The following is a 48,430-nucleotide window of genomic DNA, read 5'->3' on the forward strand; positions in this document are numbered from 1 at the left end:
GCCAGGCCAGGCGAAGGTCCGTTCGACCACCCATCGACGCGGCAGAACCTCGAAGCCTTTCGCCTTGTCYGAGCGCTTGATGATCTCGATCGTCCAGCGCCCGATCTTTTTCAGTCGCCGCTTCAACTTATCGCCCGCATAGCCACCATCGGCGAAGACATGCAGYAACCATGGCCACCTGTGGCGGATGGATTTCAGGAGATCGGGAGCACCGTCGCGATCCTGGATGTCGGCGCTGTGCACCATGAGACCGACCATCAGGCCGAGCGTATCGACGATGATATGGCGCTTGCGGCCTTTGGTCTGTAGAGTCGAGGAAAGGCGCGGTGGCTGGCCCTTGCGAGGCTCGCTCCGTTTCCTTTCCCCGCTCATCAAACCGGACGTGCGGATTTCCCGCATCCGGCTTTCCGACTGGCTTCATCGTAAGGCCCACGGCGACTGCTTGCCGCGCTCGCGTCGAAGACACAGCACGCCCAATTCCCCGTAAACATGTTCACGTGGGAATCGACGCGTGCTGCGTCCTTGCACTTTGTGCCGTCTGCACAGGAAGTTCGTGACGCGGTCATAGACGTGTCGATCGACGCCTTCATAGGCCGATGCGAGAGCGCCATAGGAGAAGTATGCGGCCCAACCGCCCAGGAGGCGGTTCAATCGCTTGCGAACTTCAGGCCATGTGCCCTTGTTGCCCGGCGTCAGCAGCGCGCTGACCTTGGTCTTGATCCGCTGCACGCTCTTCCTGGACGGGCTCGCTCCCAGGTACCACCGGCCGCCGTTGGGCAGATGACGTGGTCCAAGCGAGTAGCCAAGGAAGTCGAAGTGTTCGCGCCGGGCATCCTTCACCGAGGTTTTCGCCTCGTTGAGCGACAGCCCGAGTTTCGTCATCACCGTCCTTGTCCACGCCAGCGCCTCGGCCGCATGATCGCGGCTGAGAATGACGAAGTCATCGGCATAAGAGATGACGTGCGCGCGGAACTCTTCACCCAGACCGCTGAGACGCCAGTGCTTCAGGAACCGGTTCATGTAGATGACCGAGAGCAGCGGACTGACGACACCCCCTTGGGGCGTGCCGTGTGTGCTGCTCTTGCCGCCAGTCATGCGCCGTTTCCCGTCGCCATCCCGCTCCTCGACCGGTGCTCGCAGCCACAGCCTGATCAGCCGCAGCACGCTCCGATCGACGATGCGTCGGGCCACCGATTTGAGGAGGTCCGAATGCGGGATCGTGTCAAAATATTTCGACAAATCAGCGTCGACAACGTCGGTGTAGCCCCGGCACATCAGCCGGTGCGTTTCCTTGACTGCATCGACCGCGCTGCGACGCGGCCGATAACCATAAGCACCGTCCTCGAAGTCCGCCTCGAAGATTGGTTCCAGTACGAGCTTGGCAGCGGTCTGGATGACGCGACAGCGGATAGAGGGAATGCCGAGCGCACGCTCGCCTCCCCCAGGCTTCGGTATCATCACCCGCCGCACCGGATCGGGTCGGTACGTCTTCGAAACGAGTTCTTCGCGCAGGCCCGCCAACCACGCATCCACGCCCGACGCCTCGATCTGCGTAAAGGTCACTCCGTCGACGCCAGGCGCTCCCGCATTGGCGCGGGCCAGCGCATAGGCATGGCGCAGAATGTCTTCACGGCAAATCTTGTCGTAGAGCAAATAGAAGCGGAAAGCGGGCTCCGCCTTCGCCTTACAATAGAGCTTTCTCTGTAGGTTCCTGATCTTTTCAGGTGTTTCGAGGCTCATCGCCAATCAMCCTTTCCTCACCATCTTCGAAAGCATGCCAGAAGTCAGGGTCCTTTCCTCCGCCGGCATTGCCCGGCATCGACAGTCTTACGACCCTGTCCGACTCCCGTCCGGTCCATCGCCATCAGCGATGTCGAAGCCGCGACCTCCGACCGCACGGGTCTCCCTCGATTACCCGCATCACCCTTCCCGCGTGCCGTGCCCAATACCCCGGCAGACCGAACAGGTGCTTGTGACGATTGCTTCCCTGTTCGCACGGCCTTCCCCGGGTAAGAGACGGGTCGGCATCTGCATCGACTCTTTCGAGGCCTGCTCGGACTTCACTCGCGTTACGGCCCACTGGATTGCTCAACCGCCCAAGGCGGCCTTTGTCACGAGGCTTCGAACCGGCGGTTACCCGACCGATCCGCTCGTCAGCTACCAGATCAATCGACAACTCTCTGGATGGAACCTTCCTCCATTGGTGACACGCGCCTTCGAGGCGCACTCTTGCCCGCGTCATAAGCCCCGGATGCCGCCGCTTTCGGTGGTTTTGACGCTCTGGCTATCGATCACACCGGCCGTCGGGCTTGCCTCCTTGCCCTCCAACTCGCGCGTTTCCATCACGAGACGATGGTTGATGCGTGGCCAAAGTCCCAACGCTCTCCATATTGCCGACGGGTGATTTTGGTCCAGGCCATCGTGTTCTCCATCGAATCTCGCAAATCCGAAGGAATCATAACCTGTTGAAATCACCCACCTCTTTTTGAGGCAGCCTCTAAAGAGAAGCCCACCACGGCAACTGATCGGTTCATATCCAAGAATATCACCATGAACCGGAAGCGGTGGCTCATTAAGAGGCAACGCCTAATAGTCGCACCAGATTGCAGCAAGCGACGCGAATTCTTCCCAGTTCGGTTTGCCTTTATCCTTCCACCGCATGCAAACTTTAGGAAGGTCGGCTGTCATTTGGGCCCAATCATCTGCGGAGACTTCTTTGATCTTGCCGACGTCCCATCGATCTTGAGACAAACGCGAGAGCTTTTCATAGGCCTCCGGTTTACCCAGCAGAATCTTGCGCGTCCCGCCGGGAATCCAAGCGTCACGCCAAGAGTGTTGGGCGCAAACATTATGCGGACTGACTGTCGGAATGAAAAATTCTAATCCCGTGTAGTGGCAATAGTCCCAAGTCTCGTCTTCGGGAGAGCCAGTATTGCATTTTTCCCACACGTTTTCCGGCAACTTCACACTCGATCGCAACTGCTCAGCCGTAAGCAATAGGCCATCTCGCGCCTCCAATTCTTTCGAAGGCGGCGGATTTGACGTATCGTAGCCGCAGCCTCCTTTGAGAAAGGTTTCGCGCACCATCGAAGCACCTGGAGCCATTGTCCAGGTAAAGTCATTTGCTTGGTGGAACAGCGTATATTCGTGCCATTCGTTTGCCCCGGTTGCTTCAGTGGCCAATTCATTGAAAAAAATTCCTGCGGATACGGCATCGGGCTGCGAGCCTAGGCCGATCATCTTTGTAGGGAAGCGATTGAACCAGTCGAAGGCTACAGGTTGTCGACTCTGGCAAGGCCGATCCCCTGAAAAATGCAAAGTGTCGCCTTTGACTGTATAGAGTTCCCCGTTTCCAATTTGGATGAGTTCGCATCCATGGCTAGGCTTAACCAAGTCCGGTGCATACTCAGGGTTGAGTGTCATGAAAATAATTATTGCGACAATCGCGATGATCGCGAGCGACGGATATTTGTCCAAGATTCTATGAAATAATCGGCGCAAAAGCCTGTAGATCGCAACGAATGGGCGAAGTGCCTGGTTTTTCTTGGCAATGTCGAAGCAATATCGAAGAATGCCCGCCAACATGTTCTGCCCCAGCGGCTACTTAAGTTTCTGCATGCTACAGACAATATTTTTCTTAACAATAGCAGTTCCGATTCGATCTAATTGTACCACGCTTCACAACTATAGATGTGGATTCTGGAAGGGGCAATGAAAACATCCCGATGTTCATCGCTGCTCGCGGAATCCCCAATCCTTTTGACTTGGAGAAGGAGCCGAAGGCGAGGCAGGGTAGCTGGTCCCTGAATGTGTTGTTCGGCTCCAGGGTTATTGCATTTTTAATTTGACGTCATATAAAATCACTAATGTCTACGTTGCTCAATCCTCCTGCCTCCAATGAGGCTATCACTCCCGCACAATGTCGCGCTGCTCGCGCTCTTTTGGCTTGGTCTCAGCAGGAGCTCGCCAGCCGCGCTCGAGTAGCCACCTCCACCGTGGCAGACTTTGAGCGGGGCCATCGCAACCCGATTCAACAGAACGCTGAAGCAATTCGCGGAGTGCTCGAAGCGGAAGGCATTGCTTTCCGAGCGGGAGGAGCTGTTATCGGGCCAACATTGCCCGCCTTCGCCGACCGGAAGGACGCTGGTTTGCCAATAAGATGGGTCGATGCGACTGATCTTTCTCAGTGGGCCGAGCGACGCGACGGTCAGGGATCTCTTCCAACCTTGCTTGCGAAGCTAGCAAGGGCAAATCGCCCCATATTACTGAGGTTTCCCTCGGACGAAGGTGTCCAGCACGCTGGCTGGGACGGAGTTACCGAAGCAAGCGAAGCGTCTGAATATATTCCGCTCGGTGTCACGGGATGGGAAATCGGGACGCAGCGAGATCGCATCGCCTCGAAGGCCGATGATGACTATAAGAAGCGCAGCGAGAATCCGCTTGGTCTTATACCTGCCGAGTTGACGTTCATCTTCGTGACGCCGCGTCATTGGCCCCAAAAGGAAATGTGGGCGCAAAAGAAGCGTGCGGAGAACATCTGGAAGGACGTGCGTGCTTACGATGGAGATAATCTAGTCCATTGGATCGAACTCTATCCCGCTGTCGGGTTATGGCTGGCTATCGCCCTTGGCAAGCGACCAGCCGGGGCACTTGATCTTCGGGAATATTGGCTGGAATGGGCGCTCGCGACCCAATGGCAATTGCCAAGTGAATTGGTGCTCTGTGATCGCGACGAAAGTGCCACCCGGATTCTTCGATGGCTCAGGGGGCCGTCGTCTGTGCTTGCGGTAAAGGGGGAGAGCCCGGCTGAGGTTTCCGGATTTGTTTATGCGGCGATCAACCAGCTTCCCGCTAATCTTGCGGAATATTACCTGTGCCGAAGCTTGGTAGTCGCAAACTCCGAAACTGCAAGGCTGATTGGAGATAGTGCAACGCCGTTGGTCATCGTGGTGTTAGATCCGGAGCCAGGCCCGGCGCAGGCGTTGGCCAAGAAGGGACACCATGTACTTGCCGCATATGGCCAAGACGCCTCGTCCTCCGGCGATGCCATTGTGCTTGAACGCCCCGCACGAGAGAATATTAAGATCGTCCTTGAAGGGGTTGGCGTGCCTTCCGAGATGGCAGGGCGGATGGCGAGAGATTCGTCGCGAAGTCTAGGAATTCTGCGACGTCTCATGCCAAGCTCTCCTGGACGAGTACCCGCGTGGGCGAAAGGACTTCCCTCTCAATCGCTCATTGCGGCTCTCCTCGCAGGTGGCTGGGATGAAAGCAGCGAGGGAGACAAATCTGTCCTATCGCGGTTGGCTGACATGCCCTACGAACCGTTCGCAGCTAGTCTTGCGGGTTTGGCCGGAAATTTCGATAGTCCTCTGCGTAAAGTGGGCTCTGTGTGGAAAATTGCCTCGCCACGCGATGCTTGGGGCCTGCTGGCAGCGGATATATCGCCCTCTCACATGGAACGGTTTGCTGCAGTCGCATTAGACGTTTTGAGCGCGGCCGACCCCCGCTACGAAATGCCCGCGGAGGAACGGTGGTATGCATCGGTCCGGGGGGTGCATCCAGAATTTTCCAAAAATCTGCGTAACGGTGTCGGCGAAGTATTGATTATACTTGCTCTGTTCGGAAAACTGGCCTCATCCGTACCATCTGCGGAGCTGCAGCCAGATCTTATCATTCAACGCTTGCTTAGCGGCGCCGACCGTCAACGTTGGTGGTCACTGTCGAGGGATTTTCAACTATTAGCGGAAGCCTCACCGTCCAGTTTCCTCAGCGCACTCGACGACGCACTTGGTCAGGACGATAGCCCTGTCGCCGTTCTTTTCGGTCACGATACGTCCCCGCTTTTTGGCGCCGAGCACCTATCCACATTATTGTGGGCTCTCGAAACTTTGGCATGGTCTCCCGACTATCTCGGGCGTGCGGCCTCTATTCTCGGGGCGCTCGATGAGCTTGATCCTGGGGGCCGTTATACTAACCGTCCCGGCAGTAGTCTCCGAACTACATTTCTTCTATGGGCGCCGCAAACACACGCGACACTAGAACAGCGACTTCGGGTCTTGGACCGGCTAAGAGCGAGGTTCCCCAAGGCAGCTTGGAAACTCCTGCTGGGCATTCTTCCGACCGAACACGACTCGTTTTCACCAACGCCAGCCCCTCTCTGGCGCGATTTCTCGACGCCAACCTCAGAAATCGTCACTTTCGAGCTGATTGAAAGAGGCGCGCTCGCGATTACCGATCGTCTCCTTGCAGACGCGTCGGCTGATATCTCACGGTGGGTGGCGCTGCTCGATCGCTGGGGCAATCTCGGAGCCAGACGGGAAGAAGCGCTAAACAAACTCAAGGCGCTTGTTCCGTTCATTGCGGACGACGTGGGTCGGAACGCGTTAAGGTCGAAGTTGCGCGCAATTTTGCATAGCCATCGCAGTTTCCGTGATGCCGCGTGGGCGCTTCCTGAAGAAGAATTGGCTCCTTTTGAGGAAATTTACAACGCCATAACCCCTGTCGACCTAATCGCAGAGATTTCTTGGTTGTTTGACACGTCGGTCGCACTTCCGAACCCAATCGGCACCAGGTGGCACGAGGACACACAGCGGCAGCTCCAAGGGGAACGCCGAAGCGTTGTTGAAGCAATTCTCACCAATATGGGACTGGACGGCCTGTTTGCTCTTGCTAACGCTGTACAGGAGAAAGGTTACCTGGGACAAGCCATTGCCGAGGCCGAAGTTGGCAACCCGCGACGGGGACACGAAATTATCGTCCGGGCTCTCACAAGAGAGGGCGTAGTGGGCTTAGGAGTTGCCCGGGGGATGATAATAACGATGTATCCCATGCAAGCTGATCAATGGGTGACAGATTTGGTCGACGAGATGCAGCAGATAGGAGCCAAACAGGAAAGCTTGCTCGCAATTCTGCTCGCCCTCCCGCCCTCGTCGCGCGCTTGGTCGCTCTTGCGGGAATTGGGCGCAAATTTCGAAGAGCAGTACTGGAAACGGGTCCCAATCCTTTGGATTAATGGCGAACGGGAAGATACAGAGTTTGCGGTGAGCAAACTGATGGATGTCGGTCGCGCTCGCCATGTCGTGCATCTAGTTGGCTTGCGGTTGCATACAGGTCTGACATTTGGCTCGGATTTGCTCGTCCGCCTCCTTATTGAAGCGGCCTTACAACCAGCCGAATTCGACGCCGATCACAATGACACGACGATGTTCCAACACTACGTTGCCGAAATTCTGTCTGTTTTAGACAACCGTGACGACGTCCCCGCCACGGAGATGTTAAAGCTGGAATGGATTTATCTTCCAGTGCTTGAATACTCGCAGCGTCCGGCCAAGTTAATCATCCGCGAGCTTGCGTCCAATCCGCAGCTATTCATCGACGTAATCTGCGCAATTTACAAACCCAGCGAGGACAGCCGCGTAGTTGAAGAGACTGTGGCTAACCAAGAACAAGTCACCAATCGTGCCCGCCAAGCAAGCAACCTCTTGCGTCTCTGGAATGTTGTTCCTGGAACCAGACCAGACGGTACAATAGATCTAGCGATCTTAGAAGACTGGGTTCAACGTGCCCGCCAACTGGCGAAATCCGCCGGGCGGGAGGATATTTCGGACCAGAAGATCGGCGAAGTCCTTGCCTGCGCACCTTCGGGGCAAGACGGCATCTGGCCCACAGAAGCTGTCCGCGAATTAATTGAATCCGTTCGCAACAAAAATATCGAAATTGGGCTCATGATTGGTCGTCGCAATCTGCGTGGCGTTACGACGAGGCTACCGCGTGACGGCGGCGCCCAAGAGCACGATCTTGCGAGGACCTTTAGCGAGTGGTCGCGAGCGACGGCGCTGGAATGGCCGCGCACGTCTGCTGTTCTCGAAAAAATCGCTACGAGCTATGACTACGAAGCTCGTTCGCATGACAATGACGCGGAAAAGCTCGATTGGTAAGATTGTACCTGCTTCATGCGAGGAAATTGCCTGGGATGGTGCCATCCCAAGCAATTTCGACCGCGTTACTGGCTGTGAAGCCGTATGCCAGCTTAAGCATTCGGCTCATAGGCACTTGACAATAAGTGAGTTTGTTCTTTATTTGTTCCGTCCATGACAAACATTGGCCGCCTCATACGCTTTCGCGAACCGAGTGGTCATGCTTTCTCGTTTATCGTATCGGAGTGGCAAAAATGGGCGAATTATTGTCCCATCGCGTGGAAGCCTGCACTTTTCTTCCATCAGGTTTGAATACCGTCCAATCGGTGCTGAGGAAACGAGATCGTTCGTTCCAGAGATATTTCGACAGCGGTACAATTATGAAAGGCGGCCCAAGCCTGTTCGCGGTTTTGACCTATTCCGATAGCGGAAACTGCAGGGCTCGAAGCAGGTTAGAGAGCCGCTCCACGAAAAAGGCCCGACTATCCTAAAGTTCAGAACTCCCCTGTTCTGAAGATCGCGTCTCAACTCACAGGTATGACGGCATTTCGACGCTGTCGGATGTGGGGACACCCTGGGGGCGCGACTTTTTCAGCGGACAGGCTATGTTCCTGTTTGGACATGAAATCTCTTGCTGTGGAACATTTATAAGTCCGTTTTACAAGATTATATAATAATTCCATTAGGTTACAGATGTCAAAGCTGGCTAGACGCGCGACATTGTCAGCCAGTTAGAAATGCGACACTGGCTCTGACAATCAGCCCCCGATCCGGCCGGCTGGGCCGGGTTGAAAGGGCGGAGCGGGGGCGGGTGATAACATTCCCCTTCGGCTTTAGCTTTCTCACTGGCAATTGTTCTTTTACCGCTCGATACTCGCTAGCACTTGCATGGCGCAGTTGGGGATCAAAGCCGCACGATGCTTCCGGAAATCAACCTGCAAGGTGACGTCGACATCGCCGCGCTGTCACCACTTCTTCGCGGCATGCTTCTTTCGGTTGCCTATGCTGACGGTGAGGGTGGCATAGGATTGACCGCGACCGGCGCCATGAACCGCAAGTTCGTGCATTGGGCCGCTGTGCACTTCCTCTGGCCCGGATTCACAGCCGAGGACCTCTACAGCATGAACAAGGTGCTCAATGAAAGCGACATGCCGCCGCTTTGGGTCGTGCGCGACATGACCCGCCACCTGAAGCTTCTTCGCCGGAAAAAGGATGTGCTGCTGCCAACCAGACGCGGGCGGGAGTTTCTGGTGAATCCGCAAGCCTTCTTCGATGTGGTCGCCACGGATTATCTCTATTCGTATGTCCACGCCACCGAGCGGGAAGAAAAGGTCCGCGCGCGGTTACGCTGGTGGCGCATGTTCCTCAATCTTCTCAATATCAAGGCCAGGGAAGGTTGCACGCCAATGGACGTTGTGAAGATCCTCTATCCAGACTTGGCGCCTCTGTCACACACCGAAATGACCATAGAAGCCTGGGAGTTGAAATCCGATCTCCAATATGGCGTCTTACGGCGCTTGTGCTGGCTCGGCTTGCTCTATGAAGCAAGAGAGGGCCTCACACTCTTCCAGGACGGATCCTTCCACAAGACACCGCTTTGGTCCGCATGCCTGCAGCTGGAATCGGATACGCAAAGCGACATCGGCGTGCACTGACGATCTTTATTCCGCCGCTGGTTGCCTCAATAACGCTTTCTCTCGCCGTGCAATCACCGCCGGATCGTTCATGTAATCTGTCCTCGGCTTGCGTCCCCGCTTCTGATAGCCGTTGGCTGTGCTACCGTCCCGAATGCCAAACATATGATCCTTCTGCCCGGTGCGTCGGGGACCACTCTTGCTGCGTTGCTGTTCTCGGCCGGCTTGCAACTCGGCGACGATCGACAGCATGTCGTCCAGCCGCTTGTTGTCGACGACCTCCGCACGATGCACCGAGCGCAACGTATCGAAGGTCTTGTAGGGCAGGGAAAAGCTCTCGTGCATGATCTCGAGCCGACCGTCCGGATAGTCGCAGACGATCACTTTCTGGCCAGCCAGTGGCCTGGAAATCTCGGTCGGATCGAGAATGAACAACATCTTGTCGTAGCGTAGCGTCAGAGATTGCGACAGCGTGCGGACTTCCTTCCGGCACATGGCACCATCGAGGTTCTCGTGGTTGGCCAGCGGTCGGTGCATGTCCTTTGGATTGCGTGGTTGCTTGCCAAAGCGAGTGTTGAAATCCGCAATGAACTCAGGCGCATAGGAATTGGCAGCTTCGATCGTATCAATGCCGCGAAGCCGTAATTCCTTCACAAGCCGATCCTGCAATGTCTGGTTGGCACGTTCCACCCGACCCTTGGCCTGAGGGGTGTTGGCGCAGATGATATCGATGTTGAGCTCATAAAGCGCCCGGCCGAACTGCGTCAGACCGCTTGTCCTGTCCTTCTTCGACGGATGCGTCGATCGAAAGACACCATGTTTGTCGCTGTAGAAAGCCAACGGCTTGCCCCACTGCTGCAGATAATCCTTTGTCGCATGCAGATAGTCGAACGTATTCTCCGATCCGGCGAAACGCAGGTGCAATAGCCTGCCGGTGGCGTCATCGATATAGACGAGCAGGGCGCATTTGGGGCCGCGGTTCTCGAACCACCAGTGATGCGATCCGTCGATCTGCACCAGTTCGCCAAAGCAGCCGCGCCGGCCGCGTGGTTGGAAAACCCGTTTCTTGCGTTCACGACGCGAAATCCAGATACCAGCCTCGGTCATCCATTGCCGCAGCGTCTCCTTGGCGACCGAGATCCGGTGCAACTCGAGCAGCTTCTCGCGTGCCAGCGTCGGACCGAAATCCAGATAGCGTTCGCGGATCAGATCCAGCACCGCATTGCGAAACTCTTCGCTATGGCGCCGGTTGCTTGGTCGTGATCGCTTCTTTGAAACAAGGCCGGCCGGACCATCCTGATCATAGGCCTGCAGCAGCCTGTGGACCTGACTTCGACTGAGGTCGAGCAGTTCGGCGGCCTGTACGACGCTCAGGCGTTGGTTACGGATCTTCTGGATGACTTCGAGGCGATGTAATTCTTTCTGCGACATGGTGATCATAAAGGACATGACGACTCCGACCGCTCCTGGTCTCGACCAGGCTGAAGATTGTCATCCTTGCTCCCAACGGTGGCTTTGACCAGTGCGTCGAGAGGCGAGACTGTCGCATCTCTAACTGGCCCAACTGTCGCATTACTAAATAGCCGCTACAACAGAAACTCAGATAAGTTCTATTATGGAACGGCCGAGCCATTTTGGATTTGTTCGTAACGTTTGTCCGTTGGCATTAGCTAACAGGTGTAAGATCCTTCTCGAGTTCGCTCACCTCTCTCCGGACCAGACGCCAGAACATCTTGTTGATCTTTTCCTCCGTCCAGTCTTTGATGCTATCGAGCTCGACCCCTTGGAGATCCGCGATCAACTGCATTTTCTTTTCCAGGGAATAGTCGTCGAACCGTGGGATATATTTCGATTTCGCCATGTTGAATCGAATCTCATGGTAGGCCTTCACGAAGGTCTTTGGCTTCCCCTGCCCGGCCATGCCAAGTTTCCTCCACAGCCGGGCGGCGAAGCGGTCGAGCCGTTTGAGCTGCTTCACGTCCTGGGTCATCGAGAAAAAGAACATCCAGCCGTAGCGTTTGTCGTTAAGAATGCACCCCGTGATCTTGAGATTGAGCTTCGCCAGCAGGCGCTTGTGGTTTGCACGATACTTCGCGCTTGTCATAAGCGACATTATCGTCGTCATCATCCGTCGGTAGGAGCTTTTCCGCACAGACACAAGCTTCGGCGTGATGTGGTACCCGAGATAGTCGACGCCGGTCGAAAGCGGAACGATCTTCGACTTGCTGCCCTCTTCGAGCGGATGACATGTCAGTTGCGCCTTTGACAGCCTGCCTTTCAGCCATCGGAAGTGCCGCTTGGCGTCGGATGCCTTGCAGACCACCAGTATGTCATCGACGTACCGATAATATTGGAAGCGGTCGTGGGCGTTCTCGTCGATCTGCATCATGTATATCGAGGAGAGAATGTTGGACACGCTGAGTCCTTGTGGAACTCCGACACCGTTCGCTTTCTTACCGTCGCCGGTAGGCGTCTTGACTGCGGAGTCCACCAGAGAGGTTAGGAACCTGTATCGGGTTCGCGTTCGGATCCGCTTTAGCAAGAGCTGATGGTCGAGGCTCGGATAGAAGTCCTGGACATCCAGTTGAAGAAAGACGTGATCGTCTGCCAGCGGCCGCACGAACTCCAACAGGTCCTTCACGATGAAGTGGGCGGGAGGGAGCTTCGCGTCATCAAAGACGTGCATCAGCACGTTCGTGAGGGCTCTCAGGGTGACCCGGTCTCTAACGCCCGCTATCGCGATCTCGCGCGGCGCCTTCCCCGCTCCCTTCGATATCAAGCGCTGTTTGAAGGACGTGAACCGATAGGAGTCGGCATACACCCGTTTCCTGATGAGCGCCAACTCGGCATCGATGTTCTTCTGAAAGGCTCCGGGGTCGATACCGTCCTTTCCGATCGTTCCGGATGCGGCAATTCGCTCATCGAAGATCGATTGCAGGTTCCCGATTGCAAACTGCTCGTCGAACTTTTCTTTGGCCTGCATCAACCTCACCCGTGAAGAAATGGCCACATGAGGAACGCCGCCGGAACCAGAAATAATGCGGCGATGATCGACCGGTAAAGGATTCGCCGCCCGAAGAACGAAAAGAACTGGAACCACGTCCATGTTAGGGGCTTGCCGTGATTGGTAAGCTCCTTCCCTTCGAGGAGCATGTGATTGACGAGAAGGTCCGTGTAATCGTGGTTCGAATGATTTGGGAAGTCGAGTAGGATGTCCCGATATCGAAGCTTCTTGTCCTGATCCGGGAGATCTTCGTCGTAGAGCTTCTGCAGCTTGAGATAGCACTCGCGAAACGAAGCGGCCCGAGCCTCCATCCGGAAACCGCCCGCGACTAGAGACGCCACAAGCACGACCACCGACGACGCCAGGTTCAGCTTGCCGAGTTCCGGGTACGGAACGCTGTAGAAGGACTCGAAGATGGAAAGGATGACTGAGAATACAGAGTAATAAGTCACCGCGAGGTATGAAATGTTTTGGTTCCGCAGAGCTTTGCGCTCTGCGATCATTCGAACTCGGGACGTTATCCAGATCGTGTCGTTGATCGTACTCGGACTAGGACGCGTCATATCTTTCTCGCAAGAACTGAAGTGGTGCGGACGCAAAAACTCAAAGCAACTAAACACTCAATCGAATGTAGCCATAGGCCGACGCGCAGAACGCGCCCCTTTGTGACCAGAACCCAGCAAGCTGAGCCAGCGGCTTTACCCGCTCCGCCCGCACCGCAAACCATCTAACTGTAGTTGTAGTTTTTTTCAACTAGCTGACGACTTGTGCTTGCAGCGCCTCGCCGTGTTCGGCAAAGGCGGGAGGCGTCCTTGGTGTTCCAGTTCCTCCGTCACAAGAGAGGCATCATTCGGCTCAGTCTCTCGGAATAAATCTCGCTCGATCAAGCCATTCATCGAAGGTGACAATGTCCAGGTTCCGGGTGTAACGTCGAAACAGTTCGAATGTGTCGCGTCTGACCTCAGCGTCACGGGAGGTTCCATCGCCTTCGATATCGCGGCCCCGCCCAATCACCAGGATCGCCTTGGGATCCCGCGTCCTCGCGGTCATGCGGCGATTGCCGGTCTTGTCGAAGTTTTGGCCGGTCTGGCCTTGAATGAACCATCCTGCCTTCTGTTCGAGAACCTGGGACACGGCATCCATGAATTCGCCGCTGAATCTCCAAGTCCCTGACCTTCCGGCGCGGCGTTGCTGGAATATCGGCGTGTGATTTCAACAAGAACTGAGTACTCGGTGAAATTCATCAGATAGTCGACCGTCGGCCTGTCACGGTTGGGGTCGAGCAGAAGGTTCGGCTGTGCGGGATCGCGACGACGCAGTGGCTTCGACCGGGCCGGACCGTCAGTGTCTTGGAGGAGCGGTTTCGAACGCGGAGGCTTGGACATGGTGCTATTCCAGCCGGAAAAGCGTTAAGAAGCTGATATGAGCCGCTTTGAAGAAACCGAAATAGCCCTGACGGATAAGCTTCGGTCCCTGAAGCTGAAGCCCGACATGATGATCAACCTGTTCGACATCGGGGTTCCACTCACCGCGGCAGGATTTACGCAAGATGAGATCATGGCTGTGCTCGTCGCATTGGAGCAGGACAAGATCATCGAGTTTGCGCCGGGAAACAGGCTTCGGCTCTTGAAGCGACTGCCCTGACGCCCTTAATGCCGGGACTCGGTCATCATGTCTCGGTCGAAATCGTCCATCACGTCCGGGCAAGCAGGGCGACGTAATGGAGCCGCTTCGAGATCTTCTGCAGAACTTCCTTCCGCAGATCGACAGGGAGTTTAGAGAACGGTTTCTGAGCATAAATTTCGACATCTCGGGCCATGACGCAATACCTCCGAAAAGCGATTCGCGGCTCAAGACGAATCACCGTCGAAGGTTCCGACTCATCGGACAAAGAAAAAGGCCGTCCCCAGCAGATGGCCCTGATCTTGGTCTTCTCCGAAGAGATCGGTCGGTAGTGTGCAGCACGCGCAATCAGGCCCCTGACCGTTCGCTTCCCATGCCTCAGTCATGGCTTCTAGCTCGGGATCCACTTCCATGCCGGAGATCGCGAGATTGGCCTTCATCTGCTCGTAGCGCCACTTCTGGGCTTCAGGGCTATGCACACTTCCATGCTCGTCACTGAAAAGTTGCCATCGAATGTGCCCCACGTACTTCAGCGTACGAGGGCAGATTGGGTGGCAGTGCCGCTTTGATGTTCGCGGGCGTCGTGATGCGAGCGTATCATGCAGTGGAGACGAGCCGAGGCGACCTCCGAATTTGGCGATCTGCTCGATGTCATCCGCGAAAGCTGTGGTCTGGTCGACTTCCGCGAAGTCGCGGATGAAGCACGTCGCTTCCTCTCCATGCCGCTGCCACCTCCCCAGCTCCCAGGCGCGCAGCGCCAGCCAGCGGCGAAACGCGGCTCCCCGAAGGCCGCGCGTAGACTGTTCGCCATGTCTCAGCCGATCGCCGGCACGCTGCCGAACGATACCTCGCCGGTCGCGGCATTCTGCTCTCCCCGCATGAGCGCGCGCTGCGCTTCCATCCCGGCTGCTACTACAGGGATCTCGTTACGGGCGAGACGCAGACTCTTCCTGCCCTAATTGCCGCTGTCAGCGGCCTGCAGCGCACCTGGCTTGATCCTTCGGGTCAGGGCAAGGCGCAACTCGCGGATCCACGCCGCTCGCTGGGGGATATTCTTGGCAACGGCATCTTGCTAGGCCACCAGCCCGGTGCGCCCGTCCCGGTCATGGCCGCCGGCGAGGCTTCGAGACGATGGCTTCGCTTAAGGTGGTGATGCCGGCGCTGCCGGTGGCCGCCGCCGCCTCGGCCAATCACCTCGCCGGCCCGGACTTCCGCTTGGCTGCCGTCGCCTCTACATCGCAGCCGATGCCGACTCTGCCGGCCGGCACTGCATCGAACGTCTCAGCCAGCGCGCAGGCGAGTCCGGGATCCTCGCCTTGGTGTTGCGGCCGCAGCTCGGCGACTTCAACGACGATCTGCTTCATCTCGGCCGGGCCCACCTCGCGGCATGGCTCGGCGATCAACTCGTCCCCGACGATGAGGCTCAGCGGCCTTTGACGGTGTCCGACAATTTATGGCTGTTTTGGCGAATTTTGGACATAGGCTTGTTTAGCCGGCCTCCTCGATGTTTTCGCTAAGTAACTGAAAGGAAATCTACAATCTATTTTTTAGCGCCAAAATACAAATTGGTATGAACTTTGCCCCGCCGTTGAGAGCCGACGAAGTTGCTTGCCAGGTAGGAGCGAAGCGATCGCTCGGCAAAATTAAAGGGACTGGAATAAATGGGTTTGTTGAACTCCCACGACTCACGATTGCAAGACCCATCTTGCCCTCCAAGGAATGGATAATCATGCATTTTATGGCGGAGCACATCCTCACCGCGCTTGGCTATCGTCACGGGCCGATTTTCTATGGACGAAGGCGTCGCAATCGCACTCCTTTCGACAGTCTTGCAAGTACGATTCCTGGAACGACAATAATCTTGTGCCGTTTGGGGTTAGCGGATTTGGCTCCATGAGCCAGCGCCAGTTCTATATTGAGGCCGATTTTGATCGGTATCTGACTAGAGTTGAAGCGGGCGATAAACCGATTTGGAAAGGTGTCGCACTGTTAGAGGACGATCTGATGGGCAGGACAGTAATGTTTGCGTTGCGAAGCAGCGGAGTGTTGTTATCCCGCTTCGCACGGGAGTTTGGGGTGCCCTTCGAAAAATACTTTCCCCGCGAGCTTGAAATCTTGAAGGAGACCGACCTTGTATTCATCTCTAACGACGGCGTACTTTCTCTGACTTCCGCCGGCATCATCAATTCAGGCGCTGTGTCTCTGCTGTTTTTCTCGGACCAGGTGCTTGATCGGGTAGCCTACAACGATAGCAGGATAGGGACAAGAAGACCGACCTCTTGGAAGAGCACGATTACTCGCCAGCGGGACGGTACGGCTCAAGTGCGAAAATGCAAGCTGTGTTTCGGCGAAGTCGGGGGACCTCGTCAATGACCTTCACCTCGTCCTTTTCCATCCCAGATCGACCCGCCCATCAGGCGCGGGGGATATTTTCTCACCTGGTCGACAGCATCGACCGCAGCCAGGCAAAACGCCCGCTTGGGATTGTCAGCGATTTCGTCGCCGAGCAACTCCCGCACCAAATTGCGCAGATCAAAGGGAATGAACGGCCAGATGAAGCGGTTAAGGCGCTCGGGCAGAGCATCAACGCAATGATACGGGGAACAGACTGTGAGGCGCAGCTAATAAATCTGCCCCAGTCCGACTTCGGAGTGGCTAAGACAGACATTCAGTATCTCGTCAATTGTGCTTATCAGATGTCCGCGTTTGCCGGCCTCAATCCCGTCGATGCGGAGTTGGCGGTAGGAGAACCGTTGATGCGTATTGCACAATTAAGTCGTCAGCGGCAGCCTAGCATTGATGTCCTCTCCTATGAAGACATGATCCTCACCAACCCAGTGGAGAGGGATCCTCGCGTATATTGCCTCGGTTCAGCTGGGGTCGAGGAGCGCGATTTTTGCCTCGGCCATCAACTTATTGAGGGTGACTTACAGTCGGCAATAGAAGCTCTGCTTGAGTTGCGAGACACGGTCGCGGCAGATGCACGCAAGTGTCTATCGCTGTGCATGAAGTCGCTGGAGTCAGCCATTTATGTTTTGGAACGTTTTTATGAACATATGTCGCACGATCTTTTCGAGCAATTTCGCATGTTCTACGGAAAGAACCCTTACAAGGATAGGCTTGGCCCAAGCGGTCGTTTCTCTGCCCGCATCGTGGCGGTCTCGGTTCTTCTGATCGGCGAAGAGCTGTTGCGCCAGAAGCCGCAATTCTACAAGGATGTATATCGGTTGTCGGAATATTATCCTCAAAAATGCATTGACGACGTATTTCGCTGGTTATCGCCAGACAAGGTGCGCGCGAGAACCCAGCCAAGCTGGCTTGAAGGGAAAGCGCCTTTCCCTAAGCTCGCAACGGTCTCGTCCATCGTGGAGCGCCAGAGCAGCGAAATCCGAGAGCTGCACGCGTCCTGTGTTTGTGCGCTGGATCGGTTTACCCGGATGCATCGTCGTGCGGCCCTGAAATATACGGTAGGGCCGGGTCTCCCAATTGTTGGAGTTGATATGTCGGAAAGGATTGAGGATGTGTTGTCGCAGCGGCTGTTAGGGAGCGCACCAAAGCTAGAGGCGGCATTTTCCTCGATCAAGCATATCTCCGACATCAGGCGAAAATGGTCAATGTCTCAAGACGAAGTGGTCTTTCGCCGATTCGAGGTAGGAGATGCTGACGATGTATGGCGGTTGCATCGAAGCGCATCCGACGGTGTTGGTGTACATGGGCCGGAAGGGGCATGGGAGGATGATTTGCGTAATGTCGGGGACGTATATCTAGCCTCAGGCGGAGATTTTGTAGTTGCTCATATTGGCGGCCAACTCGTCGCTATGGGTGGACTGAAACCTGCCGAAGATGATGTTGCAGAGCTGAAGCGGATGCGGGTCGATCCCGCCTTTCAACGACGAGGGCTTGGAAGGAGAATACTTAGTGAATTGGAGCTGCGCGCCGCTGCCCTAGGTATCAAGTGCATAATGCTCGAAACAACAACCATCCAGGTCGGGGCTCAAATGATGTATGAGACGTCTGGCTATAGTCGCCGCGGTGAGGGGATGCTGCATGGGTATGCCGTGATTTTCTACGAGAAGCGGCTCGCCAGCCAGGATGACTTGTTGATTTCTGCTGAGAAGCGACCCGGGAATTCAGACTGATGGGGTCGTCTAGTCTTACTGCGTCATAAACCGCGGATTTGCCGCGGCTGTCCATGGCCCTTGTACAGCACGGACATCGTTGCAGGCGGTTGGCCAGGGCCGCAGTCAGGCGTCGACGGATGGTCGGGATCGCGGTCGGGACGCGCCGCCCTGGTCGGATCGGAGGATCCGCGGGGGTTTTGGCGCAGATGATGTCGATGTTCAGCTCATAAAGCGCCCGGCCGAAGTGCGTCAGGCCGCTCGTCCGGTCCTTCTTCACGGATGTGTCGATCGAAAGACACCATGCTTGTCGCTATAGAAAGCGAGCGGCTTGCCCCATTGCTGCAGATAGGCCTTCGTCGCAGCAGATAGTCGAACGTGTTCTCCGATCCGGCAAAACGCAAATGCAGAAGCTTTCCGGCGGCATCGTCGATATAGACGAGTAGGGCGCATTTGGGGCCGCGGTTCTCGAACCAACAGTGATGCGACCCGTCGATCTGCACCAGTTCGCCAAAGCAGTCGCGCCGGCCACGCGGCTGGAAAACCCGTTTCTTGCGTTCCCGGCGCGAGATCCAGATGCCGGCCTCAGTCATCCATTGCCGCAGCGTCTCCTTGGCAACAGAGATCCGGTGCAACTCGATCAGCTTCTCACGCGCCAGTGTCGGGCCGAAATCCAGACAGCGCTCGCGGATCAGATCCAGCGCCGCATTGCGAAACTCCTCGCTGTGGCGCCGGTTGCCCGGCTGCGTTCGCTTCTTCGAAACGAGGCCGGCCGGACCTGAATGGTCATAAGCCTGCAGCAGCCTGTGAACCTGACTTCGGCCCAGCCCAAGCAGTTCGGCAGCCTAGACGACGCTCAGGGAAAATACAGGCGCCGTGATAAAGACGCCCTCTTTTTTCTCGCCGCACGGTCCAACGGAATCGATTTCTTCGATGAAGAGCAGACTCGGTGCGTTTGAGCGTGCACGTGCAAAGTCGAGATCGTCTACGCCACTCGGCAACGTCATAAACGAGCGTTAACGCCCAATCGCAGGGCGCGCCGTAGCCTCTTACGCTACTCAGGTCCGTACCACCTCGCCAGACTTCGCTCGGTTAACTTTGGTTGCAATTGCAGCAAACGCAAACGCCCCAATGTCTCATCGAAACCGCAACCCTTTCGAATGGTCTTCCAAAATAGGCCGGGCGCAATGGCCACGGCTTCCGCAACGGCTCCCTTGTTAGCTTGAGGTTCGGAGCCTCCTGGTCCGCGTAAATTCGGAGATCGCCGCCCATTTGTTCGGCACTTCCACGCCGTGATCAAAAAGGAGAGCACGCTTGGAAGTGTCGATGGCGTTCTCCGCCCGATTCACCGCCCTGCGGTCGCCAACGACCAATACGAACCCAGGTGGGAAGAAGATTGCTGTCGGCAGCGTCCACGAGCTAAATTGAACATCATGATTGTATAACGTCGGTCTGAGAAAAACCCTGGGTAGCTTCTCCCAGAGACTCGTATATGCTGCCTGACGAATCTTAGTCCGCAGGCAACGAGATCGCGATGGCAATGCACCAGCTCCCCTCATCACAAAGCGGCTCGAGCACTCGGCCGCGGCTCTGGTGGATGGTATTTCTATTTCCCGGCAAGGCCATCTTATGGTTTCAGTATCACTTTCCTAAATTCGGCAATGTCATTGCTACTGGCCGCCGCTATCGGAGCCGCACTTGCGGAATAATGTACTCGGCCGTGTTTTGGGTGCTAGTCGTCGCCTGGCTGCTTGCACTTTTGCACGGCGCACTTCGGTAACACCTCGATGCTGCCATCTCGAGCCCGAGAGTCGCGGTTCCGGTGCTTTTCCCAAAAGCCACACCCGGCGAAAAAATATCTTTGAGCGCTCTTTTGTAAATGCAGCGCCGGCGAGAGCTGCTATGCATTGTTCGCAAGCTTGAGGAGAACCACATGCCGAATCCGTTTGAGCAAATTCCCTTTGATGGCGCGGAGTTCGTGGACAATCCCGAACCGCGTTGTCCCTGCCTTTTATTGCTAGACGTTTCTGGTTCGATGCGGGGACGCCCGCTTAGGGAACTCAATGAAGGTCTCGTCCAGTTCAAAGACGAACTCTATGCGGACTCTCTCGCATCTAAGCGCGTTGAGATAGGCATAGTCTCCTTCGGCCCTGTGACCATCGTGAACGACTTTACAAGCATGCAAAACTGGATCGTCCCCGAGTTGGCCGCACAGGGAGATACGCCAATGGGCCATGCAATCGAGGAGGGCCTCCGGCTCCTGCGCGACCGGAAGAACTCCTATCGCCAAAACGGAATCTCATACTATCGCCCGTGGGTTTTCCTGATTACGGACGGAGCCCCAACAGACGCCTGGCAGAGTGCGGCGGCGCAGGTCAAGGCTGGAGAAGTTGAAAAGGCCTTCAGCTTTTTTGCTGTCGGCGTCGACGGTGCTAATTTCGAAACGCTTTCCCATATCTGCGTGCGCCAGCCTTTGGCGCTGAAGGAACTCAGGTTTCGAGATCTGTTCCAGTGGCTTTCCAGCTCTCTAAGCTCGGTCTCGCAATCCAATCCCGGTGACGCCGTTCCTCTCTCTAATCCTGCAACGCCAGACGGATGGGCCTCAATCGCATGACCGACGGCTGGCGATGGGCTGCGGCCCGTGCTCGTGGCACCTCCCATGTGAAGACGGGTTTGCCATGTCAGGATTTTGCATTGAGTGAGACTTTAGCCAGCGTCGATGAAACCGTTATGGCAGTGATCGTTTCAGATGGTGCGGGAAGCGCAAAACTGGCGCAGATTGGTTCCAAATCAGTCTGCATTGGTCTGCTTCGGCTCATCCGCGGATATCTCGCAAATCACTCCCTCTCCCAGCTTCGTGAAGAAATGGTCTGGGACTGGATAGACGATATCCGCGAATACATCAGCGCGAAGGCTAGTCGCTCTGGAACACAGCGACGCGATTTCGCGGCCACAAGCGTTGCTGCTCTCATGTCTGAAAACGGTACTGTGATCTTTCACATCGGCGATGGCGCGGCTGTCGTACGCTACGAAGGAGACGAAGCCTGGGATGTGCCGTCGTGGCCGTATCAAGGCGAATATGCATCGACAACCACCTTCATCACCGATGATCCCCAACCGCATCTCACTTTCGTTCGAAATGACCGTCGTGTCGATCGATTTGCAGTCTTCTCCGACGGCATCGAACGTCTAGTCCTCAATAGCGCAAATCGTTCGGCTCATGAGCCATTTTTCAATCGGATGGTGACGCCGCTGGCTCTTTCGGAGGAAGCCGGCAGGAACCTTCCTCTGTCGATGGCGCTGCGAGAATATCTTGAAAGCCCATCCGTTTGCGAAAGAACCGATGACGACAAGACGCTCGTACTCGGTGTGCGCAAATGAGCACTATCGTATTCGGATCGGATGGGAGGAAGCTGACGCTTGGCGGGATGCTAGGAAAAGGCGGCGAAGGCGCGGTCTATCACGTCCACGAGGCGGGCGATTTGGCGGTGAAGATTTATAATCCCGGCAGGGCCTTCGAGAGGAAAGCAAAAATCCTTGCCATGACGTCGGCCGCACTCCACAAGACAACCGACATCGTCGCCTTCCCGATCGACACTGTCAGTGACAAGAGCGGAATGTTCATGGGGTTTTCCATGAAGAAGGTCGCAGGTTTTAAGAATATCCATGAACTCTATGGGCCTGGCAGCAGGCGGACGGAATTTCCTTCTGCCGACGCCCGGTTCCTGGTGCGCAGCGCGTTCAATCTTGCGAACGCGTTTGCTGCAATCCACAGCACGGGCTGCGTGGTCGGCGACGTAAACCACTCCGGCATCCTCGTTTCAAACCAGGCTATGGTAACTCTGATCGACAGCGACTCCTTTCAGTTCAATAAGGGGCCAGAAGTCTATCGCTGCACCGTAGGCGTGCCGGATTACACGCCGCCTGAGCTGAGAGGCGCGGACTTCGAAAAAGTGGTTCGGATGGCGAACCACGACAACTTTGGTCTAGCCGTCCTCATCTTTCAGCTGCTTTTTCTTGGGAGACATCCGTTTGCTGGGAAGCATCTCGGTCTTGGCGACATAGACATCCCGACCGCTGTAGGCGACCACCGTTTCGCCTATAGCGCACGCAGGGCTGAGACGCGCATGGAACCTCCGCCGCTAACACCAGCGCTGGGTGACTTTGGCAAGGAGGTTTCCGACGCATTCGAATCCGCTTTCGGAAAGAGTGGTGATCTTCCGGGCGGTCGACCGAATGCGACCTCGTGGGTCCAAATCCTCGGCAAGCTCGAGAAGGGTTTGCTGGAGTGCTCTGCTGACAAATCGCATGCGTATTTTCGGAGCTCGTCGTGTCCCTGGTGCCGCCTCGAGAAATCGATGGGCAGGAGCCTCTTCGCCGCGAAGATTTCAAGCACTGTTTCCACACTGAACATCGGTGACCTCATTGCTCTGATCAACCGTCCCGCTCCACCAAACCAACCCCCAGCACCTGAAAGCATCATTGCGGTTCCGTCTCTCACCCGCAGCCCTGTGGCGGTATCCTTCTCACGTGGAAAGCAGCTGGCGTTTTTCGCCTCGGTTGCGGGACTGCTGATAGGTATTTTCCTTGCAAACCAGTTGAATGGCTTCTGGGGTGCAGCTCTGGTTATCGCATCAATCACAATGATGATCCGATCCCGCCGTCCTGCGGAAGAATTTAGGGTCGAACTGCAGGCGGCTACCGCAGCATGGGAGGAGAAGAAGAAAATTTGGGAAGAGCACGCCGGGCCTGCCGTGTTCCTGAAACGAAAAAGCCACTATCTGTCCCTGGCCTCGGCTCATGGCAAACTTCCGGAACAGGAACGCGAACGTCTCGCCGAGCTCGAGCGAAAGAAAAGAGACCTTCAATTCAGGAGCCACATGCAGGGGCACTTGATCTCCCGCGCAAAAATCGCTGGCATTGGACAGAGCAGGACGGTAACGCTCTCGTCGTTTGGTTTTGACAGCGCGTGGGATGTGAAGACTCGCTCGGTTTTAGCCGTTCCCGGCATTGGTCCCAAAAAAGCCGACGCCCTTGCGAGTTGGTCGTCGTCTGTTGAAAAGAAATTTGTATTCAATAGTCACATTGCCACCGATCCGCAGGCTATCAATGAGGTCAAAACGGACATAGCGCGTCAGAGGGCTGACCTGGAAGGAGAGCTGAGGCGTGCTCCGGATGAGCTCAAGGAACTTCTGGATACTGCCTCCGAACTGCGAAGGAACCCGCCCCCGCAATTGGTTGAAGCGTATGTGCGGCTTAAGCAAGTCCAAATGGATATAGGGTAACGGTGACGCGCGTGGCCGGAGCATACCGAGACTTCTGGGTAATGCTGGCGATGATCGGGGGCGCTGTCTTCGCAGCGAATACGACGTCAAAGCCGGGAACGGCGTCTCACGCCCCTGTTTCGTCACTTATTCCCTCGCGCAATCAGATCGTGACAGCGCCGGTTACTACCCCAACACGCGCTCAGGAAAAAGCGCTTCCTGCGTCTCAAACTTCGGTGGTAACCGCGACTCCTGCAAGTGCAGAGCCGTCGCCCACATCTTCCAGTACAGCGAATGCGACATCCGTTTCGGAAGCGGCTCCGTCTTTCTCCGCACCTACGCCTCAAAGCACCGAGGCGAGCCCTGGGCTTCCGATCACGCAGCCAACGAGCGGCGCCCCTGAACCTGATCCGTACGTCTTCGATGGATTGATCGCGTCCATCGAGAAATCGGAGGCGACCACCATCGCGCCTGCGGTCGATCCTTTCGATAAGGCCACCCCGCCCCCTGCCGCGAGGTTCGCTTACATTCGGCTACCTCTTGAACTCAGAGACGGCCCTGGTCCTAAGTACATCGTTGTCGGCAGTCTTGGGCAGAACGCCCTTGTATCTCTTATGGAGCAAGAAGCGGGTTGGACCCACGTTAGCGCCGGCGACGCCATTGGCTGGGTGCCTCCTGGGATGATTTCCTCCAGTCCCGTGCTTTCTGTTGCTCGCAAACCGACTCCTGCAGCACGGTCAGTCGAAACTCCACGCCGCGAGGGCGGCCGCTAGTTGATCACGGGCTGGCGCACTGCCTCCAGCCCAATCCCCGCTGATCACACCATCCAGAGCTATTCAAATCGGCCTCCAGGATCGAGCGCGATTTGCATACTTCCGCGTCGACAGCGTTCCCAATCGAGCAGGCGGTAGCGTCGAGAATCCAACGGCGGATGATACGATCGGGGCCGGCGACTGCTTTGTCGGTCTCAATGACCCTGCCCGTCTCACTGACTATCCTTCGACTAACCGGGTCCCAAGTCAGCGCCAGGTTGACTGCGCCTGAAGCACCCTTTTTTCTGGTTGCACTGAAGGCGTACCAGTCGACAACGCCGAAGACTGAACACTTGTCTGCACAAAGCGCATGAACTGAACCCGGCCGCGCTGTGTAGATTCTTGTCGGCCATCGGTCCACGAAAGCGCTCTTCTCCTTAAGCACATCTTCTCGCGAAAGGTCTTTTCCGTAATACTGGATGCGGTCGGCATAGACGTTGCGAAGAAAGGCTACCGCCTCGCTGCTCGAGCCCGACCATACCCGCTGGAACTCATTGAACACTTCCACTGCCCCTGCTTGATCGGTGGGCTGAATATCCTGCACTTCATCTGCCGAAGCGCTTTCTTCATTGAGCTGGGCCGTTACCAGCTGATAGCCCGCCATATCGACAAGATTCAATTCTTTCGATTGCCCCAGCGGCATTGACAACGCTGCGTCCAGAAGCGAAGCGCTGACACCCATCGTGCCGAGGTAGTCTTTGAGGGCTGCTGACACTGAGGGATTGAGACGACCGTCAGATTCCGCAGATGTCGCAAACGTCTCTACAGATATGCCTATGCTCTCATCTTCGGCATAACGACTAAGGCCACCCATAAAAGCCAAAAGGCAGGTTTCGAGACAAGGGGAGCCTTTTGTCTGGAGCGTCGGAAGGCCGGTCTTGCGGATTGCCTTCCCGAAAGCCATCGCGATTGATCGATCGCCACCCGCCGAATTAAACGCGATGTATTTGGCCGGGCTTGCAGCAAGTTCTAAGGCGATGTGTTGAGGATCATCGCCAGTCTCGAAGCTGCCCTCAACAAGAAGGATCGTGGTCCCATTCGTCGTGGAGAGATGACGGTAAGAGACCGCAGCAGTCGCGGCGCCCATCGAAACCGAAACAGACAAAACAATTGTGATAATCGTATAAAGGAAACGCCGTTTCATTCGCATGGCGGTTTAGTTCGTCGCGATCCCCAGGGCCGACAGGACCTGCGGAGTTATGGTGCCGGTGACTTTGAGACCGTACGCGTCCTGCATTTTACTGAGCCCGCCCTTCGTGGCGGCATCGACTTGACCTGTTATCGGGCCGCCGAAATAACCAAATGCGATCAGAGCGGTCTGGACCTGTATGACGATACGGCGAAATTTGTCCGAGTTGCCTGGCAACGTCTTCAGTGGCACTGGCTGCGCGCTCGTCGAAGAGGATTGCGTCGAATAGGTGCCAGTTGACGTCGTCGCCGGTAAGTTTGGAGTGGTTGGGAGACTTCTGATGACCGGCCCCGGGTTGGGCTGATAGCGCGGTGTCGGATCGGGGGATGGATAAGCAGTGTCATAATCGCCCCGTGGGACGTAGCCACCTCCAGCTGAGGATGCGTGGCTTGCGTGACTGGCATGGCTTGCGTGGCTCGAATGCGAGCTATGGCCGGCAAGGGTGTAGACCTGCTTGACCCGCAACCGTTCGAACAAGGTGGCGGCCGGCTTCTTTTCGGTAAGGCCGATGATCGGCGCAGCATCACCTTTCGATGGCATGAAACCGGCCGCGATCAACGACGGCACCAGGTAGATCTTGCGCTTCTTCATTGTGGTGAGAGTCCCCCAAACCCCTGATCAGCTTTATACCATTCAAAAAATCCACCACAAGTAGAGCGCAGCGAACATCCGCTGCACTGTTCCAAAAATTTGTTCTTCCAATCTGAAATCGTGCCTGGTGCCAGATGTCGGTACCCTGGAGGGACACTGCAAAGAGGGAAATTATAGAGCAGCGTTTGAATACCGCGCCCAATCGCGAGGTTGATGGCTGTGCGGAGTCGGCCGAAATCCAGCGACGTATCCTTGAACGAATGGGCCCAGTTCATTCTGCCGTAGCCAATATTTTCCAGTTGCATGATCGCCCATACGTCAATGAACGGAAGCCGGGTCGAGACATAGTTCGCAAGCTGTGGCAACACATCCCAGTTCTGCTGGAGGACAACCGTACGAAGCTCGACCGCTGCCCCCGCCCTCATCAGCGCCGTCAAGTTCAACGACAGCGTTTCAAAGGCTCCGGATTTTCCAACAATGCTGTCGTGAAGTCCCGCATAAGGCGCATAGAGCGGAATGCCCCATAGCACGCGATCACGTCCGATCTCATCCATCACGGTGCTGTCGCCCGGTTCGAAAAACTGGCCGTTGGTCAGAACATGAAATGAGATATCCGGCCGGGCTTTCACGGCTGCTAGAAGAAACTGAAACAGCCTTCCTTTGTGCAGCAGCGGTTCGCCGCCAGATATGGTGATCCGAGCGTTTTCCGGCGCTAAGGTGGCGGCGACTGTGAACTGGTCGAAGAGGTCGGCGTGATATTTCTTTGGAGGCTGCGAGCACATGACGCAGAGCTGGTCGCATTGCTCGGTGACCAAGAAGGTGTTGTGTCTCGACCGGGATCGCACCAATCGATGCGCTGACTTTCGCCCAGGAACTAGAAGCAGGACGTCACCGTCAAGATCGGTTTCGGGACCGCAGTGGACGCGAAGCGAGTAACCCGCGAGATCGAAGGTTTGACTTTCCTGATCTCTGTCGATCAGGAGTGCATCATATTCACTGTCCACCGCGTGCGAGCGCAAGCGAACGATACTTGGATTGTCGATCGGGACGTCATCGATCTTGAGCCGCAAATCGATCATGTGTGTACCGGCGCCAGTGACGGATCGAATTCCGGAATTCCGGCCCAGAACGCAAGGCTCTTTTGGACTTTCTCGTCAGCCGAATAGAGCAGCTCGAAGATCTTGTCGAAGATTGCGGTATGACGGCGACAGAAGGCTGTGTCGGCCTTCGGTAGATCGATGCGCCCATAACGGGATAGATCGTCAACAACGTCCGCACCACACGCGGCTTGGTATGGACAATGGATGCAGTCGGGATGGAATGAATTGGAAGACTCTTGGTTCAGCACGTCTAGCTTGGACTGGTCGATGCCGTCACAAAGATTGCCAATGCTAAGATCGACCTGTCCAACCCGCGTGACCATCCTGGCTTCATCCGTCGGATAGAAGGTGCCATCGTAGTCAATAACGATGTAGTCTCGGCCGAGAATATTCGGATTACGAAGGTCGACGTGCTGATTGTGGCCGCCACGCAGAACCCGCCGCAGGCAGTGTGTGAAATAGAACTCCTCAACCGGCTGCCCGGCGGTCCAATTGTCCTCGATCAGAGCGTCGATAAAATCGGCATGGTAGGCATTCCATTTGTCTTCGAGACCGGTGGTCTGAAACCGTTTTCTGGCAAAACCCTGATGATTAACTGGTCGAAGGAAAATTGACCGAAATCCGAACCGGCCAAATGTATCAATGATCTCGGAAACGCTCGGCAACTGGTTGATGTCTAGCGTCGGGAGAGCCGAGACCTTTCCCTGCCCCAAGCGCTCGATGGCATAGCTGAGGTTCGATACGAATTGCTGCGTGTCTTTGGCGTTTACGGTTCGTTGCCGCTCATGCGTCGAAAATTCGCCATCAAGTGACGTACTCACGAAGACGTCCGAAGCATCCAGGAAATCCCAAGCTTCTTCCGATACTGATTGCAGATTGGTGCATACCGTAAAGAAAACTTCTTGGAACTTGCGGCGAGCGAAATCACGAACCTTCTCCAATAGGTCTAATCGGAGCAGTGGCTCGCCACCCTGGAATTCGATTTTGACGCTCGCGGACGTCATGGCATCGAGAAATCGGAGAACGCGCTCAAGCGTCTCATCCGTCCAATCAAAGCCCGGAGTGCTCTCGTTCACCCGAGACACCTGGCAATAGGCACATGCCAAATTGCAACGGAGGGTCGGAACGAGAATGACGTAATTCAGCTCTTGAGGACGGTGCAACCGTTGGGCCCACCGGTAGGCAAATCCCATATAGGCTGGATCGTCGATCTCATTGAACGCATGACCATTTGCTTCAAGAAAGCCCCTATCCAGTGCCGTCAGCTTTCCGGTCGCATAGCGATTGAGAAAGTGAGCGTCGGCTTTGAAGTAACCGCCCGCATCATCCGCAAAAAGATAGCCGGCGCCGAACGGTTTGAACTTAAGGGGAAATACGGTCATCGCCCGAGGACACCGTCGACCAGGGCACGCCTGAGCGGAAGCGTCTCGGCATAAATTTTCTCGCGATACAGACAGTGGTGGAACTCTCGAACGAGCAGATCACTCGGCGCTGCGCCGTTATCCAACAGGCTGATGGTTTGCGATATTTCGATTTCTGTATCTGGATGCGACGCACTAAACCGAACGATAGCCACTGCGAGATATGGACGGAATGTCGGATCGAGCTCGATCGCACTGCGGCGAGTTTTCTCTGGGGACGAGGTGTGAGAGTTTTGCGGTTTCACGTCAGTGCAGCCTCCCCATTCCGTACGATTGAGATTGTAGCCATGCTGGCATCCAAACACCAGACGGTTGCACTGAATTTTCTCTTTCGAGCCCCGCGCACGACGTCCCAAACCAAGTATCCATTCGACTGGGTTTTCAATTACCACATTTATTCCAGTGAGTGCTTTCGTGATTTGCCCTCTTGCCGTAGCAGGAAGCGCTCGTGATTCCTTGTCTGGCACCGAATCGCAGAGGAGCCAGGGAGGCGTGGTTTGATAGCGACCTTGCCGGTCACGGCGGGCAACACTTTGCCGATGTGAATCCTTTTCGTTCCAATATTCGAAATGCCGTTGACGTCTCACAAAGGAAGGGCCGCCTCGAAGGGGCTATTGGCGGCCCAAAGGTGACTGCTCGTGCAGCCACTTTGGCGAATGAAAGGAAAATTCGCCTAAGCCATAGTAGAATTTCAATTTTGATATTGCAACGGTCACTTTGAAATAGCTGTAGCACGAAGCTCTACCACTGATTGATTTACCATACCTATTTGCCGATGCGAACCGATGTCTTGCAAACAGCTGAAGTCGAGCTGGGGGATGATGGGAGACGCCGGCGCTTTTTGCAAACCACGCTGAGCTGCGGCGACAGCCTTCGGGCCAGCGGCCAAGGCCTCCCACAGCCGAATTGGAACCGCGCATAACCTCGGCGACGCGATGCACGGCAATTTCTTGATCTTGGGTCATCATGTTTATGGTTCCTGCCTTGGGCGTTTTCAAAGCTTCCAGTTCCTTTAGGTATCGATCCACTTGATTTCGGCCGGGCACTCAGCCAGCCCGTGGAGCAGCCAAATGCGACCGAAAGCGAGTGGCTCTGTGCAACCGTTCCCTTGATTTCTGAGGACATAGCGGTGAAGCGCAAGCCATCACAGATAGCTGTAAACATCGCCTCACGCGGCAAGGATGAGGAAAGCGTTTTCCATTTATTTTGCCACAAGGTGATCAGCGGAACTGCAAAACCAAATGTTGCAATCGCAAAGGCAGAGAGGGGCCTCGCTGAGGCAACGACGATCCCTCCCAGTGCGGGACCGACACTGCGAACAGTATTGAACCCGACAGAAATAAGCGTGACTGCACCCGGCAGGTGGGGCCGTTCGACGATATCCCCGACCGATGCCTGCCAGGCGGGATCGTGGAGAGCAATGCCGCAGCCAGCCTGAAAACTGAAACCGAGAATGATCCACGGATCAGTTTCGTCGAAAGCAACGGAAAGCGTGAGCATGGCGGACGCGGTCATCATAAGGCTTCGGCCAATGATCATCACCTTACGTCGGCTAAAGTTGTCAGCGATCGCCCCGACGAAAATGGCCAGAATGAATGCAGGTGACGTTGAAGACGCCTGGACCAATGCGACCATCACATCCGAGGTCGAAAGGGTCGCCATCAGCCAACTGATCGCAACCGCTTACATTAGCCGGCCGAGACTGGAGAACTGATTGGCGGGCCAGATGGCGCGAAACGTAGGATTTGTTCAGCGGCGCCGACAACGTTGATGAAGCAGGAAACCTGCATTAATAGACAGGTTGACGCCCTTTGGCGGGAAGCTTTTTGACTAAGAGAGCGTCACTTTAGGAGTGACATGCCACGATCCCGGATTGAACGGCGGAGCCGATCCGAATTCGTTCCACCTTGGCGCCGATACAACACGAGGGCGCACCTCCTGCGGCCCTCATCCTCAGTCGGAAAACCCAAATGGCGCGTCCGTGCGCCGGTAGTGATCAGGCAAGATCTGTCGGCCGATTGGCGGTTCCGACCGGGATGTGCAGCTATCGCGTTGGCAAAGACGACAGGTAATGCCGATGGGCGTTGGCACAACGGACGTGTTGTCCTTATGATAGACCAGACGTTCGACGTGGCTGGCTTCGCAAACCAGCGCCACGGCCCGATCGACGCGCGGAAGTCCAAAGGCACCTCCCCCGGAACTTACGGTTCGAGCGATCGAAAAAAATAGTTGGCCATCCGGCAACTCTAGCCACTGCGTTACCACCGTCCTCGGCGTTGTAAAAACCTGGTGCAACGTCCAAAGGGGGCAACCACCGCCATGTCGTGCGAAGGGAAAATTTGCGCTGTCGAGGCGCTTGGACACGTTGCCTGCAGAATCCACACGGATAAAGAAGAAGGGGATCCGCTCTTGTCCGGGCTTCTGCAGTGTGGTCAGCCGATGTGCCGTCTGTTCGAAACTGGTGCCAAATTGACGCGAGAGCGCTTCGACATCATAGCGGCGCGCTTCAACCGCTTTGGCAAATTGCGTGTAGGGCATGACAACGGCTGCTGCAAAGTAGCCTGCGAGCGCCCGGTACGCTAATCGTCGCCCACTCTCTGTCGCAAGATTGCCTTCTTGAACGAACTTTTGAATATCGCCCTCGGATTCAAGATAGGCGAGTTGCTGTGCAAGTTGAAAGTTTTGGCTTGCCAGATCCAAGCAGTCGTCAAGTAGAACCTCATGCCTGTGTCGGTCCAGTCGGCGGACCGATCCTGACATGATCTCCGTTGGTAATCGTCTCACTCGAAGATTGTGACGTTGCATAAGATAGAATGGAAGCCCGCCAGCCTCCTTCACCGCCGCCGCCAACTTTTCTGCCGCAACATCAAGGCCAGGAAAGCAATTACGTCGAGCTGCGAGGAACCGTCGCACGCCCGCAACAGGATCTGCTCCTTCATCGATCCCTCCGTCGAGGGCGGCCTGTCGTTGATCGGCAAGAACAATCTGTTCCTCCTTGTACGAGGTGTAGAGCCGCAGCATCGCTTCTGCAAACCCCGGAAAGCTGCTGAGCACGTCTGCGACTTCGAGCGGTGATATCTCTATGCCACTGAATATTGGATCCTTCATGGTCGATTGTAGTCGCGCAAGGATTTCGGGCGTGCCGTCGTCGGCAAAGAGCGACATGTCGAGCTTGTAGATCTTCGCAAGTCGCAGAAGAATCTCGGCCGTAACTGGTCGCTGATTCCCCTCCATGAGCGCGACATAAGAAGGGGAGACATCGAGGTCAGATGCCATGTCGGCTTGAGTGAGGCCAAGATTTTTCCGCAAGCGTCGAAGTCGCGGACCGAGATAAACGCAGAGTTTTTCCATACACCGATTACAGCATTACAAAATATCCTTGTAAAGTTTGACAACATCACAAAGGCACCGGCTGAAAAGAAAACGGCGACCCGCTATTGCAGTGCACACAACTGGCCGACCCTTGGAGGAGTAAATGTCGTATTCAGATAGTGTTGAAGGAGCCAAAACCTTGATTGTCGAAAACCACGCATGGTCCGGCCTCACTGCCGAAGCTGTCGCTCGCATGCGCCTTCAGAACAGATTCAGAACCGGTCTAGACATTGCGCGCTATACCGCTGCGATCATGCGTCGGGACATGGGCGCCTATGATCAAGACCCGAGCAAATATACGCAGTCGCTCGGATGCTGGCATGGGTTTATTGCCCAACAGAAAGTCATCTCGCTGAAAAAGCACTTCGGCACGACGGAACGCCGTTACATCTATCTCTCAGGTTGGATGGTTACGGCACTGCGGTCGCAGTTCGGTCCGCTCCCCGACCAGTCCATGCATGAAAAAACGAGCGTGCCGGCCCTTGTCGAGGAGATCTACACCTTCTTGCGCCAGGCAGATTCACGCGAACTCGGCATGTTGTTCAGGGAAATCGACAAAGCCCGGGTGGAGGGTGACCGAGCGCGGGAACAGCAGCTGGTTCAGGCGGTCGACAATCATCAGACCCACGTCATTCCCATCATTGCTGATATTGATGCAGGTTTCGGAAATGCCGAAGCAACCTACCTGCTGGCGAAAAAGTTGATTGAAGCCGGCGCCTGCGCGCTGCAGATCGAGAACCAGGTCTCCGATGAAAAGCAGTGCGGCCATCAGGACGGAAAGGTGACCATTCCGCACGAGGAATTCGTCGCCAAGATCCGCGCATGCCGCTACGCGTTTCTCGAGCTCGGCATCGACGACGGCATCATCGTGGCTCGCACCGATTCACTCGGCGCAGGCCTTACCAAGCAGATCGCCTTCAGCGTCAGCGAAGGCGACATCGCCGACCTGTACAACGGCTTCCTGGATTGCGACGATGTCACCGGCCAGCCACCCTCCAACGGCGACGTGTTGATCACGCGCGGCTCGAAGCTCTTGCGGCCGAAGCGGCTGCGTTCCAACCTTTATCAGTTTCGTGAAGGCACAGGCGCCGACCGCTGCGTGATTGACTGCATCAATGCGCTTAACAATGGCGCCGACTTGCTGTGGATCGAGACCGAAAAGCCTCATGTCGAACAGATCGCGAGCATGATGGACCGCATCCGGCAGGTGATCCCCAATGCCAAGCTGGTCTATAACAACTCGCCCTCTTTTAACTGGACGCTGAATTTCCGGCAGCAGGTTTTTGATGGTTGGCAGAGCGAAGGAAGGGACGTCTCTGGGTTCGACAGGGCCAAGCTGATGAGCGAACAATATGACGACAGCGATTTGGCGCGGGAAGCCGACGAAAAAATCAGGACCTTCCAGCATGACGCCTCCAAACGCGCCGGCATTTTCCATCACCTGATTACGCTGCCGACCTATCACACCACGGCGCTCTCGACGGACAATCTCGCCAAAGAATATTTCGGCGCGCAGGGCATGCTCGGTTACGTCGCCAACGTCCAGCGAAGGGAAATCCGCCAGGGCATTGCCTGCGCGAAGCACCAGAACATGGCTGGTTCTGACATTGGCGACGATCACAAAGAGTATTTTGCCGGCGAGGCGGCGCTTAAGGCCGGCGGAGCCAATAACACGATGAACCAGTTTGCGGCCTGATGCAGACCTACCTTGCAAGGGACCTGCAGCAGGCCTGCGTCCTTTACCTTACCGGAGGAAGTAATGTCGAACGACGAAGAGAAAAAGAAACCGATCTTGCTGGAGCGACCGCGGGCTGTCTTTTCGCAAGAGGACTTTGAGCTCATCCGGGTAGCTGTCGCCCACTATCTGCACGTGGTGAAAAACGAGCCAGTGGCAGTAAAATACTCAAACCTGCATCACCGGCTCGGCCGGATATCTTAAGATCGCAGCTCTTGTAATCGCGCGTCGCAATTGCGCTCGAAGAGTTTCGTTCCGAACCCTGAACCGCGCCGGGTTTGCCGGAGGCCGTTTGGTTTAAGTTATGCGGCCATGGCTGGCTCGTCCAGCATGGCATAGTAACGTTCTTCGGCTTCGGCAGGCGGAATGTTTCCTATGGGCTCCAGAAGACGCCGGTTGTTGAACCAATCCACCCATTCGAGTGTGGCGAACTCCACGGCTTCGAAATTGCGCCATGGTCCCCGCCGATGGATGACCTCGGCCTTGTAGAGGCCGTTGATCGTTTCGGCGAGAGCGTTGTCGTAACTGTCGCCGACGCTTCCAACGGAAGGCTCGATGCCTGCCTCCGCCAGCCGTTCGGAATACTTAATCGATACGTATTGAACACCCCTGTCGGAGTGGTGGATGAGCCCACCGCGATGGACTGGCCGCCGGTCATGGAGTGCCTGGTCCAGGGCATCGAGGACGAAACCCGCATGAGCGGTTCGGCTCGCCCGCCAGCCGACGATGCGGCGGGCGAACGCGTCGATCACGAAAGCGACGTAAACGAAGCCTTGCCAAGTGGCTACATACGTGAAATCGGAAAGCCACAACATGTTCGGCGCGGGAGCGCAGAACTGGCGGTTCACGCGGTCGAGCGGACATAGAGCGGCCTTGTCAGACACGGTCGTTTTGACGGGCTTTCCACGGATAATGCCCTGAAGACCCATCATTCTCATAAGCCGAGAAACAGTGCATCGAGCTATGTCGAAGCCTTCCCGCTGCAACTGCCGCCATACTTTCCGCACGCCGTAGACTTGGAAATTCTCATTGAACACTCGGCGTATCTCGACCTTCATGGCCGCGTCGCGACGAGCGCGGGCCGACAGGCGGTCCACGTCCGTGCGCTTGGCGATGGCGTCATAGTAAGTGGACGGGGCAATCGGCAGCAGCCTGCAGATCGGCTCGACCCCGAACTTTGAGCGGTGTTCGTCGATGAAGGAAATCATCGCTTCAGTGGGCGGTCGAGCTCCGCCTGGGCAAAATAAGCCGACGCCTTACGCAAAATCTCATTGGCCTGTCGAAGCTCGCGGTTCTCCCGCTCAAGGGCCTTCATCTTCTCGGCGACATCGCTTGGAAGGCCTGCTCGTTTGCCGCTGTCAACATCGGCTTTCTTCACCCACTCATGCAGCGTATGTGCCGAGCAGCCAATCTTGGCGGCTATGGATGAAACTGCCGCCCACCGGGATGGATGCTCGGCCTCATGGTCCAAAACCATGCGGATGGCTCGGTCACGAACTTCAGGTGAAAATTTGTTGGTCGTCTTGCTCATATCGGCTCCACTTTCTCACGAGTTGGAGCCTCCGGCAAACCCGGCGCGGTTCACCCCCTCTGCGGGAAGACAATTAGAACACAGATCAGTTCATTCGGCAGCTGTTAGTTCCCAGCTAGCGAGCCCTGAGGAAAAATATCATGGATAACAACAATGCTTGTGTCTTAGTCGACGGCCATAGTGCCGAATTGAAACTTCGATCAAGCACGATCGGTCCGAACGTCCTCGGCATTGGATCCCTCTACGAGCAGACGAAGATGTTCACCTATGATCCTGGCTTCACTTCGACTGCGTCGTGCGAGTCCAGCATCACCTTTATTGATGGCGACGAAGGCGTTCTGCTGCATCGCGGTTATCCGATCGAACAGCTTGCCGAGCACGGCGACTTCCTCGAAGTCTGTTACCTGCTGCTCTACGGCGAATTGCCGACCGCAGCCCAGAAGAAGGACTTCGACTATCGGGTCGTGCACCACACCATGGTGCATGAACAAATGTCCCGCTTCTTCACCGGTTTCCGCCGCGATGCGCATCCGATGGCCGTCATGTGCGGCTGCGTCGGCGCTCTGTCGGCCTTCTATCACGACTCCACCGACATCACCGATCCGCACCAGCGCATGGTCGCAAGCCTTCGTATGATCGCCAAGATGCCGACGCTTGCCGCCATGGCCTACAAGTACCATATCGGCCAGCCCTTCGTTTACCCGAAGAACGATCTCGACTATGCGTCGAATTTCCTGCGCATGTGCTTTGCCGTGCCCTGCGAGGAATATGTGGTCAATCCGGTGCTTGCCCGCGCCATGGACCGCATCTTCATCCTGCACGCGGATCATGAACAGAACGCATCGACCTCGACGGTTCGCCTCGCCGGCTCTTCCGGCGCCAATCCCTTTGCTTGCATCGCCGCCGGCATCGCATGCCTCTGGGGCCCGGCCCATGGCGGCGCCAACGAAGCTGCGCTCAACATGCTGACGGAAATCGGCACGGTCGACCGCATTCCGGAATATATCGCCCGCGCCAAGGACAAGAACGATCCGTTCCGATTGATGGGCTTCGGTCATCGCGTTTACAAGAACTACGATCCGCGCGCCAAGATCATGCAGAAGACGGCGCACGAGGTCCTCGGCGAACTCGGCATCAAGGACGATCCGCTGCTCGACATCGCGATCGAACTGGAGCGTATCGCGCTGACCGATGACTATTTCATCGAGAAGAAGCTTTACCCGAATGTCGACTTCTATTCCGGCATCACGCTGAAGGCGCTCGGCTTCCCCACGACCATGTTCACGGTACTATTTGCGCTCGCCCGCACCGTCGGCTGGATTGCCCAGTGGAACGAGATGATCGAAGATCCGGATCAGCGTATCGGCCGCCCGCGCCAGCTCTATACCGGCGCACCGCTGCGCGAATACGTTCCGCTTTCAAAGCGCTGAGCGACATCCGTGATGAAACGAATACCCGGCTGCTCAGCTGCGATCTCGCAGGGTTGAATGCAATGGCGACCGAACAGTGGTGCTTGACGAATCTTGCTTCCCTTGCGAAGGCCTAGCGCGAGCATGCGAAGACGTTGAAAGCGACCGTTCTGCTCGTTGAACTCAGCGACTTCGCGGACGTCAAACGTATCTATGCCGCCCCCCTCTAGACCCCCTACCCCTGCTGGCGGTGGAAGGCGTTGGCGAAAGGTGCAAAAGTGAAATCGAGACCTTGATCGCTCTCAGTCAAGCTGCGCGCCGCCTTCACCGCAACGATCAGGAACAACATTGCTCCGGCGTCCCCGTTCAGCATAAACGTTCAGATGAACAAAGCTGTAGACGTTGACGATCGGAACAGGAAGAACGGGAATGACGCTCACTGCTGCGCTAACGAGGCATCTAAAAAATCCGGAGCAATTCCTCGACCTATCCGAGCCTAGCACGCACACGGCTACATCTATGAAGCGCTTTGCGGTCTTTAACCCGTCCACCGGCGATCTGCTGGCCGAGGTGCCGGACATGAGTGCCGAAGAGGTTTCCGCAGCCATTGACAAGGCGCATGCTGCCCAAGCGCCTTGGGCTGGGCTCACCGCCCGGGCGCGCTCGGACATCCTGTGGAAGTGGCACCGGCTGATCCTCGAACATAGCGACGATCTTGCCGTGATCTTGACGGCTGAGATGGGAAAGCCGCTGGGAGAGGCGAAATCGGAAGTCTTGTACGCGGCGGCATATCTCTAATGGTACGCCGAAGAGGCCAACCGCATTTACGGCGAGACCATTTCAGCGCCCTCCAATGACAGGCGTATGCTGGTGATCAAGCAACCAATCGGTGTTGTCGGGGCCATTACCCCTTGGAACTTTCCGGCCTCGATGGTAGCGCGCAAGATTTCGCCGGCGCTTGCCGCTGGCTGTACCGTTGTCTTGAAGCCCGCTGAGCAAACGCCCCTCGTTGCCGGGGCCATGTTCGCCCTCGCGCGTGCAGCTGGTTTCCCGGAGGGCGTTCTCAATTTCGTCTATGCGTCAGAGGGTGACGCTATCGGTCGTGAATTGTGTTCAAACCCAAAGGTGCGAAAGATCAGTTTCACAGGGTCGAACGAAGTCGGCCGATTACTGATGCGCTAGTGCTCCGACCAAATCAAGCGCATCAGCTTCGAACTCGGCGGGAACGCCCCYTTCATCGTCTTCGACGATGCTGATATCGACGCCGCCGTTGACGGCCCGATCCGAGCCAAGTTTCGCAATGCTGGGCAGACCTGCGTGTCCGCCAATCGGCTGTACGTCCAAAAACGCGTCTATGACGAATTTGCTGAAAAGTTCACCGCGCACGCGCGAAGACTTCGCGTTGGCGACGGCTTTGAACAGGACACCGCGATCGGGCCTCTGATCGACAATCATGCTCTGACAAAGATCGAAGCGCATGTCGATGACGCTGTCAAAAACGGGGCAATAGTGCGATGTGGTGGGCGGCGCATCGGCACGTCCGGAACATTTTTTGAGCCGACCGTGATTACAAATGTCGTCAGCTCAATGCGCATCGCCCAGGAAGAGACTTTCGGTCCTCTGGCACCAATCATCCGTTTCGACGACCCGGAGCAAGTCGTGCGATACGCTAACGATACGATCTACGGCCTCGCCGCCTATTTCTATGCTTCGAACCTCAGGCGGGTCTGGCGTGTGGCCGAGGCGCTGGAATACGGGATGGTCGGCATTAACACCGGCCGCATGTCGTCGGAGGCTGCACCCTTTGGAGGGATCAAGCAGTCAGGCATTGGACGTGAAGGCTCCCGCCACGGCCTCGAGGACTATCTTGAAATGAAGTACCTTTGCCTGGGTGGCCTCTGACGCGGATTAAGACCTCCCGCGATTTGACGCTGTTGATACCAGTCTCTCTCGCAAAAAAGAGGCTGCCGTCCTTGTTCGGCGGCAGCCAAGTCGCTTGGGAGGCGAATTCAAAGCTCAAGCGACTGATCCCCTAAACGAAGCCCTTTTCGTACGTGTCGCCGATCAGATACCTATCGCTTCATAGGCATCGGCGATCTGTCGGATTGACGCGACATAGGCGGCGGTTCGGTAGTCACCGAGTTCCGGTTGCTGCTCCATCAGGTCAGCAATGCGCCCCCAGGTGCTTCGCATCACGTCTTCCAGTCCGGAACGAACGAGATCGATTTCCGCGCCGCCTTCGAGGAACTCGTCACGGATGTCGGCAGGGAACTCCTTACCGGTCATGCATTCGAGGGCCGGTGCGATGGTCTGGTTGCGCCGCTCGCGCCGGCGGCGCTCCATCAAGCCGAAGCCGAAGGGATATGCGTGAGATTCTTCACCCATTCGAAGTAGCTGACGATCAGGCCGCTTCTTTGTTGCGAACATCCTTCCATTAACAACACGGCACAAGTCTGGCGGACCGGTAAGTAGGGGCACACTCCCAAGGACCCTACGAGCCGGAACCAATGCCTAACGCAATATGACCACTAATGCAACGAGTGTCTTAGTTTGCGATATATGGATCAGGTGTAACATCGCTTTCAAGATCATTGGGCTGCATCTGATGCGCCAGCGCACGAGCCATCCATTGGATGTCGCTCCCCAATCGAGGTTGCGACACCGCACCCTGGCAAGTTTAAATGTAAATGGCGTGGCCACTGATCAGGCCTTCCGGGCCGTCCGCTTTGACGACCGATTACACTTAGTTCCAAGAAGTGACGACACCCGCGCCCCCTTCGGTCCGGGCCAAGCGGCTACACAACACGGATACCGCAGCGTTATTAAGCCAATAACTCACGGCGATACATTCGGGTCGAACAGACATACTTAAAACAAATGTTGCATTTCGATTTACCACACGATACGCTTCGAAAACGGGGCAGCAGCCTGGGATACCGATCGGGACGCACAAGCTGAGCCGAGGTGCGCCGCGATGAGCCGCGCCGACAATCAAGAAGCACTAACAAAGGGGAATATCGGATGAACAAATTTTTAAAAATGTTGACAGCGGCGTCGTCGGTCGCGGTTGCTTCGGCAATTCCATTAGCCAAAGCAAATGCCGGTGAGGTACTTGATCGCGTACGCGCAACCAAGACGCTGACAGTTGCGGTCGGAACGGACTGGGGGCCGATGTCGCGCATGAATGACAAGCACGAACTTGATGGTGACGATGTCGATATCGCTAAGGGAGTTGCTAAGTACCTAGGGGTGGAGGTCAAGTTTGTTACGCCTGCCTGGGATCTCATCACCTCTGGCCAGTGGGAGGGTCGCTGGGATCTTTCTATGGGTCAAATGACGCCAACCAAGGAGCGTGCGGAAAAATTAAACTTCCCAGCTGTCTACGTGTGGGCGCCAGAAGTTGCCGTTGTTCACAAAGACAGCAAGGCGACGACGCTTTCGGATTTGGACGGAAAGATTGTCGGCGTCGGAGCGGGCAACGTGGCGGAATCCTACGCCAATCACAACTTCAATCCCAGTTGGATTGACGCCAAGCCGGTGCAGTACCAATTTACGCCAGGCCAAGTGAAGACGTATGGATCCAGCAACGTCGCATTCGACGACCTTCGTCTCGGCGACGGTGTTCGTTTAGATGCGGTTCTCGGTGATGATACGGTGGCCCGTGAAGCAATAAAATCAGGCTATCCGATCAAGGTGCTTGGTACCCTCTTCTACGCGCCAGGTGCAATCTCAATTTTGAAGGGCGACGACGAATTCAATGACAAGATCGCGGCCGCCGTCAAGAGTATGAAAGATGACGGTACCCTTTCCAAGATGTCGATCAAGTGGTTCGGGGTGGACTACTGCGAACAAAAATAAGACATCACGCGTTAGCGGCCCGGCTCGGCCGGGCCCATTTTCTTGAAGGGTCTATCATGCTATATCGGGATACAGTTGAATCCGAGGTGCTTGTTCATAAGCCTTGGTTCGTCGCCCTGATCTTCGTCGCAATGCTTGCATTTTTTCTTTCGTTCAACCTTGCGGGCACGACCTTCGGCGAACTTATGCGGCCGGTTATTGGCGACCCGCTACAAAGCGGAATTTACGGGCGTTTTGCGATCGCCTTCGTACTTGCGATCATATTTAGCCTCAACATCGTAGTAGTTGGATTTATTCCATTACAGGTGCAGATTGGCATCGTATGGATGGAACTATTGCTGCTGTTTCTCGCCTTTTTCAGATCATTCAATCTGAGCATGCCCTTCATATGGGAGAATTTGCCTTACCTCATCTCCCAAGGGGTGGTGACTACGATCTATGTTTCAGCGGTCTCGCTTTTCTTTGCCTCGCTAATCGCGATTGTCGCCGCGGTCGCAAAGCTTTCAAGCAATGGCTTCGCATATGCCACCGCCAGTTTTTACACCTCTTTTTTCCGGGGTCTGCCCCTTCTCATGCAGATTTATCTGATTTACCTCGGTTTGCCTCAGTTGGGGATTGTGCTCAATGCCGTTCCCTCGGGCATCTTGGCGTTGTCGCTCTGTGTGGGAGCCTATATGACAGAGATCTTTCGCGCCGGTATCCAGAGTATCGACCGGGGCCAATGGGAAGCGTCAAGATCCATCGGTTTTGGCTTCGGTCTGACCATGCGCAAGATCATCTTGCCGCAGGCTTTTCCTGTCATCATTCCACCGATGGGAAATACGTTCATCTCAATGCTAAAGGATAGTTCGCTTGTGTCGGTACTCGGCGTGTGGGAATTGACGTTCCTTGCCCGCACAATCGGTCAGCCGACGTTTCATCACATGGAGATGCTGATAGCAGCATCGCTCATCTATTGGACAATGTCTGTCTGCCTCGAGATTGGTCAATCACGGCTCGAGCGCCATTTCGGGAGGAGTATGGTACGATGACCCTTAGCAATACATTTGAAGTGAAGGGGGCCGATGAGCGCAACTCTTTGCAGGGGATTGACAACATGCCGCCAGTGCATGTGCCGTCATCCCACAAGTCTTCGAAGCAGAAGCAGGTCTCGATGAGCGCAGAAAAAATAATTGAAGCGACGAACGTTTCCAAGTGGTACGGCGCCTTCAGGGCACTCACTGATGTCAATATTACTGTCAGCAAAAGCGAACGCATCGTCATCTGCGGCCCCTCCGGATCGGGAAAATCGACACTGATCCGATGTTTCAACCGACTTGAGGCGCATCAGGAGGGTGAGATTGCCATTAACGGGATCAGGTTGCACAACAGAATGCGTAACGTCACCGAAGTTCGCAAGAATGTCGGTATGGTGTTCCAGCACTTCAATCTCTTTCCCCACATGACCGTGCTGATGAATTGTATGGCCGGTCCAATGTGGATTAATGGCGTGCCCGAGGCAGAGGCCAAAAAGATCGCTCTTAAGTTCCTAGAGCGCGTTCGCATCCCCGATCAAGCGAACAAATACCCAGCCCAATTATCAGGCGGACAACAGCAGCGCGTCGCGATTGCCCGTTCTCTGTGTATGGAACCAGCAGTGATGTTATTTGATGAGCCTACCTCAGCACTCGACCCTGAAATGGTTTCGGAGGTACTAGAAACTATGACTAGTCTGGCGCGTGAGGGAATGACCATGGTTTGCGTCACCCACGAGATGGGTTTTGCCCGAGCCGTCGCGGATCGGGTAATTTTCATGGATTGTGGTCGAATTGTCGAAGAGGGCAACCCCGATGACTTCTTTGGCAACCCCAAGCACGACAGAACAAAGCTGTTCCTCAGCCAAATCTTGACACATTGAAAGCTGTTATTTCACGCTTGGCTTTGTCTGGTTAGACTTCTGACACCAGACGTCATTAACGTGGCGAACTATCGAGAATGTGGCTTTGCGTGCGTCGACCTATATCTTCTCGAAGACGCAATTGATTATCGTCTAACGCCTTCGCAAGGAGGCGTGCGGCAGCTTGGTGCCGTCGCAGCGGCACCGCATCCGGCGAGCTAGCCGTCACCCATGCTTGTCGATATCTCCCAACAATATTACCGAAGCCGTCGTAACCACAGACTTGCGCGATCGGTTACATGTTTGGTGATCCTTCACAGGAAGTCCGGAGTTCCAGAGGTCCAGTATCCCCACGCCGAGGACCGCCTTGCTTTGTCACGGTGATATCGATGTTTTGCTGAGGTGAGCGGTATCGCCACGTTGCTAACAACGAGGATAACGACGTGTCTATCCATCAGCTTGAGATTTTGGCGGGCAGTATGCGGCGCCGGAAGTTCACACGAACTTCCAAGGAATCGATCGTTTCGGAGACGCTGACTGGCGAGATGACGGTGACGGAGGTTGCGCGACGTCACGACGTTGATCGGTCACTGGTTTATCGGTGGCGTCGTGAGCTTGGTGTTGCAGAGAGAGCGGAAGAGCCGCGCGCCTTCGTTCCGGTGAAGGTACAACAGGCGCCGGACTCGGCAATGGGAATGCCGGCTGCGACGGCGTCTTCTGCGATCGAAATCCATGTTGGCCGGGGCCGGTCGGTGCGGGTCACTCGTGACTTTGATGCCTCGACGTTGTCGCGCGTGCTTGATGTGCTGGAGGGACGATGATCCCGATCAGTTCGAACGTCAGAGTGTGGATTGCCAGCGGTCACTGCGATATGCGCAAGGGTATGCAGGGGTTGGCTCTCATCGTGCAAGAGGGGCTTRGCCGCAATCCGTTCCAGGGCGACGTTTTTGTTTTCCGCGGGAGAAATGGTCGATTGATCAAGGCCCTATGGCATGACGGTGTCGGACTATCGCTTTATGCCAAACGGCTCGACCGAGGCCACTTTATTTGGCCGGCGACAGTGGACGGAGCCATTGCCCTTACAGCCGGGCAGATGTCCTACCTTCTTGAGGGAATAGACTGGCGAAATCCGCAACAGACATGGCGTCCGACGAGCGCCGGATAGGTGCATTTTGCGGCTCGAACCTTGAAGAAAAGCTATGCAAATCAGTGGCTTTGTGGTTTGATCCGGACATGGAAAACGGCCTGGAAAACCACTCCGATTATGCCGCTGCACTTGAAGCAGAGCTGGTCGTGGCGCGTGCGGAGCGCGCCGTTGCCTTAGCCGAACTTGCCGTCGCCAAAGCCAAGGAAGCGGACGATCAAGCCACCATTCTGCGTCAGAAGGTCCATATCGAAAAGCTGCAAAGGCAATTGCGTGGTCAGAAATCGGAGCGGACTGCCAGGCTGATCGCTCAAATGGAGCTGATGCTCGAGGATGCCGAGGCGGCGGCCACCGAGGATGAACTTGCCGCTGAAATGGCCATTGCTGCGGCCGCCCCCATTGCTGTCGCCGGCTTCACACGCAAACGCCCCGTTAAGAAGCCATTCCCCGATCACCTGCCGCGCGAGCGTGTCGTTGTGCCCGGTCCGGTCGCCTGCAGCTGCTGCGGTAGTGACCGGCTGCGCAAGCTGGGCGAAGATGTCACCGAGACGATGGAGAGCATTCCACGCTCCTGGAAAGTCATTCAGACGGTGCGCGAGAAGTTCACCTGCCGCGACTGCGAGAAGATCAGCCAGGCACCGGCCCCATTCCACGTCATTCCCAGAGGCTGGGCAGGTCCAAGCCTTCTGGCGATGATCCTCTACGACAAATTCGGCCAACACATTCCCCTTAATCGTCAGGTGGAACGATTTGCGCTTGAGGGCGTGTCAATCAGCCTGTCGACGGCAGCCGATGCTATCGGTTCTTGTTGCCATGCCCTTGATCCAATCCTGAGGCGGATCGAGGCTCACACCTTTGCAGCCGAGCGGATTCACGGCGACGATACCACGGTTCCGGTTCTCGCAGCCGGCAAGACCGATACTGCTCGGATCTGGACATATGTGCACGATGATGCCCCGTTCGGTGGCACGGCGCCGCCGTCGGCGATGTTCTATTATTCCCGCGACCGCAGCGGTGACCATCCGCAGGCGCATCTGGCCGGCTATTGCGGCATCCTGCAAGCAGATGCCTATGGCGGTTATACCAAGCTCTATCTTCCTGATCGCAGTCCAGGTCCGATCTATGAGGCAGCGTGCTGGGCGCACGCAAGGCGACCATTCTTCATCATGGCCGATCTCGAGGCCAATGCCCGGCGCAAGGCTCAGGGCAAACCCGCTGCCGTCATCTCACCAATCGCCATCGAGATGGTGCGCCGGATCGATGCGCTGTTCGAGATCGAACGTCAGATCAATGGCCAGACGGCCGATGAGCGCAAGGCGACGCGTCAGCAGCATAGCAAGCCACTGATCGCCAACATGGAGCGGTGGGTGCGCGAGCAACGTGCCAAGCTGTCTCGCGACAATGATCTGGCCAAAGCGTTCGACTACATGTTGAACCGCTGGGTATCGTTTACTCGTTTCCTCGACGATGGCCGGATCTGCCTGTCGAACAACGCGGCAGAGCGTTCGCTGCGCGGAATTGCATTGGGAAGAAAGGCTTGGCTATTCGCCGGCTCCGACCGTGGTGGTCAACGAGCTGCCGCCATGTACAGTTTGATCGTCACCGCAAAGATGAACCATGTCGATCCGCAGGCCTGGCTTGCCGATGTGCTTGCCCGTATCGCCGACCACCCGGCAAACAGGATCGACGAGTTGTTGCCGTGGGCTTGGAAGGCCGAAAAGGCGGCACCTATTGCGGCGGCCGCGTAAACAGTTCCCGAAACAGCTCCTCTGACCGTTGCAGGCCTTCATCCGTTAAGATCAACGACTTCGACTTGTTCACCGGATCGGCGATCAGCCCCTTCTTGAACAAACGATCCGTCGTCTCCCAGTCCAAACCCTTCCAGGCTCGATACCCGTCATGCAGCGTCAGCCACAACAGCGCCAGCACCGCATCGTCGATCTTGTCTTCGTCGATATCCATTGCGAGAGCTTATCACGTGCAAATACGAAATTAATGCGGTACTCGCCGAATGCGTACGTCTCGACCATATTCAGCCAACTTGCGTGTTTCGGCGTGTGGTGGAATTCAAGCCGCTTGAGCACACGACGGGCTTCGGCGGCAGGAAACGCGTCGTATAGCGCGCCGGGTGAATGGGTAGAGAGATTGTCCATAACAACACGAATGGTCTTTGCGTCAGCATAGTCAATGTCGACCAGTTCGCGCATGCACTCGGCGAAGTCCTTGTTGGTGCGCCGATCGGTGACCTTCACCCGCCGCCATGGCTGATGCGCGTCCAAGAAAACGAAAAGATTGACGGTGCCATTGCGGCGATATTCACAATCGTAGCGCAAGGGCTGCATCGGCTTTGCAGAAATGGGGTCCCGCRCCTCGCCAATCAGTTGGACCGGGCTTTCGTCAAAGCAGACAACCGGCCTTTGCGGGTCTGGGGCTTCGGCATACAGGTCCAGGACGTCTTCCATTCGGGCGACATATTCCCCGTCGACCTTGGGAATGCACCACATGTCTTTTCGCCATGGCTTGAGATGATTTTCACCAAGCCTTCGGCGCACGGTCTCGCAGGAGATCTGCGCGTGATCGGTCAGCTTGATCATCTCGTCAGCCAGAAGCTCAAGCGTCCAACGTGCCCGGCCGGGCGGCGGAGTTGAGCAAGCCGTCGCCACCAGMAGTGCTTCCTCCTTGGCTGATAGTTTGCGGGCAACGCCGGGCCGTGGCTCCTCACTCAACGCGCCTTCGAGATTGGCCTCTACCAGGCGGCGCTTGGTGCGATAGATGGTCGATCCGCTGACATTCAAAGTCGCAGCGATGACCTCGTCGCTCACACCCTCATTCGCCGCCAACAGGATTTGTGCACGCTTGAGCCTGCGCGCCGAGTGACGGCCACCGCTCAAAAGAGCGTTCAGTTGCTCACGTTCAAGCTGGTTGAGTTCCACATGATATCTTATATTCATTTGAGCCTCCTGATGCGATGAAACACAGGTTAAACTCAAATGAATCAAACGTTTGGCAAAGAGCCTCCTGCCGGAGCGCCACAGTTCACGCAGCTGCAGGGCCAATACCTGGCCTTCATTTATGCCTAYACCAGGATCTTCAAACGCTCCCCGGCAGAAGCGGACATGCGTCGCCACTTTGAGGTGACCGCACCGTCTGTACACCAGATGGTGATAACCCTGGAAAAGGCCGGTCTCATTCAACGCCAGCCTGGAGAAGCGCGAAGCATTCAATTGCTCGTACAACCCGAAGCGCTGCCAATCTTGCGATAGCTCAACCCGTCAGAATCTCTGCGGAACGGTACTAGAAGCATCCTGGGCCGAGCGCAACGATGCGGGTACCGTTTTGTCCGTGGTGTCGGCAACCTCAAGTCGGATTCCGATTTTAGTGAGATCCGCCGCCAGCGATGGATCGGCCTGCATAAGATAGATGGTGTAACGGGCGGATCCCAGCCAGGCGAGTTTGAAGGCTTGGTGGTCGTCCCTCACAATGATGGTGTCGCGGAGTCAGGAGTGGCCTGCTCCATAGCATCACGGAGAGACGACCATGAAGCAGTATGCCGGAATCGATGTCTCGTTGGAATACTCGAGTGTGTGCGTGGTGGATGCGGATGGCCGCATCGTGCGCGAGGCAAAGGTCCACAGTGAACCCGATGCGCTGATCGCCTGGTTTGGCGAGCAGGGCGCGGCGATGGAACGAATTGGTCTTGAGGCTGGCCCCTTGTCGCAATGGCTTTACGCGGAAATGGCGAAGGCGGATCTGGCGGTCGAACTGATCGAGACGCGCCACGTGCGGGCGGCCTTCAAGACGATGCCCGTGAAGACCGACAAGAAGGACGCACGGGGTATTGCGCAGTTAATGCGGCTTGGCTGGTTCAGGCCGGTCCACTGCAAATCTCTTCCGGCCCAGGAGGTGCGAGCGCTGCTGACCGCACGCAAGCTCATCCAGGGAAAACTTCACGACATCGAGATGAGCCTCCGGGGCATTCTGCGCGGTTTCGGCCTCAAGGTAGGGCCGACCACGCGGCGCACCTATGCGGCACGGATCCGCGAGCTGATTGAAGGTCATCCGACCTTGGAGGCGATCACCGTTTCACTGTTGAAGGTGCGCGACGCGCTTATGGACGAATTTGCAGGTTTTGAACGAAAGCTGCGTGTCATGGCCCGTCAGGACGATAATGCACGTCGGCTGATGACGACGCCCGGCGTTGGCGTGCTGGTGGCGCTGACATTCGTGTCGGCTGTTGACGCGCCTGAGCGCTTCCGATCATCACGAGCGGTGGGGCCGCATTTCGGATTGACGCCCAAGAAGTATCAATCGGGCGAAACCGATTATAGCGGCCGCATCTCGAAGATCGGTGATGCGGGCGTACGAACCGCGCTCTACGAGGCGGCCAATGTCATCCTGACGCGCCCCGTGAAGGGTTCGGATCTCAAAAGCTGGGCGCTGGCGGTTGCAAGACGTGCGGGACCCAGAAAGGCGCGTGTTGCGCTGGCCCGTAAGCTGGCGGTGGTGTTGCACCACATGCTCAGGGATAAAACCAACTTCATTCCCCACAAGGCGGCGTCAGCCATGACCGCCTGAGCAGGAAGCGAGACAACAAGACAAGGTTTCGGGCGGGCACCACCATCAGCCCACCGGAGCAAGGTCCCTTCGCCGGGACGATGGAGCGGATAGGCCGATGAACCGCAAGCAGCACTGAGGTGACTGCGCGTCCTTAGATTGGCCAGCCGGTCCTCAGCAGACCCCATAAAGCAGCGACCCCGGCGTCGACTGCGGACAGAAGCAAGCACTCGGCGAGGGATTAAGCTCAAAAGGGATTGACTCGGGACAGCCCGTTAC

At 56.2% G+C, this 48,430-nt stretch carries 36 protein-coding genes, 7 pseudogenes and 1 other annotated feature; of the genes and pseudogenes, 21 read left to right on the forward strand and 22 right to left on the reverse strand.

From position 1 onward, the window contains the following. From QD461_RS31910 to QD461_RS31925, 4 genes and pseudogenes are all read right to left on the reverse strand, one after another. Positions 1 to 300, reverse strand: a pseudogene (locus QD461_RS31910) (transposase); the annotation flags it as partial. A gap of 117 nt (positions 301 to 417) precedes the next feature. Beyond that, positions 418 to 1,740 carry a group II intron reverse transcriptase/maturase gene (gene ltrA, locus QD461_RS31915; protein ID WP_028755411.1) on the reverse strand — a complete coding sequence of 441 codons (1,323 nt, stop codon included), beginning with the start codon at positions 1,738 to 1,740 and terminating at the stop codon, positions 418 to 420. A 470-nt stretch (positions 1,741 to 2,210) separates the two neighbouring features. Beyond that, positions 2,211 to 2,432, reverse strand: a pseudogene (locus QD461_RS31920) (hypothetical protein); the annotation flags it as partial. 154 nt (positions 2,433 to 2,586) lie between these two features. Beyond that, positions 2,587 to 3,585, reverse strand: coding sequence for a hypothetical protein (locus QD461_RS31925; protein WP_004118206.1), 999 nt, complete (start codon positions 3,583 to 3,585; stop codon positions 2,587 to 2,589). A gap of 281 nt (positions 3,586 to 3,866) precedes the next feature. Here QD461_RS31925 and QD461_RS31930 point away from each other — a divergent pair, with 281 nt between their 5' ends. Together QD461_RS31930 and QD461_RS31935 are read left to right on the forward strand one after the other, a co-directional pair. After that, the gene (locus tag QD461_RS31930) at positions 3,867 to 7,937 is read left to right on the forward strand and encodes a helix-turn-helix domain-containing protein (protein WP_004118204.1); all 4,071 of its coding nucleotides are present in this window, start codon (positions 3,867 to 3,869) and stop codon (positions 7,935 to 7,937) included. Between the two features lie 896 nt (positions 7,938 to 8,833). Next, positions 8,834 to 9,571 carry a hypothetical protein gene (locus QD461_RS31935; protein ID WP_004118203.1) on the forward strand — a complete coding sequence of 246 codons (738 nt, stop codon included), beginning with the start codon at positions 8,834 to 8,836 and terminating at the stop codon, positions 9,569 to 9,571. A 6-nt stretch (positions 9,572 to 9,577) separates the two neighbouring features. Here the strand turns inward: QD461_RS31935 and QD461_RS31940 are convergent, their stop codons facing one another. From QD461_RS31940 to QD461_RS31960, 5 genes and pseudogenes are all read right to left on the reverse strand, one after another. Beyond that, complete coding sequence (locus QD461_RS31940; RefSeq protein ID WP_004118201.1) at positions 9,578 to 10,999, reverse strand: ISNCY family transposase; 1,422 nt, start codon at positions 10,997 to 10,999, stop codon at positions 9,578 to 9,580. A gap of 217 nt (positions 11,000 to 11,216) precedes the next feature. Then, positions 11,217 to 12,533, reverse strand: a complete 1,317-nt coding sequence (locus QD461_RS31945; protein ID WP_004122915.1) for a reverse transcriptase domain-containing protein — start codon at positions 12,531 to 12,533, stop codon at positions 11,217 to 11,219. A gap of 5 nt (positions 12,534 to 12,538) precedes the next feature. Further along, entirely contained in the window at positions 12,539 to 13,117 is a 579-nt protein-coding gene (locus tag QD461_RS31950; protein ID WP_004122917.1) for an SLATT domain-containing protein, read from the reverse strand. 292 nt (positions 13,118 to 13,409) lie between these two features. After that, positions 13,410 to 13,697 carry a Shedu anti-phage system protein SduA domain-containing protein gene (locus tag QD461_RS31955; protein WP_004122918.1) on the reverse strand — a complete coding sequence of 96 codons (288 nt, stop codon included), beginning with the start codon at positions 13,695 to 13,697 and terminating at the stop codon, positions 13,410 to 13,412. A gap of 119 nt (positions 13,698 to 13,816) precedes the next feature. Continuing rightward, positions 13,817 to 13,939, reverse strand: a pseudogene (locus tag QD461_RS31960) (ATP-dependent DNA ligase); the annotation flags it as partial. Between the two features lie 37 nt (positions 13,940 to 13,976). Here QD461_RS31960 and QD461_RS31965 point away from each other — a divergent pair. Then, positions 13,977 to 14,198, forward strand: coding sequence for a hypothetical protein (locus QD461_RS31965; RefSeq protein WP_004122919.1), 222 nt, complete (start codon positions 13,977 to 13,979; stop codon positions 14,196 to 14,198). 236 nt (positions 14,199 to 14,434) lie between these two features. On the opposite strand, the gene QD461_RS31970 is transcribed toward QD461_RS31965, so the two are convergent. Then, positions 14,435 to 14,656, reverse strand: a complete 222-nt coding sequence (locus QD461_RS31970) for a hypothetical protein (protein WP_312872687.1) — start codon at positions 14,654 to 14,656, stop codon at positions 14,435 to 14,437. Positions 14,657 to 14,776: 120 nt separating this feature from the next. On the opposite strand from QD461_RS31970, the gene QD461_RS31975 reads away from it, so the two are divergent. From QD461_RS31975 to QD461_RS31990, 4 genes are all read left to right on the forward strand, one after another. Then, a complete protein-coding gene (locus QD461_RS31975) occupies positions 14,777 to 15,136 on the forward strand; it encodes a hypothetical protein (RefSeq protein ID WP_004122923.1) in 360 nt (119 codons plus the stop codon). Positions 15,137 to 15,448: 312 nt separating this feature from the next. Next, positions 15,449 to 15,694, forward strand: a complete 246-nt coding sequence (locus QD461_RS31980) for a hypothetical protein (RefSeq protein WP_376774047.1) — start codon at positions 15,449 to 15,451, stop codon at positions 15,692 to 15,694. Positions 15,695 to 16,070: 376 nt separating this feature from the next. Then, on the forward strand, positions 16,071 to 16,550 hold the full coding sequence (locus tag QD461_RS31985) for a coproporphyrinogen III oxidase (protein WP_240535487.1): 480 nt from the start codon (positions 16,071 to 16,073) through the stop codon (positions 16,548 to 16,550). After that, complete coding sequence (locus QD461_RS31990) at positions 16,547 to 18,316, forward strand: GNAT family N-acetyltransferase (RefSeq protein WP_004122926.1); 1,770 nt, start codon at positions 16,547 to 16,549, stop codon at positions 18,314 to 18,316. The genes QD461_RS31985 and QD461_RS31990 overlap by 4 nt, the downstream gene beginning before the upstream one ends. A 172-nt stretch (positions 18,317 to 18,488) precedes the next feature. Here QD461_RS31990 and QD461_RS31995 read toward each other — a convergent pair. After that, positions 18,489 to 19,176, reverse strand: a pseudogene (locus tag QD461_RS31995) (ISNCY family transposase); the annotation flags it as partial. A gap of 1,052 nt (positions 19,177 to 20,228) precedes the next feature. On the opposite strand from QD461_RS31995, the gene QD461_RS32000 reads away from it, so the two are divergent. From QD461_RS32000 to QD461_RS32010, 3 genes are read left to right on the forward strand one after another with little or no spacing between them, the layout of a single operon-like run. Beyond that, positions 20,229 to 20,909 (forward strand): vWA domain-containing protein, encoded by a 681-nt coding sequence (locus QD461_RS32000; RefSeq protein ID WP_004122927.1) that lies wholly within the window; start codon positions 20,229 to 20,231, stop codon positions 20,907 to 20,909. Further along, positions 20,906 to 21,676, forward strand: coding sequence for a PP2C family serine/threonine-protein phosphatase (locus tag QD461_RS32005; protein ID WP_037136628.1), 771 nt, complete (start codon positions 20,906 to 20,908; stop codon positions 21,674 to 21,676). The genes QD461_RS32000 and QD461_RS32005 overlap by 4 nt, the downstream gene beginning before the upstream one ends. Beyond that, positions 21,673 to 23,580: a protein kinase domain-containing protein gene (locus QD461_RS32010; RefSeq protein ID WP_004122931.1), complete on the forward strand. Its 1,908-nt coding sequence runs from the start codon at positions 21,673 to 21,675 to the stop codon at positions 23,578 to 23,580. Before QD461_RS32005 ends, QD461_RS32010 begins: the two co-directional genes overlap by 4 nt. A 756-nt stretch (positions 23,581 to 24,336) precedes the next feature. Here QD461_RS32010 and QD461_RS32015 read toward each other — a convergent pair. The 7 genes from QD461_RS32015 to QD461_RS32045 all read right to left on the reverse strand — a co-directional run bounded on the left by QD461_RS32015 (position 24,337) and on the right by QD461_RS32045 (position 32,023). Further along, the gene (locus tag QD461_RS32015; RefSeq protein WP_240535488.1) at positions 24,337 to 25,515 is read right to left on the reverse strand and encodes a hypothetical protein; all 1,179 of its coding nucleotides are present in this window, start codon (positions 25,513 to 25,515) and stop codon (positions 24,337 to 24,339) included. A 12-nt stretch (positions 25,516 to 25,527) separates the two neighbouring features. Next, the gene (gene hxsA, locus QD461_RS32020) at positions 25,528 to 26,151 is read right to left on the reverse strand and encodes a His-Xaa-Ser repeat protein HxsA (RefSeq protein ID WP_004122938.1); all 624 of its coding nucleotides are present in this window, start codon (positions 26,149 to 26,151) and stop codon (positions 25,528 to 25,530) included. After that, the gene (gene hxsC, locus QD461_RS32025; RefSeq protein WP_004122943.1) at positions 26,148 to 27,230 is read right to left on the reverse strand and encodes a His-Xaa-Ser system radical SAM maturase HxsC; all 1,083 of its coding nucleotides are present in this window, start codon (positions 27,228 to 27,230) and stop codon (positions 26,148 to 26,150) included. The genes hxsA and hxsC overlap by 4 nt, the downstream gene beginning before the upstream one ends. Further along, a complete protein-coding gene (gene hxsB, locus QD461_RS32030; RefSeq protein ID WP_004122947.1) occupies positions 27,227 to 28,633 on the reverse strand; it encodes a His-Xaa-Ser system radical SAM maturase HxsB in 1,407 nt (468 codons plus the stop codon). Before hxsB ends, hxsC begins: the two co-directional genes overlap by 4 nt. Beyond that, positions 28,630 to 29,064 (reverse strand): hypothetical protein, encoded by a 435-nt coding sequence (locus QD461_RS32035; RefSeq protein ID WP_240535489.1) that lies wholly within the window; start codon positions 29,062 to 29,064, stop codon positions 28,630 to 28,632. The genes hxsB and QD461_RS32035 overlap by 4 nt, the downstream gene beginning before the upstream one ends. A gap of 373 nt (positions 29,065 to 29,437) precedes the next feature. Next, positions 29,438 to 30,334: an MFS transporter gene (locus tag QD461_RS32040; RefSeq protein WP_004122951.1), complete on the reverse strand. Its 897-nt coding sequence runs from the start codon at positions 30,332 to 30,334 to the stop codon at positions 29,438 to 29,440. A gap of 291 nt (positions 30,335 to 30,625) precedes the next feature. Beyond that, positions 30,626 to 32,023, reverse strand: coding sequence for a helix-turn-helix domain-containing protein (locus tag QD461_RS32045; protein ID WP_004122953.1), 1,398 nt, complete (start codon positions 32,021 to 32,023; stop codon positions 30,626 to 30,628). Between the two features lie 124 nt (positions 32,024 to 32,147). On the opposite strand from QD461_RS32045, the gene QD461_RS32050 reads away from it, so the two are divergent. Together QD461_RS32050 and QD461_RS32055 are read left to right on the forward strand one after the other, a co-directional pair. Further along, entirely contained in the window at positions 32,148 to 33,740 is a 1,593-nt protein-coding gene (locus QD461_RS32050; protein WP_004122955.1) for an isocitrate lyase, read from the forward strand. Between the two features lie 63 nt (positions 33,741 to 33,803). Continuing rightward, positions 33,804 to 33,983 (forward strand): hypothetical protein, encoded by a 180-nt coding sequence (locus QD461_RS32055; RefSeq protein WP_015342020.1) that lies wholly within the window; start codon positions 33,804 to 33,806, stop codon positions 33,981 to 33,983. Positions 33,984 to 34,081: 98 nt separating this feature from the next. Here QD461_RS32055 and QD461_RS32060 read toward each other — a convergent pair. Then, positions 34,082 to 35,310, reverse strand: a protein-coding gene (locus QD461_RS32060; RefSeq protein ID WP_076611960.1) for an IS3-like element ISRtr2 family transposase whose coding sequence is annotated in 2 segments (ribosomal slippage) — positions 34,082 to 35,022 and positions 35,022 to 35,310 — 1,230 coding nt in all. Because the reading frame shifts where the segments join, the coding sequence is not laid out codon by codon here. After that, positions 34,913 to 35,029: a sequence feature (AL1L pseudoknot), on the reverse strand. It overlaps the preceding gene by 117 nt. 140 nt (positions 35,311 to 35,450) lie before the next feature. Between QD461_RS32060 and gltA the strand changes: the two genes are divergently transcribed. Further along, positions 35,451 to 36,740, forward strand: a complete 1,290-nt coding sequence (gltA, locus tag QD461_RS32065) for a citrate synthase (protein WP_004129043.1) — start codon at positions 35,451 to 35,453, stop codon at positions 36,738 to 36,740. Between the two features lie 408 nt (positions 36,741 to 37,148). After that, positions 37,149 to 38,621, forward strand: a pseudogene (locus tag QD461_RS32070) (NAD-dependent succinate-semialdehyde dehydrogenase). A 162-nt stretch (positions 38,622 to 38,783) separates the two neighbouring features. On the opposite strand, the pseudogene QD461_RS32075 reads toward QD461_RS32070, so the two are convergent. Continuing rightward, positions 38,784 to 39,127 (reverse strand): annotated as a pseudogene (locus QD461_RS32075) (glutamate dehydrogenase); the annotation flags it as partial. A 613-nt stretch (positions 39,128 to 39,740) separates the two neighbouring features. On the opposite strand from QD461_RS32075, the gene QD461_RS32080 reads away from it, so the two are divergent. From QD461_RS32080 to tnpC, 6 genes are all read left to right on the forward strand, one after another. Further along, positions 39,741 to 40,577: a transporter substrate-binding domain-containing protein gene (locus QD461_RS32080; protein WP_004129031.1), complete on the forward strand. Its 837-nt coding sequence runs from the start codon at positions 39,741 to 39,743 to the stop codon at positions 40,575 to 40,577. 56 nt (positions 40,578 to 40,633) lie between these two features. Next, positions 40,634 to 41,608, forward strand: a complete 975-nt coding sequence (locus QD461_RS32085) for an amino acid ABC transporter permease (protein ID WP_004129028.1) — start codon at positions 40,634 to 40,636, stop codon at positions 41,606 to 41,608. Positions 41,609 to 41,730: 122 nt separating this feature from the next. Further along, positions 41,731 to 42,474, forward strand: a complete 744-nt coding sequence (locus QD461_RS32090; RefSeq protein ID WP_028755383.1) for an amino acid ABC transporter ATP-binding protein — start codon at positions 41,731 to 41,733, stop codon at positions 42,472 to 42,474. 422 nt (positions 42,475 to 42,896) lie between these two features. Further along, positions 42,897 to 43,274 carry an IS66-like element accessory protein TnpA gene (gene tnpA, locus QD461_RS32095; RefSeq protein ID WP_004126183.1) on the forward strand — a complete coding sequence of 126 codons (378 nt, stop codon included), beginning with the start codon at positions 42,897 to 42,899 and terminating at the stop codon, positions 43,272 to 43,274. Beyond that, a complete protein-coding gene (gene tnpB / locus QD461_RS32100) occupies positions 43,271 to 43,618 on the forward strand; it encodes an IS66 family insertion sequence element accessory protein TnpB (RefSeq protein ID WP_414091120.1) in 348 nt (115 codons plus the stop codon). Before tnpA ends, tnpB begins: the two co-directional genes overlap by 4 nt. Before the next feature lie 68 nt (positions 43,619 to 43,686). Continuing rightward, positions 43,687 to 45,345 carry an IS66 family transposase gene (gene tnpC / locus QD461_RS32105; RefSeq protein WP_004129019.1) on the forward strand — a complete coding sequence of 553 codons (1,659 nt, stop codon included), beginning with the start codon at positions 43,687 to 43,689 and terminating at the stop codon, positions 45,343 to 45,345. Here the strand turns inward: tnpC and QD461_RS32110 are convergent. Both QD461_RS32110 and QD461_RS32115 read right to left on the reverse strand, forming a co-directional pair. Beyond that, positions 45,326 to 45,559, reverse strand: a complete 234-nt coding sequence (locus QD461_RS32110; protein ID WP_004129017.1) for a DUF6429 family protein — start codon at positions 45,557 to 45,559, stop codon at positions 45,326 to 45,328. The two genes, tnpC and QD461_RS32110, sit on opposite strands and share 20 nt — an antisense overlap. Before the next feature lie 59 nt (positions 45,560 to 45,618). Beyond that, positions 45,619 to 46,548 (reverse strand): annotated as a pseudogene (locus QD461_RS32115) (IS630 family transposase); the annotation flags it as partial. 586 nt (positions 46,549 to 47,134) lie between these two features. Between QD461_RS32115 and QD461_RS32120 the strand changes: the two are divergent. Beyond that, a complete protein-coding gene (locus tag QD461_RS32120) occupies positions 47,135 to 48,172 on the forward strand; it encodes an IS110 family transposase (protein WP_004119987.1) in 1,038 nt (345 codons plus the stop codon). Positions 48,173 to 48,430: the final 258 nt, after the last annotated feature.

Source organism: Rhizobium sp. BR 314 (genome assembly GCF_047445805.1).
Taxonomy (GTDB): Bacteria; Pseudomonadota; Alphaproteobacteria; order Rhizobiales; family Rhizobiaceae; genus Rhizobium; species Rhizobium lusitanum_B.

Bases quoted from the DNA above. Each gene is read 5' to 3' on its own strand.
- QD461_RS32010 (WP_004122931.1), top strand. From the start codon at position 21,673: ATGAGCACTATCGTATTCGGATCGGATGGGAGGAAGCTGACGCTTGGC.
- QD461_RS31925 (WP_004118206.1), bottom strand. From the start codon at position 3,585: ATGTTGGCGGGCATTCTTCGATATTGCTTCGACATTGCCAAGAAAAAC.
- tnpC (WP_004129019.1), top strand. From the start codon at position 43,687: ATGGAAAACGGCCTGGAAAACCACTCCGATTATGCCGCTGCACTTGAA.
- QD461_RS31990 (WP_004122926.1), top strand. From the start codon at position 16,547: ATGACCTTCACCTCGTCCTTTTCCATCCCAGATCGACCCGCCCATCAG.
- QD461_RS31935 (WP_004118203.1), top strand. From the start codon at position 8,834: ATGCTTCCGGAAATCAACCTGCAAGGTGACGTCGACATCGCCGCGCTG.
- QD461_RS32110 (WP_004129017.1), bottom strand. From the start codon at position 45,559: ATGGATATCGACGAAGACAAGATCGACGATGCGGTGCTGGCGCTGTTG.
- QD461_RS32000 (WP_004122927.1), top strand. From the start codon at position 20,229: ATGCCGAATCCGTTTGAGCAAATTCCCTTTGATGGCGCGGAGTTCGTG.
- QD461_RS32080 (WP_004129031.1), top strand. From the start codon at position 39,741: ATGAACAAATTTTTAAAAATGTTGACAGCGGCGTCGTCGGTCGCGGTT.
- QD461_RS32005 (WP_037136628.1), top strand. From the start codon at position 20,906: ATGACCGACGGCTGGCGATGGGCTGCGGCCCGTGCTCGTGGCACCTCC.
- QD461_RS31985 (WP_240535487.1), top strand. From the start codon at position 16,071: ATGAGCCAGCGCCAGTTCTATATTGAGGCCGATTTTGATCGGTATCTG.
- QD461_RS32040 (WP_004122951.1), bottom strand. From the start codon at position 30,334: ATGGCGACCCTTTCGACCTCGGATGTGATGGTCGCATTGGTCCAGGCG.
- QD461_RS32055 (WP_015342020.1), top strand. From the start codon at position 33,804: ATGTCGAACGACGAAGAGAAAAAGAAACCGATCTTGCTGGAGCGACCG.
- QD461_RS31940 (WP_004118201.1), bottom strand. From the start codon at position 10,999: ATGTCCTTTATGATCACCATGTCGCAGAAAGAATTACATCGCCTCGAA.
- QD461_RS31930 (WP_004118204.1), top strand. From the start codon at position 3,867: ATGTCTACGTTGCTCAATCCTCCTGCCTCCAATGAGGCTATCACTCCC.
- QD461_RS32015 (WP_240535488.1), bottom strand. From the start codon at position 25,515: ATGAAACGGCGTTTCCTTTATACGATTATCACAATTGTTTTGTCTGTT.
- ltrA (WP_028755411.1), bottom strand. From the start codon at position 1,740: ATGAGCCTCGAAACACCTGAAAAGATCAGGAACCTACAGAGAAAGCTC.
- QD461_RS32085 (WP_004129028.1), top strand. From the start codon at position 40,634: ATGCTATATCGGGATACAGTTGAATCCGAGGTGCTTGTTCATAAGCCT.
- hxsA (WP_004122938.1), bottom strand. From the start codon at position 26,151: ATGAAGAAGCGCAAGATCTACCTGGTGCCGTCGTTGATCGCGGCCGGT.
- QD461_RS32120 (WP_004119987.1), top strand. From the start codon at position 47,135: ATGAAGCAGTATGCCGGAATCGATGTCTCGTTGGAATACTCGAGTGTG.
- QD461_RS32045 (WP_004122953.1), bottom strand. From the start codon at position 32,023: ATGGAAAAACTCTGCGTTTATCTCGGTCCGCGACTTCGACGCTTGCGG.
- hxsB (WP_004122947.1), bottom strand. From the start codon at position 28,633: ATGACCGTATTTCCCCTTAAGTTCAAACCGTTCGGCGCCGGCTATCTT.
- QD461_RS31955 (WP_004122918.1), bottom strand. From the start codon at position 13,697: ATGGATGCCGTGTCCCAGGTTCTCGAACAGAAGGCAGGATGGTTCATT.
- QD461_RS31965 (WP_004122919.1), top strand. From the start codon at position 13,977: ATGAGCCGCTTTGAAGAAACCGAAATAGCCCTGACGGATAAGCTTCGG.
- gltA (WP_004129043.1), top strand. From the start codon at position 35,451: ATGGATAACAACAATGCTTGTGTCTTAGTCGACGGCCATAGTGCCGAA.
- QD461_RS31950 (WP_004122917.1), bottom strand. From the start codon at position 13,117: ATGACGCGTCCTAGTCCGAGTACGATCAACGACACGATCTGGATAACG.
- QD461_RS31975 (WP_004122923.1), top strand. From the start codon at position 14,777: ATGCAGTGGAGACGAGCCGAGGCGACCTCCGAATTTGGCGATCTGCTC.
- QD461_RS31945 (WP_004122915.1), bottom strand. From the start codon at position 12,533: ATGCAGGCCAAAGAAAAGTTCGACGAGCAGTTTGCAATCGGGAACCTG.
- QD461_RS32050 (WP_004122955.1), top strand. From the start codon at position 32,148: ATGTCGTATTCAGATAGTGTTGAAGGAGCCAAAACCTTGATTGTCGAA.
- QD461_RS32090 (WP_028755383.1), top strand. From the start codon at position 41,731: ATGAGCGCAGAAAAAATAATTGAAGCGACGAACGTTTCCAAGTGGTAC.
- hxsC (WP_004122943.1), bottom strand. From the start codon at position 27,230: ATGATCGATTTGCGGCTCAAGATCGATGACGTCCCGATCGACAATCCA.